Raw genomic sequence first — 42,062 nt, forward strand, 5'->3', positions numbered from 1 at the left:
CTGTTATGAAGTCTGTTTTCCTCGCTGCAAGGGAAGCATCGAAAAAATGGACTATGCCCATTCGAGACTGGGGTACTATCCTTAACAGTTTCCTGCTTATATTTGGTGATAGGGTCAGGCTTCTTGAAACCTGACCATAAAATCATAATTTAAAGTTTACACACTTATCGGGATAGTGTCTCGGAACTCCAAAATCCGCCTTCCGAAATCCCATTTTCATATTCCCCTCTTTCTTATCTCTCGCTTCTTTCCAGACCTCTCCTCCGTTGAAGTGACAAGGATGAGCCTTTCTTAACAACTACCATTAGACTTTAGGACAGCTTATTATCAGACCCTAGCCCTTAGTTGTTCTTGCTTCTTGCTTCTAATTTCTCGTCTCTCGCTTCTAATCTCTCGCTTCTAATCACTCGCCTCAATCCTTCACTTCCTCATAATCAATGTAATCTCCACCTTTGATTTCTTTGGCTCTTTTTTCCTGATAATCCCGGGGGATATGGTCTACATTGATATCACCATTTCCGGATTTGCCTTTTCTTCTCAGGTCTTCTTCCCTTTTGAGGTTATTGGCATGGTCCACAAACTGCTTCAGTTTACTTCTTAGGAAGAACTGCAAGAGTTTGGAAAATATCCAGGATAGAGCAATGGCAATCAGAAGAAATTTAAATATAAATCCCATGTTAGACTTTTAGATGCGAGAAGTTAGACGCCAGACAGTATTAACAATAAGTAGACAGATATAAGACCTAGTTTAAACTGATTTTCCAGCCCAAATCTTAGGTCTTGTATCTTGTGTCTTAAGTCTCTTAAAAACTCCCCTAGTTCCGTAATTATATTTTATCTACTCAAATAAAGATTTCTTTCAGCATAAATTTTCATGAAATAATCATCCATCAGGTCCTCGATAAAATAGATCGCTTCCCCTGTGGATTTCATTTCAGGCCCCAATTCCTTATTTACATTAGGAAATTTATGGAAGGAGAATACCGGTTCCTTTATCGCATATCCTTTTTTGGTAGGCTTAAATTTGAAATCAGTCACTTTCTTCTCACCCAACATCACTTTCGTTGCATAATTCACATAAGGTTCCTGGTAGGCTTTACAGATAAAAGGAACGGTTCTGGATGCCCTAGGGTTGGCTTCAATTACATAAACCCTATCATTTTTGATGGCAAACTGGATATTGATCAGACCAACTGTTTTAAGAGCCAAAGCGATTTTGTGTGTATAAGTTTCAATCTGACGCATCACATAATCACCTAAATTGTATGGAGGCAATACCGCATAAGAATCCCCTGAGTGAATACCGGCAGGCTCTATGTGCTGCATGATGCCAATGATATAAACATTCTCTCCATCACATATCGCATCAGCTTCTGCTTCAATCGCACCTTCTAAAAAATGGTCGAGCAGGATTTCATTATTTGGAATGTCCCTCAGTACATTTACCACATGCTCTTCCAGTTCCTTTTCATTGATCACAATCTTCATTCCTTGACCCCCAAGTACATAAGATGGTCTTACCAACAAGGGGAAACCAATGGTTTTGCACAATTCGAGTGCTTCATCTGTATTATGTATTGTCCCGAATTCAGGATAAGGCACTTCATTTTCTTTGAGCAAAGTAGAGAAACGCCCTCTATCTTCAGCAAGATCTAAGGCTTCAAAACTGGTTCCAATGATTGGTATGCCATATTTATCCATTTTCTCAGCTAACTTGAGGGCAGTTTGACCTCCCAGCTGAACAATGACTCCCAAAGGCTTTTCCTGTAGGATGATCTCATAAATATGCTCCCAGAAAACAGGTTCAAAATACAGTTTATCAGAAATATCCGGATCAGTGGAAACTGTCTCAGGGTTACAGTTGATCATGATCGTCTCGTAGCCACATTCTTTGGCTGCCAACACCCCATGTACGCAGGAATAGTCAAACTCAATACCCTGACCCACACGGTTAGGTCCTGAACCAAGCACCACTACTTTCTTTTTGTTGGACGGCTGGGATTCATTTTCTTCTCCAAAGGTGGAATAATAATAAGGTGTCTTGGCTTCGAATTCTGCAGCGCAGGTATCCACTAATTTATACACCCTCTTTATACCCATTTCATGGTAACGCTTGTTGAAGACTTCTGACTCAAGGCAGCCAAGTAAATGAGCGATCTGCCTGTCTGCATAGCCTTTTTTCTTAGCAAGGTCCATCAATTCCTTTGGAAGGGTGTCGATGTTGTATTTTTCAATTTCAGCTTCTACATGGATCAGTTCCTCGATTTGTTTGAGGAACCATTTATCAATCTTGGTAAGGTCCTGGATAGTCCTGAATGAAATACCCAACTTGAAGGCATCATAAACATGGAACAGTCTGTTCCAACTCGGATTGGCCAAACTGTAAAGCAGCTGTTCTTGGTTTTTCAGCTCTTTTCCATCTGCACCCAATCCATTCCTCTTGATTTCAAGAGACTGACAGGCTTTTTGAAGTGCTTCCTGGAAGTTGCGGCCTATGCCCATTACTTCTCCTACTGCTTTCATGGAAAGGCCCAATCTTCTGTCTGAACCTTTAAATTTATCGAAATTCCATCTTGGAATTTTGACGATCACATAGTCAATGGAAGGTTCAAAGAAAGCAGAGGTGGTTCCTGTAATGGAATTGGTCAATTCATCTAAATTATAGCCAATGGCCAATTTGGCGGCCACTTTGGCAATAGGATATCCGGTAGCTTTGGATGCCAAGGCTGAGGATCTGGATACCCTTGGGTTGATTTCGATACCAATTATCTCGGAATTATCAGGGCTTACAGCGAACTGAACGTTACATCCACCGGCAAAATTGCCTATGCTGTTCATCATCTTGATGGCATAATTCCTCATACGCTGATATACCGTATCAGGAAGTGTCATAGCAGGAGCCACTGTGATGGAATCACCTGTATGCACACCCATTGGATCAAAATTTTCAATGGAACAGATTACGATCATGTTTCCAAGGTTGTCCCGCATCACCTCCAACTCATACTCTTTCCAGCCGAGAATGCTTTGTTCAATTAAAACTTCGTGGACTGGGGAGGCCTGCAAGCCGGCCATTAAAAGCTTTTCAAAATCTTCTGCTTTCTCTACGAAAGCGCCACCTGCTCCTCCTAAAGTATAGGAAGCACGGATAATCAAAGGGAATCCTATTTCCTGTGCGATTTCTTTTCCCTGAAGGAAGGAAGTGGCCGTATCTCCCTTACAAACCCCAACACCGATTTCCTCCATCAGTGCCTTGAATTTCTCTCTGTTCTCTGCTGTGTCAATGGCATCAATATCCACGCCAATCATCCTGACACCAAATTTTTTCCAGATACCTGCCTTATCACAGTCGATAGCGAGATTAAGTGCAGTTTGTCCTCCCATGGTAGGCAGCACCGCATCAATGTCCGGATGCTCCTGAAGGATTTTGACAATGGATTTCTTTTCGAGGGGCAACAAATACACGTGGTCAGCGGTAACTGGGTCCGTCATGATGGTAGCAGGATTCGAGTTGATCAGTGTGACCTTGATCCCTTCTTCCCTGAGCGACCTGGATGCCTGTGAGCCTGAATAGTCAAATTCGCAAGCTTGTCCGATAACGATAGGGCCTGAACCGATAAGTAGAACGTGTTTGATGCTGGTATCCTTAGGCATTCTAAATGAGGTTTTAAGAGGGTTAAATACTTATGGCTAAATTGGTGCAAAATTAGGGAAATAATTTTAAGTAGCCCGATGGATTCCAAAAAACATCGGGAAATCTGGGGATTATATCAAAACCTATCTCAAACTCGAATTACGCCTTTAAAAATCCCGACATCACCCTTCCGAAATCGGGCTTTCGAAATCCCACATCAAACCGGTCCTTCACATCCGGGATGGCCTACAACCATCCCTTATATATCAAGGCCTTTCAGGCCTATTGCGACATCAAACTTCCGCCTTTTGCCTTTTTACTTGGCTCTTAAATCCCTACCTGCAACCTGGCCCCTCCCTAAAAATGTCCACAGGACATTTTATTAATGCTCGGTCCTGGTATCCGACTTCTTAATGAAACCCTTAATTCCCTTAACTCCTGAATGGTTCAAAACTCTCAAATCTCTCTTTTACGGGATGGACTACAACCATCCCTTTGATATCAAGGCCTTTCAGGCCTAACCCGACATTAGACATCAGACATCCGACTTTTGCCTTTTGCCTTTTTACTTGGCTCTTCTCATCCCCCTAAACCCTCCACTTAAAACTCTGCGCATCAATTGCCCGCATGGTACACAAAACCCCATTCAAATGGTCGTATTCATGTTGGATCAATTCAGAAATCGCCCCTTCCACTGTCCAGCTTTGTTTCTCCCAGTTTTCATCCAGGTATTCCAATGTCAGGGACTGATGCCTCTTCACTTTGACAAATAGATTGGGAAAACTCATACAGTCATCCCACAATTCAAACATCTCCTCGCTTGCATGGACGATTGCAGGGTTAATGATGATATAAGGTTTATCCAAGTTGAGATAAAAAAGCCGCTTCATAATTCCCAATTGAGGGGCAGCAATTCCCCTCCCAAATCCATACCGCTTTCGGATATCTTCCATGGCTTCGTGCAGGTCTTTCACCCAATCCGTTACCAAGGGGAGTTCTTCCTTATTGACCGATCCGCAGGTTTCATATAACCTTGGATCACCGAGTTTGAGGATGTCTTCTACTGTTTTCATCACCACAATTTATAAAAAAAACCAGGGCCTTTGAAGCACCTGGTTCTGTCATAGAAATTTCTTTCAAATTTAAATTTTTTATACTCAAGAAGTGACCCGGTAGTTCCCTTGTCTTATCCTGGAAATACTTGACACTTTTTTTCTTTTGACATGATAATTCAACCCTTTTAGGGTTGGGATTCCCGAAAACTAATATCATCCATTACCACCGGGTTTCACCCGGGGCAAATACCACTTTGTGGGTCCAATCACTTCGTGATTTTCTATCTCCGCAATCCGACTTCTAAATTTCGAAATTATTTTTGTCTTACTTCTTGTGTCTTGTATCTCAAGTCTTAAATATGCAAAGCCCTATTGTCCGTAGCCGCCAAACAAGCTTCTTTGAATGCTTCTGTGTAAGTTGGATGAGCATGGGACATTCTGGAGATGTCTTCTGCAGAAGCCCTGTATTCCATAGCCACTACCGCTTCCGCAATCATATCGGCTGTTCTAGGACCGATCATGTGTACCCCTAGGATTTCGTCCGTCTCGCCATCTGCCAATACCTTTACCAAACCATCAGTATCCATGGAAGCCCTTGCTCTTCCGGAAGCCATGAACGGGAACTTACCAACTTTGTACTTGATACCTTTTTCCTTCAATTGCTCTTCGGTATAGCCTACTGAAGCTACTTCAGGCCAAGTATAGACTACACCAGGTATCAAAAGGTAATTGATATGTGGCTTTTGGCCAGCAATATATTCAGCTACAAAAACACCTTCTTCTTCAGCTTTATGTGCCAACATGGCACCTTTCACCACATCTCCGATTGCATAGATATTAGGTACATTGGTTATCAGGTGATCGTCAACTTCCACTTGCCCTCTCTCGTTCACCTTCACGCCGGCAGCCTCCGCATTCAGGCCATCTGTGTAAGGTCTTCTACCGATGGAAACAAGGACATAATCACCCTTGATTTCCACGATTTCACCTTTGCCGTTATCTGCTTTGACGATTACTTCTTTTCCTTTATTCTCAACAGCCGTCACTTTATGTTTCAGATAGAAGTCAAAGCCCAGTTTCTTCAATGATTTTTGAAGCTCTTTACCCATGGTCCTATCCATAGAAGGAATGATGGCATCCATAAATTCAACCACAGAGACTTTGGCACCCAATCTTCCGTAAACAGAGCCCAATTCCATGCCAATCACCCCACCACCAATTACGATCAGGTGTTTGGGGATTTCCTTCATCTTCAAAGCCTCTGTGGAAGTGATAATCCTATCCTTGTCAATTTTAATAAATGGGAGAGAAGCCGGCTTGGAGCCTGTGGCGATGATGATGTTTTTACCCTGAATGGTCTCAGAAGAACCATCCTCTTTGCTCACCTTAACGGTATTCTTGTCCACAAAAGAACCGAAACCATGGTGTACATCGATTTTGTTTTTCTTCATCAAAAACTGGATCCCTTCCACATTTTGCTTGACCACATCTTCTTTGCGGGCAATCATCTGCTTGAGATCTACTTTCAGGCCACTGAGGTTAATCCCGTGGGTTTTGAAAGTATGTGCAGCATTGTGGTAATGCTCCGAAGAATCGAGCAAAGCCTTGGAAGGAATACAACCTACATTGAGACAGGTACCGCCCAAGGTTGGATATTTTTCAATAATGGCGGTTTTCATACCCAGTTGTGCAGCTCTGATCGCTGCCACATAGCCTCCGGGCCCTGAACCGATTACTATTACGTCGTACATAGTATAGACTTTTAGATGTTAGATACAAGATGCTAGATCCGTATCTTGGTAAAATATCAAATTCTTGTCATTTAAAAGATATAAGGCCGACAACCGGACCTTATATCTTTCTTGGGGAAGCATTCCCTAGAAACCCTATCATTTGACAAGTAACCCCTCTTGCTTCTTGCTTCTTGTCTCTTGAGTCTTGCTTCTTGTGTCTTGTGTCTTGTGTCTTGTGTCTTATCTCTTGTGTCTTGTTCCTAGAGTCTCGTCTCTCGCTTCTCGTCTCTCGCCTCTCCCTAGACTCCAAACAACAACCTCGTCGGATCCTCCAAGAGTTGTTTTACCCTTACGAGGAAACTCACAGATTCCCTGCCATCGATGATCCTGTGGTCATAGGAAAGTGCCAGGTACATCATTGGACGGATAACCACCTGCCCGTTTTCAGCTACCGGTCTTTCTACAATGTTGTGCATACCCAAAATAGCAGACTGAGGGGCATTGATGATCGGAGTGGACATCATGGAACCGAAGATACCTCCATTGGTGATGGTGAAAGTTCCCCCTGTCATTTCCTCAATGGACAATTTGTTGTCCCTGGCTTTAGTCGCCAATCTCACCACTTCTTTTTCGATCTGTTCGAAGCTCATGGACTCGGCGTTTCTGATCACGGGCACTACCAAACCTTTTGGTGCGGATACTGCAATAGAAATATCACAGAAATCATTGTAGACGATCTCATTGCCGTCGATCATTGCATTCACAGCAGGCCACTCCTGAAGGGCAACACAAACTGCCTTAGTGAAGAAAGACATGAAACCAAGGTTGACACCGTGCTTCTCTTTGAACTGATCTTTAAATTTCTTTCTGAGCTCCATAATCGGAGCCATATTCACCTCATTGAAGGTGGTCAGCATGGCGGTTTCGTTTTTCACAGAAACCAACCTTCTGGAAACTGTTCTTCTTAGAGAAGACATCTTTTCTCTTCTGCTCTCTCTGGAACCAAACACTCTTGGTGCTGGTGCTGCTTCCTCCGCTTTTGGAGCGGCAGGCTTAGTGGCAGCTTGAGGAGCTGCCTGTGGTTTAGGCTGTGCAGTCAAAGCATCTTCTTTTGTGATTCTACCATCTTTCCCAGATCCTGCAATATCCGCTGGATTCAAGCCTTTCTCGGCAATGATTTTAGCAGCTGCAGGAGAGGCATGGCCTGTGGCATATGTTTGAGATCCAGCTGGAGCAGCGTTTGCTGAGGCTGCCGGAGCAACTGATGGGGCAGCAGCTTGTGCTGGAGCACCACCTTCTACCACTTCAATCTTGCAGATCAAGCCACCGATCTCGAGTGTATCTCCTTCATTGGCAACATGTCTCAAAATACCTGTTGCTTCTGCGGGTAATTCAAATGTTGCTTTATCAGAATCTACTTCAGCAATGATCTCATCCAATTCCACAAAATCTCCGTCTTTCTTCAACCAATTGGCCAAAGTCACCTCAGTGATGGATTCGCCCACAGTTGGAACAATCATCTCTTTTACCTCACCGGTCCTGGAGCTGCTGGTTGAAGCTGCCGGGCTACTGGAAGCTTGAGCTGGACTTGATGTTTCAGAAGCTCCCTCCTCAATAACGCAGATTACGGCTCCAATTTCCAAAGTTTCTCCTTCCTGCGCTTTGATTCTCAAAATTCCCGACTGTTCAGCGCTCAGTTCAAATGTTGCTTTATCGGATTCCAGTTCACAGATTACTTCATCCATGGCTACCTGGTCTCCGTCTTTTTTAAACCATTGTCCAATGGTAACTTCACTGATGGATTCCCCTACGGTAGGGACTTTCATTTCTAGGCTCATTGTTTTTCTTTTTTACCCCCAAACCCACATTTGCGGGCCTAAGGTTAATTTAATTGGATAAAATTTAAATTAAACCTATTTCCCGAGGCCTGAAAGGCTTCGGGACTAGGGGTTATTTAGGAAAGTTTTAACGCTTTGCTGATAATATTTGACTGCTCTTCGACGTGTACTTTATGGTAACCTGTAGCTGGAGAGGCAGAAGGTTTTCTGGAGATTACATCCATAGGAATATCTTTGTAAAGCATTCTCAATATAAAATTCCAATAACCCATGTTTTCAGGCTCTTCCTGTACCCATACTACTTCAGCGCCTTCATATTGTTTCAATGTTTCCAAAATTTGTTTCTTTGGAAGTGGATGTAGTTGTTCCACACGGATAATTGCTACATCTTTTACTTTTTCCTTTTCTCTGGTTTCTTCCAGGTCATAATAAATTTTTCCGGAACAGAGCACAACACGCTTCACATCCTTGGCTTTCACAAGGTTATCTGGAATGAGTTCCCTGAACCTACCTGAAGTGAATTCATCAAGTGGAGAAACAACCTTTGGATGTCTTAGCAAGGACTTTGGAGACATTACAATACATGGCTTCCTGAATTCCCATGCCAGCTGTCTCCTAAGCAAATGGAAGAAATTGGATGGCTCGGTTATATTAGCTACCACGATATTGTACTCAGCTGACAACTGCAGGAATCTCTCCGGCCTGGCATTGGAGTGCTCAGGCCCCTGACCTTCATAACCATGCGGCAATAACAATACCATTCCGTTCATTTTGCCCCACTTAGATTCTGCGGAGGAGATAAATTGGTCTATCATGGTCTGTGCACCGTTGGCAAAATCACCAAATTGTGCTTCCCAAATGGCTAAGGAATGAGGGTTGGCCATGGCATACCCATACTCAAATCCCAAAACGGCATATTCAGAAAGCAGGGAGTTGTAAATATGGAACTGGGCTTTGCTGTCTTTTAGCTCTTTTAGGAAATTGTAAGGCTTGTTGGTATTGGCATCATGCACAACCGCATGCCTGTGAGAAAATGTACCTCTTTGTACATCCTGACCAGTAATCCTTACCGTTTTACCGTCCAACAATAATGATCCATAGGCAAGCAATTCAGCCGCTGCCCAGTTGAGGGATTTGGACTGGAAAAACATGTCCTTCCTTTGCTTCAACTGCACTTCAATTTGCTTTATTGGCTTGAAGCCTTTTGGGATGGAAGTCAGGGCATCTGCCACTTTCTCCACGACCTCTAAACTGATACCTGTTTCGGGAGATTTTTCAAAATCCTGCGGAGTGGATTTTCTCAGTTCCAACCAGGCCTTTTCGAATTTAGTAAACTGGTAGGGAAGTGGCTTTTCTTTCACCATATTCAACCTATCTTGCAAAAGCTGACGGAATTCTTCATCCATTTGTTTCGCAATCTTAGCATCTATATCTCCCCTTTCTGTTAACCTTTTTACATAGATTTCTCTTGGGTTTGGATGCTTGGAAATGATATTATATAATTCAGGTTGGGTGAATTTCGGTTCATCAGACTCATTGTGTCCATGTCTTCTGTAGCAGACCATGTCCACAAAAATATCCTTGTCAAATTTCTGACGGAACTCAGCCGCTAATTTGGCAGCAAAAACTACTGCCTCAGCATTGTCCCCATTAACGTGGATGACAGGTGCATCTATGATTTTGGCCACATCAGTACAATAGATGGATGTTCTGGCATCATCAAAATCAGTAGTGAATCCAACTTGGTTATTGATAACAAAATGGATAGTACCACCTGTATTATATCCTTTCAGTCCGGCCATCTGTGTAACTTCATACACGATACCCTGACCGGCAACAGCGGCATCCCCATGTACCAAGATAGGTAGTGCTTTTTTGGAATTTCCTTTATGCTGCGAATCAATTTTTGCACGGATAAAACCCTCCACTACAGGATCCACGGCCTCCAAATGTGAAGGGTTCGGAGCCAATTTAAGGTTGACCTTTTTATCACCTGTGGTAATGATATCGGATGAATAACCCATGTGGTATTTCACATCCCCATCACCCATAGTAAGGTCAGGCTTGGCAGTACCTTCAAATTCAGAGAAAATCTGCTCATAAGTTTTGCCCATGATATTGGCCAGAACATTGAGACGTCCTCTGTGTGCCATCCCGATCATGACTTCTTCTACGCCATAATCAGCTGCAGTATTGATCACTGCATCCAGGAATGGGATGGTGCTTTCTCCTCCTTCAAGGGAAAATCTCTTTTGTCCTAAATACTTGGTATGAAGAAAGTTCTCAAATACAACGGCCTGGTTCAATTTGAAAAGAATTCTTTTCTTTTCTTCTACTGAAGGATTAAATGCCAAAGCTTCTTTTTCGACTTTGGTCTTCAACCAATCCAACATCTCAGGATCCCTTATGTAAAGGTATTCAAAGCCAATAGCTCCTTCGTAAATAATTTTTAGGGAATCTACTATTTTTGAGAGTTTGGCACTTCCTATTCCTATTTCATTTCCAGCCTGGAACTCAGTATTCAGATCATTTTGGTCCAAACCGAAATCTTCAAGATCAATCAGCGCTTTTCTGTCCCTCCTTTCTCTCACAGGATTTGTCTTGGATCGCAGGTGTGCCCTAGACCTGTACGCATGGATCAATGCCCTCACTTTGATCTCTTTGGGCAATTGTTCCATATCCATAATGGTACCTCGGGTAGCCAAAGCACCATTTACTGCAGGTTTACTTTCACCGTTAGCTGTAGTAACCTTTACTGCACCACCTTCTTCATCTTCGCCAAATCTGGTAATGGCAAAATCAAAGCCATCAAAAAAACTCTTCCAACTTGGGTCTATTGAATCTGGGTTGTTTTTATATTCCGCATACAACTCATCAATGTAAGCCACATGCGCATTGGAAATGTAGGAATATTTATCCATGATTAGTTAAGATCTTTGATTACAAAGGTATAGGATTGATTATTTTTAAAAAAACCGTATATTCGGTTTTACAAATATTTTATTTTATTATTTAAGATCCACATAAATAAAATTTAATTCCGCTTAGAAGGAGAAAAAAATGCAATGAAAAAATATGATTGATGATTTTTATAATTTATCAAGGAAAGATAAACTGAACAACAATTAGATTTAACGCTATTTCAAAGAAATAAAGTAAAAGTTTTTATTTGAATTCAAAGCTAAAGTAGACTTTTTGTATCTGAAAGGATTCTTTCTACATTGGAGAGCTATCTAAAAATTTTGATTTAAGGTTGGCATTTATATACAAAAGCCGGGATTCTATTGAGAATAAACTTGAATCTTAGATAAAGAAACCAAAAAAATAAAAATATTAATCGTATATAGAAGCTTTACGAACAGGTAGATCAACTTATTGGGGAGAATGATTTTTAAGAGAAAATTATAAGAAGTTATGGAATTGAAAGTAAGGAGAAACAAAAATTGCAACTTCACAGAGTGGTATATCTATTAGAAATTAGTGCAAAATACTTGATGAACCTAATTTCAGATTGTATTAAAAAGAAAGAAATAAAATGCTAATATACATGATTAAATTTACGAATGGACAATTTATAAAAAACGCAGCATAGTTCGAAGATTCTTTGTTGGAATTATTGATTGGCGAGATCTCAATTTTAGTCCCAAATCTCGATTAAAAGCTTTTCAGATTAATTGGTATTGGGCCCCTAATTTGACAAATAACCAAAGCAATCAGCTTATAAGAATTAATAAAAAACAATAAAATTGAAAGACCGAATCAAATTTGGTTAAATAACATTAGTGAAACTCAAAGCTTAAAAGGTTTAATGTAATTAAATGCTGATATGAATGTGTTTAACCGGCATTTTTTTTAAAAGATTCAAACAAACAACGATGGTGCAAAATGTTATAGATAAGTGTATGAGGAGTATTTTAAAGCATAAAATAAGCCAGAAATAATTAATTCCTATCCAGAAATCCAATACTCCTCATTCTTATAGATGAATAAACTTCAATGATTTTACAATAAAATCTCGATGGGCTGAAAAGACATCCCCTAGACAATACCTATATTGAATGTTTGGAAAGCCTATGATGTAAGATTATAACTAAACGAATCCAATTGAGGACGATTTTGAACTGTCGAAAGAAGTAGAATGGTATTTGGAATACTATTTCCCAAGATTCATCAATTTTCCCAAGAATTGCGATTTTAAGAATTTTTCTGAACTAATCGAAAAAGCGAATTAAACAGTAATTTGATTTTTTGACCTTGTGGAAAACTCATATAGATCACAGATAAAAAAGAAGATTTTAAGAAATAAAAAATTAACTAATCCATCTATACTTTTGGCCAAATTATTAGTCGGTAAATATAGTTTATCAAAAATCCATTGGCTAATTTTGTATATGTCTGCCTAACCTACTTTATAAGATGAAAAAAAAAACATTCTTTGTATATGGCACAATAGTAGCCTCTATCTTTCTTTACTTTTTTTTCAAACCATCTCTGGTTACTAATGAAAAAGAAATATTGGCCCAAGCAAAAAGAGGAAAGTTCAAAGTTGAGATTACAACTTCAGGAGAGCTGCAGGCACTCAATTCAACATTAGTGTTGGGACCAATTGAAGCTCGACGGTTTCGAGTTGGGAATTTTACTATTGAAGAAATGGTAGATGAAGGTACTAATGTTAAAAAGGGAGAATTTATAGCCTCGTTAGATAAAACAGAACTCTTCGGACGCTTGGAAGATAAGCGCTTGGAATTAGAGCAGGCCATTGCACTTTTTGAGCAGACTCAACTCGATACTTCTCTAGTTCTCAGACAGGAAAGGGACAATATAATCAATCTTGAATATGAAATTGAAGAAAGAAAACTTATTTTGAACCAATCTGAATATGAACCTCCTGCTATAATCAAACAAAATGAAAACAATGTAGAAAAAGCAAAAAGGGATTTGAAACAGGCTATAGATCGGTATAGGATAAAAACCATGCAGGAAAGAGCAAGGATGGTGGAAGTTTCAGCAAAGTTACGAGATGTACAGACAGAGGTAAAACAAATAAATGAAGTTCTAGAAAAGTTTACTGTTACCGCACCTCAAAATGGTATGGTAATCTATGCTTCGGGAATGGGTGGGAAAATAAAAAAAGGAAGTCAAATCAGTGCCTGGAATCCAGTGGTAGCGACACTACCTGACTTGACAATTATGCAAAGTATTACCTATATAAATGAAGTGGATATAAGTAAGGTTAAAGTAGGTCAAAGGGTGGAATTAGGTTTAGATGCGTTTCCCGAAAAAAAACTATATGGGAAAGTTAAAAATGTTGCTAATGTAGGTCAGCAACGGCCTAATTCAGATGCCAAAGTTTTCGAAGTGACTATATTGATCAATGAAAGCGATCCTATGTTAAGACCTGGAATGACTACCAGCAATACCATTATTGTAGAGGAGTTAAATGATGTAATATATGTACCATTGGAAGCTTTAAATACCCAAGCAGATTCTCTCAATTATGTTTATTTAAAATCTGGCAAAAAACAGGAAGTTAAGGTCGGAATAGCAAATGGAAATGATGTAGTAGTGGAACTTGGGTTGAAAGAGGGTGATGCCGTATACCTTTCTACTCCAGATTGGTCCACAAAGGTAGAAATTAACTTGTTGGAAGGATTGAACAGAAAAAGAAACTCTTCTTTTTAGAATATTCCATTAAACTAACATAACATACATCTTGAAAGAGCTAGTGAAGAAAATTTATGATTTTTGAAAATATTGAAGGAAAAAGGCTTTGGGTTAATTTTTGCATTGCCTTGGAAGCAGTAATTGCCAATAAAATACGCTCCTTATTAACATCCTTAGGTATCATTTTTGGAGTGGCTTCGGTCATTGCCATGTTGGCTATAGGGAATGGGGCCCAACAGGAAATATTAGATCAGATAAAACTCGTTGGGGTCAATAACATTGTCGTTAAGCCTATTTTTGAACAAAGAGATCAAAGTATAAATGAAGCTTCTGATTTTGAGAAAGAACAAGCCAGATTTTCTCCCGGTCTCAAATTACAAGATGTAGAAGCCATTAAGCAGATTATTCCCGGTATTAAGAATATTAATCCTGAGATTGAAATAGAAACTTTTCTGGTTCAAAGTGGTATTCGAAGGTCTGCTAAACTTGTGGGGATTACACCTGCGTATTTTGAAATGTTGGATTTAAAGTTGTTTAAAGGTAGAATTTTCAGTTCAGAAAATATGCGCAACAGTGAACCAGTCTGTATAATAGGAAAGGCGGTTGCTAATAAATTTTATCCCAAAGAAAACCCTATAGGAAAGCGCATAAAAAGTGGCAATCAATGGTTGGAAATAATTGGGATTATGGAGGAAAGATTTATTTCGAAACAAAGTGTATCTAAATTAGGGATAAGGGATTTCAATATGGATGTTTATATTCCTATTGAAACCATGCTTGTAAGATTTATGAATAGAGATTTGGTACTGTCATCTAACTTACAAGGTAATAATAACCGTAGGTCGGACAATTACCACCAATTAGACAAGATAGTAGTCCAAGTAGAGAAAAGTGAAACTTTGAACCCAACTGCTGAGGTTGTAAATAAACTTTTGGGAAGAAGGCACAACCAAGTAATTGATTTTGAAGTGACTATTCCAGAGTTATTATTAAAACAACAACAGAAGACCCAAAATATTTTTAATTATGTTTTGGGATCTATAGCGGGAATTTCTCTTTTGGTAGGTGGAATAGGCATTATGAACATTATGTTGGCCTCAGTCCTGGAAAGAATAAAAGAAATTGGACTTAGACTTTCGTTAGGTGCGAAAAAATCAGATATTGTTAATCAATTTCTTTTTGAATCTATCTTGATTTCTGTTACCGGCGGATTAATTGGAGTATTGTTAGGAATAATTTTAGCGAAGTTGGTAGCTACATTAGGAGATTTTCCAACAATCGTTACATTCCCATCTATATTGTTGTCTTTTGGAGTGGCGACAGCAGTTGGTTTGATTTTCGGAATTTCCCCTGCAAGAAAAGCAGCAATGCAAGATCCAATAACCTCTTTGAGATATGAGTAAAAGTTAATTATGTGTTCATTCCTGTATTTGAAAGGGATGTCGAAGTGCTCCAACTATCAATTTTTTAAATAAATTCTCGCCAAAATATCTTCGGCTAATCTTGTAGACAAGATCATTACTTTAATTCTTTATAAAAAAACCAATAGAAAATTTTTCTTTTTGATACTAAATTATTAAATTAATGACGAAATGTTTTTGATTTAACCTAAACTTTAAAATTTATTAACTATGAAAAATCTAATTTTATTTCTATTACTAAATTTTGGCATGTCTATAATTTTACATGCACAGTCTTGTCCCGCTGGATTTATTTGGAGCAATAGAACAAACTGTTGTATTGCTGATTGTAATTGTCCAGATTACGGTGTTGATATTCAAATCGAGCCCAATGAAACTATCGGAGCTTGTTTAATTGATTCATCATCATGTTTGACATATCCAAATTTCCCAAATCCTACAGATTTTGAAATAAGATGGTACATCAATAATACTCTTATTTCAGATTCTATTCAGTTATCATATTCTCTGATTGTAAATAGCTTAAATTTAGGAAGTGGCTCTCACTCCTTGAGGGCAGAATATAGAAGACATTCTTCGTGTACATGGAAAAACACTGGGAATATCACTTTTTACCTTTAACAAATTTCAAAGACATTTCAATGATTACCTAGTACCTTGGGACTTTTTATAAAATCCCTTCTGTAAAATCGGAGCAAGGTGTATTTATCACTTTATTCCGATTTTTTCTTATTTTTGTTCACATAAATGGAGTCAATTTCAGTTGGGGAAAGTACAAAATTTATTTGTGTTTGACTTAGAGAATTAGAATTTTTGACTTGGGTAGAAATATATCTTTATTGGCTTTCGTGGCTTATTGTTTTAAAGTAATTTCCTATCAGGTAGATTATATTATTCTCTTTTCCTTTTTGCGATCTTTTCTGAATTGGCTGTCAATTATGCAAAATTATCATAAGTTACTCCTGAAAAAAATTAATCTGTTTCTTCCCAAACCTGCCAAATCCCCCATATCTAAAAAATCCCCTATCCAGGGTATTTTATACATCTATGTTTACAATTAAACCTTAAATTCACGACTTTAGATGATTTATTCTAATTTTTTAACTTATAAACTTAAATTATACAAATAAAGACTATGGGATCAACTCTAGAAAGGAGGGTGTAATTTTATGCTGTTACATAAGAACTATGGAGTGGAAGTCATATCGTAAAAAAAAAACAATCCTGGACATATTTTAGTGAGGGTCCAAGATGCAGGGGGACTAGATCAGTATTACCTGTCCCGACCTTCGGAATACGGTAGCCCCGATTCTTGGGATAAATTGTGAGAGCCTCAACCTGAGCCATTTGGCTCAGGTCGGGCTACTCGATTATCGCTTCGGTGATCTTTTTCGTCCGATGGCTTGTCGGTCGTTTTGGTCGTGCGGTTGGGCAGACACACTCTTTGCCAAGTTTTGGTTTGCGTGTCGGCTGGTGCGACTTGGCAATGTGTGTGGCTGTGAAGCGTTGGCATTAGTTTTAAATAGTCGTAAAGTCAAATATCAAGTGTTTCAACATCCCTATGTCAGAATGATTAGATTCAAAATAGCTTTTTAATAGATTGTTTGAGCCAAGTTTTAAAATTTCTGCATTTCTCTTGTCTTTTACCAATAAAGAGTTAATTCCTTTTACAGTTTCACTTACTTTGCCTTCAAGCAAATACCCAATTAGACTGCCATTTTCGTACTTTTTAGAAACGAAACTGTTTATTCCTGTATCTATGTATCTTCGTTTTAATGCAGAATCATTTTGTTTCAGATTTTTAGCTTCAAAGAAATACTCAAATTCATATGTTGAAATAAAGGATGTTAGTCTAAAATCAATTCGAGGGAATTTATCAGAAAATCCTTTTGCTTTAGGTATGTCTTTTGGAATGTCTGCTTCAACATTAGTTGAAACTTTCCATTTTAGTCTTAATGGATTTTCTTTTAAATGGCGGTGCAATTCTGAAGAAATATCATTTTCATTCCAATCTAATTGTATCACTTTCGCATACAATGAGGTTTCATACGATTCAACGATTAACTGAAAACATTTTTGCTCAAAAGCATTCCTGAATTTTGTATAAACAATCGTATTCAATGCCATCGTTAATTCCCATTTAAAATTTCAAGAATTAACTCGGGAGCATCTTCCAATGCCATTGACTGTGACCAAAATCTACGTTGATTTGGTCGAATGATATATATGTCATTTCCGATTTTATAATTCAGCTTTTTTCTGAAATAGATATTATTTGATTTTTCTTCCCATAAATATTGGTCGATTTTTTTAAGCTCATCATCAACAAATTCTTTTGATGTTGCTAATTCTTTTTGTTTCTTATCAAAAGAAAGTTTAACCATCATTAAGGGAGTAAACCTACTTATTTTGTATATTGTAGCGTTTACAAACAAGTCCTGACCACTAAGAAAATCGTTGAGTTGATTAACAAGTTTTATGCAATATCTTTTTACATTATCAATATTTGGATGTATGCTAATTGCAACGGTATCTTTCTTTAATAACGGGACAGTATATAAAATAAAGTCTTGAATAATGTTGGTTTCTATTTGTTTGAATGACGATAATTTTTCAAAAATGTATTCGTCAACTTTTTGCACCAAAATATCAATATTCTGATGTCTTGAAAATTGGTTATCTATTATGTATTCATCAAACAATTTAGCCAATTTGTAAAAATCTACTGTTTCAAGAAATAGAGGAAGATTATATAATTCATTTGGTTTTATTTCTTCACGTTCAATGCCAATTGATGCTGATGTCAAGAAGATATAATAAAGAGCGAATGTTGAATTAATATAACAAACTAAACCTTTCAGTAACTGTGAATCTGTGTGGTGAATTCCTATGACTTTACTATTAAATGAACAATTATTGTCTAAATAAGAAGCACATATTTCCCAATTTGACAACCCTTCTTTAATTAATATGTGAGGTGCTTTGAACGCTCCTTTTGTACCTATTCTCCTGAAAACATTGATTGGTGGTAGATTCTCCTTTGTGGTTTTGTAATAATCTGCATATATTTTTTTAGATTCATCAGTTAAACCATCATTTAATTTAGAAAATGAAGATGTACTAAACCTTTCTATTGATTGAGGCTTTACATATTTTTTAGGTATTTCGTTATCAATTATCGGTTTTTTTGTTGATTTATCAAGAAACTGGAGTCCAAGACCTTTAACAAACCCCCTTTGAGATAATAGTTGTCCAACATTTTTTTCATTAAATGATTGCACCAATTGCCAATCATTCATTCCTCCCCACATAGCAATTTTCCAAATTTTAGAGTTTGGCTTTTGACATTCCTCTCTAGGAAGATATTTTAAATCAGTAAAATCAATACACAAACCGTCAATTACATTTGATTTGATGAATGTTTTTGGAGCGTAATAAACTATCTTTTCACTATATTTTTTAGGATGTTCTTTTTGGTAAAACACGATACTTATCGGACCGGTTGCATCTCCAAAAAGTTGACCGCCAAAATTTTTCTTTGCATTGCGTAAAATTGAAAAGTTAAAAACCTTTTCAACGTAACATTCATTAAATAGCCACTTTCTGAAGTTCTGATAAGTCCCACCTGTATTTGTTAAAACTTTAGTGTTGAATATCAATGCTATTTCACCATTTGGAGCAAATTTAGTTGCTTTATGGAGAAATGGCAATACCATTTCTTTGGCAAAACTATGTTCATCACAATAGTTGTGTATGGATTCCAATAAATTGGTTGTACCGAATGGTGGATTCCCGACTACTAAATCAAATTTAATATTTTCAATTTCTTCGTTTTGTAATATTGTGTCTCTACAAAAAAGATTTTTTCCTTGCTCTTTTAAAGATTTGTCGTTGGGGTTATTGATGAGATTTGGTAAACGATGTTTTTTCTTTTGCCATAAATTTTTTGGATCTAGTTTATCAACCAAAGCCAAATACAAACTAAATGCTGCAACTTTTATAGCTTGTTGGTGTAGTTCAATTCCAAAAATATTATCAGTCAACAATTTCTTTAGTTTGTCGAAGTCTGTCAATTTTTCCTTATGTTGATTTTCATATCGCTTAACTAACCTGTTATAACTTTCAACTAGGAAAATCCCCGAACCACAACTTGGGTCTAAAACTTTAACATTGAAATCTTTGAAAGTTTTATTAACCGGTAGTTTCTCATTTAAAATAAACTCTACAAGTGATGGGGGCGTGTAGTAAGTGCCTGTTCGTTTCTTTAAAATAGGGTCTGTTTTGAAAAGGAAATTTTCGTAAATCTCACTAAGTAACTCAATTTGTATAATACTAAAGTCAAATAATCGCCAATCTTCAAATAATTTAGTTTGGGGAGTTTTGTCATTGCCACTTATGAAACATTTTTTTATTATTTGGAGTTGTTCAGAAGTAATTTTTTCGTCTTTTTCTAAAGTGAATATGTTACCATTAAAGTCTTCTTCTAATCGCTCAAATAACTTATATGTATCTTGTTGGTCATTTAAAATATCAAAATAAGATTTTGTTCCTTTCTTAATTTGAGAATATAGTTTTTCATCTGTTGCTCCTCTGTCTTCGAGATATAACAAGAATAAAGAACGAAGTATTATTTTATGTATAAAATTAATCTCAAGCCCTTGGTCAGCTAGTTGCTCCGCTGTATTTACTAAACTTTCTACCAAATACTTATCAACTCTACGTTGCAGTTTAATTTTATTTCTAATAAATTCAGCTTCTTCCAAAGTCCAAATAATTCCTGAATCAACAGCCGTTCTAGAGAACAGTTTATTGAGTTCTTCAAGTTGTTTTTTATCTGAAAACAGATACGATTTTATTTCAACTTTTTGAAGTTCCTTTTCGTAATCAAAGTTTTCTTTGGTTTTAATAAGTGGTTTCTCTGAACAATTGTAAATTCGAATTTCTGTTTCAGAATAAACATATAAAAACAACACCTTTTTATAGTTCCATATTTTTTTGTGGGTATCTGCTATATTTTGTAATGTTTCCTCATCAAAAGTGTTTACTTTTTTCAAAAATACAGCAGGAAAGCTATTTTCGTTTTCATCAGTATTGAAATAAACCGAATCGACTCCAAAGTTTTGCTTCTTAAATTGTCTTAATAAGTCCAATTTGCTTTCAAGGAGGGTATCTTCTTGAGAATTTACAGGTGTTGCTCGATCAAAACCTAAAAAATTTTTAAAATTGAATTTATTATTCATTCTCTTTTAAGATTTGCATTTTAATGCAATTTGCAAAATAAAATTCAATTGATCTTATTTGAAAAGTACAGATTGTTATATTAAAAAATAAAGAACATTATTCGGAATAACGCCAATTATATCATATTTATTACTTCAAATTGGTTTAAATTAGAATTTAATTTATATGATTTGATTATTCACTTAATAAAAAAATATACCTTTTTTAAAAGTTGACACTGATTGTCTTATTTTTTGTTCCAAATAAGAAGAGAAGGATAGGAACTAATACTTTTCTCATACTTCAAATAGCGACATTCAATCCTGACTGAATTATACCTTCTTTGGGTTAAGGAAGAATAAGAGTAATATCGTGAGCTTATGGCTCCTGGTCTTCTAGTCTATTTTGGCCAGTTACTATTGTTCTCAGATGTATATTTTTATATTCAACAAACTTCTTAGTCCTTTGTATTAGATAGTAGTCAAGATACTCTTTTTTACCTTTCGTGTTTTTAACTAAGGTCATAAACTCTCTAAAATCCAGTACATTTAAAAATATTTTTGATTCACACATCGCTATTAAGATTTCCTTTTGAATGTTTTCCCAATCACCAAAAGGAAGTAATTCAGAAACTAAAACAATACAATGTGGAACTATATTTTTATTTAATTCTATTTTCTTTCCTTTTGAGTCAAAGAACTGAGTTCCTCTTTCAATGTTTTCCGTTGCTCCAATTAGTTGCGTAATTGCTTTTTTAATATGTTTTTTAAGTGTCGTAACTTTTTTCTCCATTGACTTTTCTTTAGTTTGAGCAAAAACAGAAAGTCCTTTTGTCTCAATTAGAAAAATTCCCGAATCATAAAATGCAAGAATATCAGTTAATTCCTTATCACCTTTACTGTTTTTAAACCTGGGATTTAAATAAATATTAAAAGGAAATAAACTCTCGATTGAAAACCATACATATTTTTCTAATGTTGCTCCTTCTTCTAGATCGTCAATTCTTGTTTGTGGTTGTTCGATTACCCCAGCAAAATGAGCGTCGACATGATTCCAGTTTTTAAATTCACAGTTTATTGTCATCAAATCAATTAAGTATGGATTTTTAAACTGTCTTGTATTATCAATCGTATAGTCAAAAGAGTCAAGAGAATCAATAACTTCTCCGGTAAAATCTCCGAAATATAAAGTCTCTAAACCACCAATAAATTCAAGAATTTGTTGGGTATCTGAGTTAAAAACAACTTGACATCTCGATACCAATACACCTAATTCATTATATAAGCCAACTAAACATGATTCTGATTTTAGAATTTTTATAAGAGCTTTATTTTCTTCACGAAATCTATGAGCACCAGTTAATAGTAACGGATTAATCTTATCATCAAATATCTTTATTCCTATATGGATAATTGGTTTAATTAAAGTATTGTCTTTTCCTATTATTATTTCAGCTCCACATTCTTTAATTAATGATTTGCAAGTATTTGTTGGAGCCTTTATCAAAATACATAAATCATTAAGTTGTTCCGTAAACCAGATGGAAGCATCTTCCACTAATAACTCCTTCGATATCCGTTCAGTTTCTTGCATTATTTTATTTAATTCAGACTAACCCAACCAACCCCGCCTCAATTTGCGCCGCTTTTTGCCTTGGTTATTAAAAAACCAAGTTTATCGATTTGCTTTTTAATTCTTTTAACTAAGCCCAACTTTCTTTTTAAAACCTAGTAATAGACCGAATACTGGCTAAACCTGAGGGGTACTTAACACCAAAATGTTGCAAATAATGTTTAGAAGATTTTGAACCGTTAAGATCCTCCAACTATTAATACAATAATTAATGGAGGAAAACCAATTAATGCACGGAAAATAAACTTAGTTTCAAAATAATACTTTAACTTTATTGTCGTAATGTTTGTCCATTTAAGCTGGTGATATTTTGCTTTTTTTGCTTTAAAGATTTCGTGATCAATGGGGTCATGATTTTCATGTCTTTGAAGAATTCTTCCATATTCTTCTGAGATTTCCTCAGCAAAGATCCGTTTATTTTCTAATGTGTTGTTTTCATTGAGTGTTTTGAAAATTCGTAAACGGTTATAAAGTTCAGATAACTCAAGAGCGCAATTGTGAAATTCATTGGCTTTTTTACTGTAATCTTTAGAGTTTTCTGTTTGTGTGAATACAAGCAATAGAATAGATAAGCACGTAGTAGAATAAGCAAGTATATTACCGCTTATAAAGCTTGAATTATATATATTGTATACTGATAGTAATCCAACTGCTATCAAGTAAACTGAAAAAAGACTTGTACATAGATTTGAAAGTTGGGAAATTTTAAGGAGTCTGTGACTTGCATTAAACCTAGCACCTTTTGTAGACCATATTTTATAGTTTAACTCTTCCAAATAAGTTTTATCCAAATAATCAAGATATGACTTAGCTTTTTCCATAGTGATTAATTTAATGATTAAACGATAATAAATCTTCCTAAATCTACCCATTCCCATTCACCTAAAAAACCCCCTATTCAGGGTATTTTTTACGTTTATTACAACAATTCAATATAAAATTTACGATTTTAGGTGACTTATTCAAATTTTTAGCCTTATGAGATGGGATTATACATGCAAAGACTGTGGCATCAATTCTAGAAAGGAAGGGTCAACTTTTATGCTGTTACAGAAGAACTATGGATTGAAGGTCTGATTGTAAAAAAATCAACCCTTGACATATTTTAGCGAGGAGTCAGGATGCAGGGGAGCAAGAAAAGGGGGTTGGTCCGCTTCGGAGGATTAGAGCCCTATACTTATTACTTATATAACTCTGTCCCACTTAAGAAGAAAATGATACGAATCTATGCTTTCCTACTATCTCAAATCCTGCCTAACCATGTCATTCAGGCGGGCCCGTCCGACTGGATCATCCGGGCGGGCGCAACCTACAATCCAGTGAACTGGGGTCGAGCGTAAAGAAACCTTCCAGTGGAAGGTTTTAGTGAGGAGCCGGGATGCAGGGGGGACGAGACCCGTACTGCCTGTCCCGACCTTCAGGATATGATGGTTTGTGACCGCGTGCGCCGAAGCGGAAACGCAACTCGCTAATTTAATGGTTGGCGAGGCAGTACCTCGATTGGGCCAGTCTTTTCTTTATAAATCATATAAAAGTATTGATCTATTTCATTCTCTGAAAATTCAAAGGTCTGTTTAGTCGCCATTATCTCGAAAGACGTTCTAAAAGAAATTTGAAGTTTTTTATATTCTTCATAGTATTCTATTTCTTTGATGTACTTAGAACATGGTTGTCCTCTACCAATACTAGGAAGTGAGCTTACATGTTCCAGACACACTCGGTAGTAATGTTTAATCGCTTTATACTTAACATGAAAGTTTGTTTTAGGTAATCCCTTGTGTTTGTAGGCACATTCCTTTTTGTCGTCATGAAGTAAGTATTGTGGGTATTCAGATAAATTGTCGAAGTTCAATTCCTTTGAAATAATCCGGCTGATATTTTTCCCAATTATGTTTTTGTGAACAAAATTTCTTTCTCTCTTTAATGATTTAATTCGAGACTCTTTTTCATTTATTTTAGTAACTGAAACTGTATAGGTATAGAATAAAGAACCTAATCCTAAAGCAATACTACCAAGGAATAAAGTACCCATTAAGAATCTCTCCCTTTTCCAAGGAGCATCTTTTTCAACACTACCTGGAGGTCTTCTTTTATGAGGACGGACGTAGCTTCCATCTTTTCTATAGTATCCAGACACACTAACTGAATATGGGGTTAAATGTGTCCCTGCTTCCATATAAGTTGAGCAAGACTCAAACCCTGCAATAATCGAAAGAGGCAGTAAAATCCATATATATGATTTTAAAATTACTCTAAAGACTATACTTGTCTTATTTAGATTCAGTTGTTTCAACTAGCTATTTTTTCAATTTGCACCAACCACTGTTGGTGCCTGTTATCAATAAATTTCTTTAATAATTGAGTCTATTTTTATTTCAAGAAGGTCAACTTGATTATAATACAATTCAATCGTATCTGATTTATTTTTTAATTGGGTCTTTGATTTCTCTTTTAAAGTTTCAAATTCCCTTAGTTTGTTCTCCAATTCAGTCTCAGCTTTATTTTTATCTCCTCTCTCTTGTGCTTTTCCAATTTCAAAAGTAATCCAACATAATAATGAAGTTGCTGATATCCAAACTCCCCAAAAACCTAAGTTTCGTGTTAATTTCCAATTTGTAGTTGGTTTACCAGAAACCGTTCTTCCCTCTATCTTAGTACTATCTTTAAATTGTTTTAGTCGATCTTCAAGGGCTTTAATTTTCCTGTCCTTGTCGTCTTCATTCCGTTCTAATATGGTAATGGCCTTAGTGCATAATGTTGAAAGCCCATCTCTTGCATTTTGCCATTTATCTGACCAATCTCCCCATAATTTGTGAGACTCGTGAGGTTTGATGTAAAAGTTTGAATAGAAAGTCTCAAATGAGATAGCATCAGATTTCATTCCTATTTCTAGTAATATTTCCTTTAAAGTTTTTGCTAACTTTCTATTCTCATCATAACTATTGATATTGGCATTCTCAAATGCTTCTTTCAGGAGTCCTAGATCTACTATTTTTTGGTTTATGCTCATCAAGTATGTTTTTTTAATCTAATTCTGACTAACGTAAAGAATAGTGCAATATTTTAGCATTGAAAAATACTATTCCCCTATGTAGAATTTCATATTTAATTTTCGTCACTCCATGCGTTAGCTCTGAAAGTAAATATGGATCATATATGGGGGATTGCTCCCAACGGCAGACCTTGAAAAAGTCTCTTCTGATTCTTAGTTCAACTATTTTTCAGACCTACTAAAAATAGTAAATTTGGTTATGATTTCTTTAGAACCTTCGACAGATTTCAAACAACCGCTTCCTAAAATGTCTAAAACGGAGGTCAACGGGCCAGGGATTCCGGTGATATTGGGCCATGGATTCCGGGAATCAATGGGCCAATAAAACCGTTTGGATTCCGGAGGTCATTGGGCCATTTTTTTGGAATGATGTATAATCCAAAACGGAGGTCATTGGGCCACTTTCCATGAATAGTTTATAGTCTTGTAGCTGTTAAAACAACGAGCTACATGGCAGGACAAAGAATAGACATCATGGATTTAAGAAGTTTAATTTTGTTTAAACAGAAAGGTCTGAGCAACCGCAAGGTTGCCGAACTTATGGGGATCAACCGAAAAACGGTTGACAGTTATGTAGGTAGGTTCAAGGAACTATCTCTTGGTTATTCCGAACTTTTATTGCTTGAAAACAGCGATCTGGAAGATGTTTTCAGTAAAAACGGTCAGACCGAAAAGCAGAGATATGAACAGCTTTCAGGGATGTTTTCCTTTATCCAGCAAGAGCTCCGCAAACCTGGGTGTACCCTTCAGATTCTATGGAGGGGATATATTGAAAAAAATCCTGACGGGTATAAATACAGCCAGTTTACCTGGCATTACAGGCAATGGAGTAGACGCAACAATGTAAGCGGCAAGCTCGAACATCTGGCAGGAGAAAAGCTTTTTGTTGACTTCTGCGGCAAAAAACTTCATTATGTTGACCGCAGTACAGGGGAACAGATAGCCGTAGAGGTCTTTGTTGCCGTCCTTCCCTGCAGCCAATATACGTACGTGAGGGCCGTTCCGAGCCAAAAGCGTGAGGACTTTATAAGCTGCCTGGTTTATTGTCTCGGATGGCTCGGAGGGGTTCCGTACGCCATTGTTCCGGATAATCTCAAGTCAGCTGTAAGTAAGGGTTCTAAGTATGCCCCTGTCCTGAACAAGACTTTTGCTGATTTTGGTCTGTTTTACGGATGCTCCCTGGATCCGACCAGGCCTTACAGACCGCAGGATAAGGCTCTTGTAGAACGTGCCGTCACCCTTGTGTACCAACGCATATTTTATCCCATTCAGCAGCATACATTTTTCAGTCTTGCCCAGCTCAATGATGCTATTGCGGACAGGCTTGTGGAATACAATGATTATCTGTTCAGTCATGGAAACGGCAGCCGCAGAAGTCATTTTATAGATACCGAAAAAGCTTTCCTTCAACCTCTGCCCCAGGGGATATACAGTATCAGGAATTATAAAAGGGGCACTGTCCAAAAAACATCCCATGTTTACATGAGTGAGGATAAGAACTATTACAGCTGCCCATACCGCTTTATAGGGCTTTCGGTGGAGATACAGTATAACCAGGATACCGTGGAAATATTCTACCGCAATGAAAGGATCGCCTTTCATAAGAGAAGTTACAAGGCCGGGACGTATACAACTGTCGGGGAACACATGCCAAGCAGCCACCAGTACTACAACAACTGGAACCCGGAACACTTTGAAAAAAGAGCAGAAAAAATAGGCCCTGATACCAAAAATTACATAAGTCGGCTTATCGGTCAGTATGACTACCCGGAAATCGGATACAAGCAGGCCCAGGGCATACTTGGTCTGACAAAAAGCTACACCCCTGAACGGATTGAAAATGCCTGCAAAAGGGCATTGGGGTTTGAAAAATCCAGCTATCATACCATTGAAAAGATATTGAAAAACAAAATGGATATAACAGACCTGTTTTCCGGACAAGACCATGTAACACCGGGCCATGGAAATATCAGGGGCTCATACAAATGATGCCCCCAAGATTACTCAACCACTTAATTACAAGATATATGAACCATTACAGTACAATCGAAAAAATGAGACAGATGCGTATGTCAACCATGGCTGACCTTTACAACAGAAGCCTGACTGAAAACCTTTACAGGGAATATTCTTCTGATGAACTGCTGACCTTTCTGGTTGACAGCGAGTGGGAGTCCAGAAACAACAAGACCATTGACAACCTGATCCGGTAGGCAAACTTCAGACAGAGTGTCTCACCCACCGACATTGATTATCATTCCCCACGGAAACTGGACAGGTCGGTTTTTGAAAAACTGCTTGGACTCGGTTTTATCAAGAACAGGGAAAACATTATCATCACAGGAGCTACCGGATGTGGGAAAAGTTATCTGGCACAGTGCCTTGGCATCAAAGCTTGCCAGTTTAGGCAAAGGACCCTTTACTATAATACCGCCCGCCTGTTCGACGCCGTAAGGCTTGCCAAACTAGAAGGAACATATCACAGTCTGATTAAAAAACTGGAAAGAACCCCCTTACTGATATTAGATGATTTTGGTCTTGCACCAATGGATAATCAGGCCAGGCACGCATTAATGGACATCATGGAGGACCGTTATGAAAAGAACTCAACTATCATCGCCTCACAGATCCCTGTGGAAAAATGGCATGAAACCATTGGTGATAACAGTATCGCAGACGCCGTACTCGATAGGCTCGTTTACTCCTCACATAGAATAGAACTCGAGGGAGATTCAATGAGAAAAAAAAAGAGATTGGGCGTTTGATTTAATTAACATTAATTGCAGTAGGAAAGTGGCCCAATGATTCCCGTAAAAAGTGGCCCACTATACTCCGGAATCAGTGGCCCGGTATCGCCGGAATAGACAAGGGATAGACCGGTTTCAAGTGACCTTCTCCCAAGTGGAGAGGCGAGATACTAGATGCGAGACGCTAGACTCAGGGCGTGTTAAGAAGGAAGAAGCAAGAAGCAAGAACCAAGACTCAAGACTCGGGGCGTGTTTGACAACCATGACAACTAGACAACCCTAACAACCCCGACAACTCAACCTACAATCTAACTTCTAAAATCTAAAATCATGGAACCTCCCCTCAACCCCGCTACACTTCTGTCAACAGGGGCCAATTCCGAAATTAGGTCACTGAGCCTGTCGAAGTGCCGCTGCGCTCCACTTCGGTTTAGCCCTTATATGTTAGCAGCAGCTTTTATTTTTTTAAAGTCATCAGAAGCATTTCACATTTCTTGTCCAGTTCAATTAGCTTTGGTAATAATCTAAGTGTTTCAGGATTATTGAGCCAGTCTTTGGGTTCTCCCCAGAATCTTGACTTATGAAATAAATATTCAGGAAGATTTTCATCAATTCTAGCTTTAACGACTTTTTCTAATGCAATCAACCATAACTTGGTAAGTTCTTCATTTCTGAGATATCCATTATCTGAAATAAAGTTTTTTGTCTTAATATTCGCTTGCTGAATTGAGGTAGTAGCTTCAATAATGGCTGGTTTATCATTTTCTTTAATTATTCCTTTTTTTAATTTTTCGAAAAATAAACTGATAGATTCTTTAATTCCACCTGTTAGCACTAATTTTGCAATTTAATCAATCATGATATTTTGTATTTATTGTTTTCATTTTCTTAAACTTAGTAGTCAACAGGACATGATGGCTTGCTAGAGACTTCAGGGTTTGCATTTTTATAGGTAGTTCATATTACAGCATCCGAATTGTATTCATCAGGATATTCAATTTTAATATCTCTCAGGTTTAGGCTATTTTTTTTAAAGAGACAAATTTGAATCGCAGGTTTGTAATCTAGGTATTGAGGTTTTGATAATTCAAAGATTAATCGATGTCTATACTTTCTATAGGCTTCTTTATGTTCAGATATTGATTTTATTCCATAAACTCGAATAGCCTCATAATTAAAAGCGCCTGTTTTTCTTTTTAAAAATTCCAACACACGAGCAACTGTTGTGTCATCAGTAATTAATTTTTGGCTTCTTAAAAACTCAATAGTATTGTTAAAATCAAGCATATGTTCAGTATCTCCTACCAAGTCAAAGCATTTTATAGGATCATAATCACAAGTTGCTTTACAAATAACATAAGTATTACTATACCTTACTTCACCCCACCAATGTGCATTTTCAATAAAAGTATCCCAAAAGTAATACCCATCTCCTAACCAAGTATTTCTCCACTTACAAAGAAAAGGAGCATGAGCTTCTATATAATCAGGATTCCCTCTATCTTCTAATGTTTGATATAAAGTTTTTTTTTTCACGAAAAAAATATTTTTAAGATTGTTCTGTGCTTTCTCTTAACGGGATTTCTAATGATGACAAGTTCATGGTTGGCAAAACGATTGGAGGAATATTTGCCTGGAGTGTTACCGTCCCAATAAATGCCCTTATATAGGGGAATAATATCGCAATGCTATTCCGGTAAAAATATGTTGGAATCGCGTCAAAATCTACGTTATCCTCAAATTGAAACTCGGCTATGCATTCAATTTTCACAAAAGGCTGTTCTGAAGATTCAGTGTGTGCTTCAAAAACAAAATTCAACTCATATAATGATTTATCTTTATAAAACTTACCAGATGGCACAAAGCCTATATTTAAATCATTTGATGTTTTATTAGAAAAATCAATAAAGACCTTTTCAAATCTATAGCGTTCTAAAGAAAATGCTGCTTTTTGCATATGAATTTAATAATCTAAAGTGCTTAGTTAAATGCTAAAATAAAAAAAATCCGAAGAAAACTCCGGATTTTTAATTATATTATTTAAACAATTGAACTCCCAGTAAGAGTCCTGTGGTTCAATTACATAAAACAACTTAGACTGTTCTAAAAAATCACTAATTTTCGGACCTATTTGATCGTATTTTTCAGAATCGGCCCAATCCTTATCAATTTCAGCTCTTGAATTATTCTGAAAATACTTTACTAAATTTTCTAAAATCGTACTCATAGGATTTATGTTTTTAACTCTATTTTAAAACTGAAATAAGAGTTATTTGTTGTGACAAAATTATGCTATAAGCCAAACATAACAAAATTCATGCTGATTTATTTAACTTGATAGTACCTAAATAGGTAGGTACTGGCATCTCCAAACTTTTAATCCCCATAGCTAAATCTCCGCTCAACCCCGCTACACTTCTGTCAACAGGGGCTAATTCCGAAATTCCGCTGCGCTCCACTTCGGTTTAGCCCTTATATGTTAGCCACAGTATTTATATTTTAGTTATTTTAAAATTGTTGTGTGGTACAATATCTGTAAAAATTAATTCATCACCCTTTCTCCAATAATGCAGATGGTATTCATAATCAATATCTCGTCTCCAAGCCAAATACCCCTTATGAGAAATTTGATTGCTACCACCGCTTTTCCCTTCTCTTAATTCATGGGTATCTTTCATATTGATATTTAGGACTTCTTCATACAAAGACCTAAGCAATAGATTTATTTTTGATTCATCTTTATGGAAATTCAAATTCCTCATTGATTGGAAAAAACTATCATGCAATACAAAGTTTGGTTCTTTTTCTTCATAGATGTAATTGCAGTTAGGGTCAATTTGAAATAATTTAATGTAAATGGCCATTTTGACACACACATCACTTTGCTCATTAATAACTATTATTGCTGGCTCAATTTTAGAGCAAAATAGTTTAAAGTTAGAAAAATGGAAAAATTCTACATTTATTGCCAACGGTAAATCTATTTGATGTTTTGAATCTATTAATGATATAAGTGCATCAAACTTTATAAGAGGTTCTTTTAAACCATTTGAGATAATTATGTTTTTGTTATTGTTTTTTTTGTTTATTACGCAATCAATTTCTAAGATGGTTGCTATTTTTTTTAACAAATAAATAAAATCTTCATTTCTATTTTCGATATCTGAAAAATTATCATTATCAATTAAAACGTCAAAAATCTCACAATGGTCCTCAATGTGAGGTAATTTATTTAGAATTGCATTGACAATCTTATCTATTTCTTCTGGTTGTATGTAGTCAATGTTATATTTATCAACTAATTCCTTTAAGGTGTCAATGTAAGGGAATAAATTATGTTTGAATAATATATCAAAAGTCTCAGTTGGCTTAAAAACACTTCCCCAATTTAAATCAATAAGTTTTTTCCAATCAATTAAATTCTCAATGAATTCTTCTAATTGGATTTTGGTTATGCTCTCTTTATCAAAAGAAAAAACATATGGATCAATAAAGAAATTCATAATTAATCCTCCTTTTCTCTTTTTCTCTTTAACATAGCTGCTTCTAACATCTTTGAAGCTAGTTTTTCGCTTTCATCGAAAAATCCCTTAGGCCAATCTTTTATGACTCCATACTTGTTTATTCTTATTTCATTGTATGTGGATAATGAATTTTCTTTTTCGACAAAATATAAAATTGAATTATTTGATAACGTTTCTCCATTTGAGGTTGCAACTAAATAACGTAATCTATTTATTAAGTATTCACTATGTGTTTCTACTAAACATTGTTTGTCTAAAATATTTAAAGAAATAAAAAAATCTGCCAAACGTGTCTGAACCTTTGGGTGAAGATGAAGTTCTGGTTGTTCAAAAATTAATGTTGAATCAGAGTTGGCAAGCAATGACAAAACTAAAATTGGTAAAACCTGGCTTACTCCTACTCCAACATGGGTTAAATCTTGAAAATTATTTGATGAGTCCGTTGAAACGGTTAATTCGTGTCCCAATTTACCTTTATCCGAAGTTTTATAATTTGCAGCTACGCCTAAATAAATAAGCCAATCTAATACTGCGTTTTGAAGCGTGTCTTTCTTTGTCACTTTTTCTTCGATGTTTTTATCAAATTCTGATGAAGGTATATAAGATACAATTGTGTTTTTATGAACTTCTAAAACAGCGGCCGTGTTTTCCCCCTTAAATCCTACATCAGTTGAATCAGCGTATCCCTCTAATGGGTATATTGCTTTTGGTTCATCTCTCAGTGGTCCTAGATATTTTAAATTTCTTTTAAAATAGTTTTCAATATAGTCTACTTCTGGCAAATGCAATGGTAATGTTCTTACTTTAATATATTCATCAGATCTAATTTTGCTAAATATTTTCTCAATTTCTGTCTTTTTATCTTCAAATAAAGTGGCTATTGTCCTTTGAAAATATCTATTACTCAAGCATCTTTTTAAACTTTGTAAAGTAAAATCGTTTTTTAAAGCTTTCAAAGAAGAGTTAAAACTCTCAATTATCTTCTGATTTTGAATATCATCTATAGCCTTTGTATTTTCGACTAGTTCCGAAAATAAATTTAATATCAATGTTTTAAATTCATCATTAAGTATTACATCAACATGCTCTATATTATCAAAATCTATGTATGGGATTTTGCCCTCAAGTGTTTTTAAAATATACGATATTTCTGAATCTAGTTCATTATATACACCAGTTACACTGTATGGTAGAAAATGTAACAAATTGACCCCTATAAATTTAATGTCGCTTGGAATTCTGTAATATCTTCCAGCGGTTCTTGTTTTTGGTGAGATTTCGACCTCGAATTCCATTGATTGTTTATCAATGTTTGATAAAGTATTTATTTTGAATTCGGTTTTTCTTTCCTCAAATGATTTCGCCGATTTTTTAATATTGATTTTTTGCTTTACTTTTTCATTTAAATCACTTTGAATATTTACACTGTTTAAAGTCGGGTTGAGTTGTTCTACTTGATTACTATTTGCAGAAAAACTAAATTGTAAATCAACTTTATTAATTTCTTCATCATAGTGGATCATGTACCTTCTAGAAAGAAAATCAGTATTTAGATGATTTTTACTTGGTATCAATGAAAAGCCTATTTCAATATCGTTTTTATCGTTTTTATCATTTTCATTGTGTGAAAGTATATCATTAAAATTTCCAAATTTCGAAATGTGCCCATTCAAAATTACAGATCTAGATGTTACCGAGTTTTGGATTGTTTGAGCAGTTAAAAGTAAACTTTGAATGATTGTACTCTTTCCAGAACTGTTTGCCCCTGCGAAAATAGTTAGTGGTTCAAATTTTAGGTCAGTCTTTTTGGATACTGATTTAAAATTTTTAATAGTCCATTTTGTGATCATATTCTTATATTTTGTCTATTTTAATGTTGTGGCTAACATTTTGCTTCCCTCTATAGAGGAAAGTATTCTTATTTAGGGCTCTTTCCTCTTCAATAGTGGAAATATTCCAATTACCCCCAAATCTACCCAATCCCCATCGCCTAAAAAATACCCTGATCACGGTATTTTTGCTTTTTTATTGGATAGGAGAATTCAAAACCAATACTTTGTAATAAAACACTTTACCATTTGGACTTTTTCTAGAGATTTTAAACCATTCAAATTCCTCAGCAATTCTTTTTATCGCTTGTTCTAAAGCGCTATCAGAAAAAGATCTAACAAACAAACTATTAGATTTTAGCCTTGTCTTTATTTCGCTTAACCTTCTTTCCTCTCTAAAATAAGTATCTGTTAAAAGTTGGTCTTTAACGAACCTATGAGCATTATGAATTTTTGATAAACTAATGAAATATTTAGGGTTTGCGGAATCATCAGACTTAAAATTAATTAGCTTCTGAAGTTTTGGGATATGGCTAGTTTTTACCGGATACTTATTTGAAATTTGAGAAGATGTTAAGCCGAATGAAAGCGCAATTTCATTTAGCTTATTTGGGGATATATTTGAAAGCTTTAAAATCGCCCTGTCGATTGTAGGCTTTGAGACTTTTGTGAATTCTACAATTCCATCAACCGTTAAATCTGCCTCCTTCATAATTAATTGTAAATTTTTGGAGATGTTTTCTGCTCTTAAATAGTCTATTTTGCTCATAATGAGCAAATCGATAAATATTTTCTAGTACATTTTATATCAATAATTTTTTTATTTGTACTGAAATATATACTTTTGGAATATCAGGTAATTAGACCTGAATTAATTGAAGATTATTAGCAGTCATTAAACTAAGAGTCTCTATCACAAATTCCGACAATTTGACAAGGGAGAGACGGTAGGTTAATGCCCAAGAGGTTATTTTGTGTACATTTGTATGCACTATAGCGCTTGGGCCCTATCGAAATCACCCCTTAAGGCGTCGGAACCTTGTGATGTGGTTGAGATAGAAGCCCACGCTATAGTGTTCTTTTTTTTCGACTTCGTCCAGACTCGTTTTTATATAGCTGACCAATGCAAGCGAGTATGACACACAGTTCCACATTCGAATTGAATAATCAGCTTCTCAGTCAAGAGAAGGGGAGGACTGCTGTCTGTATGCCGCATGAGTCTGGAAGAACCCTCACCCTATTTGAACTTTTAAAGAACGTCATCAAATCTCCGGTTTGATGGATATGCCCTAGGTAAGGAAGGGTAGAAGTGGCTATTTGTGCTACGTATCCGGATTCCCTGTTCCTTTTATTCCCGACCTGCTGCAGAAGGTCCTGGGAAATGTATTCCAATTATTCTATAAGGTAATAGTTGCCTCTTAGGTAGCCTGGAAGAAGTCTGTCCAGACCGCTTATCAAGTCTTCTTAGCTCCTCATCTGACTGCATGAAAAAATTGATGCATCATGCTTCCTGGGACTGCCATGCCTTTTTGGAATGTAGAGTGATGAATGATGAGTGTAGAATTATGAATGAAGAGTGATGAATTTAGAATGAACAATGAGTTTCCTCCTTAGCAGCCAGCTAGGTCAAGAAATTACAAAACCATAAACCCAGCACCATGAACTCACTTTCAACCACTGCAATCATCAGATTGCTATTTGACGACAGCTGAAAAGTTGCCTGTCACCCTCACAGGACCCACACCGCGTCTTTTCTCATAAAGGTGAAACGATTCAATAGACCCAAATGTAGCTAACGGATACACAAAAGGTGACGGTACTACAGCGGTGCGGGCCGGTCCTGATGCCCCTAAGGGTTTCAGATAAGGCCGGAGCCTGGAGCTGGATTGGAACCTATTGGTGATCAGTCCGATAGTTGAATTTCCCACTTCAGGTTTCCTTTTACTCTCGATCTGATACAGAAGATCTAGGGATATTTATTTCATCCCATTTGATTTCTTAGTAAAATTTTGCTGCCTCCAGGCCTTGTCCGGCATTTCTAACTCCAGTGGATAATCCAATCATTTTGGCATCAAAGTACTCCATTGTTCCATGTATACATAATTGCATAGGTTAACTGGAATTACTTTGTCTTTTGCCAAGGATTTCAAGAGGAACACGATCCACAGTATTTAAAAAGAAAGACAAATGAATGGTTGTAGAAAAACTGCTGATTTGTCAATTGGTGACAGTTTTGCAAAGTTCTTCGTCAACCTGAAATCCTTCCATACTTTGCTCATACTGATAAAGCGATCAAGGATTCCCATACAGCTGTAGAAGTACTTAAGGTGGCGCTGGTGTTGCTGAGGTTATTATCCTTGGCTTCAAGCAGGGATCAAATCTGGCTTTTAGCCTATTTCAAGGATTTAAGTTACCTGATAAACTACATTTAAAACTTATGAAAAAACTCACTATTCCTCTAATTTATAGTGGTATGCTTCTAATGTCCATGCCAACTTTTGGTTTGTCTAATCCCTCCGATGAGCCCATACCTAAACGTGTATTCATTAGAATAGAAATCAAGAAAAACCCTTTCCCAGATTCTTTACAGGTTTTTTTCTGGGAGAGCTTGCTAGATATTCCTACCGATCTTCCTCAAGCCAAGATACAAAACCATTTTTTGACTAGTGGAAATATGTTCGAAGGGAGCAGGGAATCCAAAGTTCTGGATTGGACCTCTCCTCCGATTTCAAAATCAGCTTTCTTAACTATTAAAAATGGGCGGTATGACTTGCTAGATAAAATCATCATCCAACCCGGTGATTCTGTTAGAATTGGTTTTGATTTGGAAAAAGGGCAGACACTATTTTCCGGCCCATCTGCGGAAAAATTCAGGGCCCAACATTCTCTTCAGATGTCATGGGATGAATGGAAATTCTCCATAGACCCTGCAATGTTGACTTCAAATAAGCGATTTTGGGCGAGTTCATCCAAAGATTCGATCGCTTATTATCAGGCAATTCAAAAAAAATCATCAGTTCACAGGTCAATTGAACCCTTGGTGAGTCTTGAAGACAAGATCAAGTATTTGGATAGGCAACTTGGAGCTGACTATACACAGCATCCAGTTTGGTCACAATTGCAGCCATTTAAACACCTATTGGAAAAGGATTTTTTTCAAGCGCTTCAAACAGAACTTATGGGTAAAATCCTTTTTGAACCTGTGGATTTATTTAGAAAAACCTATGAAGATAACCCGGAATATCTGGCACTTTTCCATCGATATTTCATGGATTCAATCCCTGTAATTCCAAGCAATGCAGTCGATTCTCCACACTTTTTGGAATATCTGTATACTCAAAAAGTTGTGAATTCAGCCGTTACCAAAAAACCATTTAGAGACTTATTGACATTCCAAAGTCAAGCGTTGAATGATGCGCTTGAAGTAAAATTTATAAGCCAAAATTTCAGAAGATTTTCAGATTCAAACGCACAGTTTGAAAAAACACTAGCACGAGTATCAGATCCTTTTTTACATGAACTAATAGCTAAAATGTTTGCAGCTCAAAAGATTGGTGCACCAATTGCCAAACTGCCACTTTGGGATTATGAAGGCAATGAAATTTTCCTAAATGACCATAAAGGAAAATTTCTATTGCTGAGTTTTTGGCTTCCAGGTTGCTCAGCGAGTGAATCTGCTTATAGACACAAAGTTTCTGAGGTGGATAAACAATTCCAGTTTTCTGAAAAGCTAGAAGTTATTTACGTAGGGTCTTCCAAAGATCATCAACGTTGGCTTGACCTCGTGTCCCAATCAATATATAGCCCTTCAAGCGGAGTTAACTACCGAAGTTCACAAGATGAACAGTCCTTTTTGAGCTATTACGATATCAGAAGCTTCCCCACCATGATGTTGATAGACCCTGATGGCAGGATGGTCAATAATGGAAATTTTCTATACAGCACCCAAGGCTTAATCAATTACTTGGAAAACCAAATCCAAGAGTATTATAAACATCAACCCTAACTATAAAAACAATGAAAAAAATTGTACTCAGTTTTTGGCTGTTTCTGCTAAGTACAGGAATGTATGCTCAAGAAGCCGCTACTGTTCACATTAGCGGAACCATCTACGCATCTAATGATCAAACACCACTTCCAGGCGCACTGATTAAAGAAGAAGGATCCGATCGTGCCACCGTTTCAGATGGGGATGGTAAGTTTGTTTTAAGGACTGATAATAAGTTCCCGAAAGTTCTTATCGTATCATTTATCGGCTTTTCTTCTCAGAAAGTAGAACTCAGTGTAAATAGAAGTTTAACTGGACTGGAAATTTATCTTGATGCTCAAGATATGGGATTACAAACTGTTGAAGTCCTTTCTACAGGATTTCAAGAAATACCCAAGGAAAGAGCTACCGGTTCTTTTGTCCAACTGGATCAAGAACTGATTAACAGGAGAGTAAGTACCAATCTTTTGGAGCGATTGGAGGATGTTACATCAGGGCTCGTATTCAACAGGGCAGGACCTGCGTCTGATCGAATTACAATCCGTGGAAGAAGTACCATTTTTGCAGAAACCCAGCCATTGATCATCATTGATAACTTTCCATACGATGGCCCTCTGGAAAATATCAACCCCAATGATGTTGAATCCATAACCATCCTAAGGGATGCTGCTGCTGCATCTATTTGGGGTGCTCGCTCTGGGAATGGTGTAATAGTAATCAAAACCAAAAGAGGTCGAGCCAATCAACCTATGCAAATAACATTCAATGCCAACACAAATTTCATTGAAGCTCCTAATCTATTGGCGAGGCCATGGATGGATATTTCTGATTTTATTGATGTTGAAAATGAGCTTTTTAACAGGGGCGTCTTTAATGCGGCTATTAATAATTTAAATGCAAGACAGCCAATGTCACCGGTAATTGAAACTTTATTAGAGCACAGGTCCGGAAAACTTGCTGATTTAGAAAGAGATAGAAGATTAGATTTATTCAGACAAATTGATTCAAGACAGGAACTAATGGATAATTATTACCGATCTGCTGTCAATAATCAGTTAAGTCTTGGTTTTTCGGGCGGAAAAGAAAATTACCGCTATAGCTTCTCTGTAGGTCATGATCATAATCTTGCTGCTGAAATTGGTAACTCTAATTCCCGCACGACAATTTCCTCCAATAATAATTGGAGTCTACTTAACAGGAAGTTAGATTTTGGGATATCATTCAACTACACCGAATCCAACTCATTGGTTGATACCCAAATCCCAACGCTTTTTCCATATGAAAAATTGAGAAATGATGATGGATCAGCTAATCAAATAGTAAGAGAGCACAGCTTAAGGTATGTGAATTCCTTTTTAGATACTGATTGGTTGGACTGGAGATTCTTTCCCATGGAGGAAATTGGGATATTTGAAAATAGTGTTAAACAACAAGATGCTCGAGTAAATTTTTCAGTTGCTTACAAAGTTACAGATTGGTTAAGCACAGAAGTTTTGTTCCAACATTGGAATAACCAATTTTCATCAAGGAATTACAGACCTTCAGAAAGCTTTGAAGCCAGACATTTGATAAATAGGTTTACACAAATCAATACCGATGGGTCATTGTCTAGACCAATTCCAATCGGTGGATTTATGGATTCTAGGAATGGGACATCAAATGGCAGTTATGGTCGAGTTCAGGCTAAAATTGACCGGTTATTGAGTGAAAAATTTCAATTGAATGGGATAATTGGTACTGAATTTAAAGATGTGAATAGCATTGCATCTGCAAACAGATATTATGGTTATAACAACAGTTTTGCAGTCAGTTTACCAGTTAATTTGTTTAATCAGTTTAGGATCAATCCCAATAATGCACTTGCTACTATACCCTCAGGCATAGACCATGAAGGAAGAGTTGATAGATTTATTTCTTACTTTGGAAATTTTTCACTCGCCTATAAAAACAAATTGGTATTAACGGGAAGTGCAAGAAAAGATGCCTCTAATTTATTCGGAGTTGAAACTAACTTAAGGGCAGTACCACTTTGGTCAACAGGCTTGTCTTGGATTCTTTCTGAGGAAAGTTTTTTCAATGTGTCTGCAATCCCATATCTCAGGTTTCGAGGTACATATGGATTTAATGGTAATGTAGACAGGACATTAAGTGCATTTACTACGGCCTCATATTTTGTTACAGATGGTAACTTTATTAATCCTGGTCAGCGATATGCAATAATCAGAAATCCCCCGAACAGAAATCTGAGATGGGAAAAAATACAAACAATAAATGTTGGATTTGATGCAAGTCTCAAAAATAATTTATTAGATATAAGTCTCGAATTATACAGTAAAAATGGATTAGATCTTATAGGAGATTTCCCAATTGCTCCAACCACTGGATTTACAACATTTAGAGGAAACTTTGCAGATACTCAAACAAGAGGTTGGGATTTAACCCTAAACTCTAAGCCTATGCAAGGTAAATTTAATTGGGAAATCAACTTTTTCTTAAGTCGAGTGAAAGAGGAGGTAACTAATTATGAGGCTCCCACTCAAATTGTAAATCTCTTATCTTCGTTTGGAATCACACCTTTTCCGGGAAAACCATTATTTTCAGTTTTTAGCATGAAATCGGGAGGCTTAGATCCAAATACAGGAGATCCAATTGGATTTTTAAATGGAGAGCCTAGTACCAATTTTATTGGAATTAGGCTTCAAACTCAACCCGATGATTTAATTTTTCATGGATCTGCCAGGCCTCAGGCTTTTGGAGCTTTGAGGAATACCTTTAGTTTTGGTGATTTTTATATATCCCCCAATGTAGCTTTTAGATTAGACTATTATTTCCGAAGACTATCAGTAGATTATACAGATCTTTATGCAGGCCGCATTACTCATAGAGACTATAATGATAGATGGAGACAGCCGGGAGATGAATTGATTACAACTGTTCCCTCAATGCCATTGACTAACAACACTTTTAGACAATTCATTTACACGTTTTCGGAAACATTGGTGGAAAGGGGGGATCATATTCGACTTCAAGATATCAGGGCTGGATATCATTTGAAAAAAAGCAAGTTGCCATGGTTACCCGTTAGAAGTGCAGAATTTTATACCTATGTCAACAACCTAGGTCTTTTATGGAAAAAGACAAAATTCGATGTAGATCCTGATTTTCAAAATATCCCACCACCTCGCAGCATAGCCATAGGATTAAGAATTGATCTGTAAACTAAACTAGACTGAAATTATGAAAAATATAAAATTATATTTCCTTATCGTACTTATATTAATATCATCATGTGAAGGTTTCCTCGATGAAAGGCCGTCAAAAGGTATAATTGTACCTACAACCATAGATGATCTTTATTCAATTCTTGCAAATACCCAACGGATTAATCGAGAAATTAACTTAGGTATATTGCTTGCTGATGATATGTTTACAAATGATCAAGGTTACCTAACTTTCATCAATGATTTTACAAGAGATGCCTACAAATGGAAGCAAGAGATTTTTGAAGTAACTGGTGGTAATGCCTTTTGGAACATACCATACATTACCATTTTTCATGCTAATTTCATTTTAGAAACTGTTAGTGAAATAAACCCAAGAAATGAAAATGATATCAATGATCTTCGCAATCTTCGTGGGATGGCTCTATTCCATAGAGCAAATGCTTTAACTGGACTATTGCAATTTTTTGCTCCACCTGTTTTAACCGAATCAGATTTACAGAAGAGAGCAATACCAATAAAGCTAAATTCAGATGTAAATGATCACCAAGGTTTGGCAACTATTGGAGAAGTTTACAATAGAATTTTTCTTGATTTGGAGGAATCAATGGAATTGTTACCCGAAACTCAATCGACAGTGGTTCACCCTGGAAAATTGGCAGTATATGGATTACTAGCCAGAATACATTTAATTCTTGGGAACTATTCTGAAGCCTTGAATTTTTCTCAAAAGATTCTAGATAAAAAGTCTGATCTTTTAGGCTATTCAGAAATTTTTGAGAATACTAGTTTTCCAATAGTTGGCTTGCAATACCCGATCCCAGTTTTAAATAATGAATTAATATATTTTAGTAGTGGGGGAGCATCTCAGTCTTTTACTTCACCTTTAAGCTTTGTGGATAGAGAGCTTGTGAATAGCTACAGTGAAAATGATTTACGGAAATTTTTATTTTTCAATAATCCAAATCAAGATGGAAATGTAAATTTCATTGGGCATTACACAGGGAATTTCGAATTATTTTCTGGAATAGCTTTGGATGAAGTATATCTAATTAAATCAGAATGTCTAGCGAGGCTGAATAGAGGAAAAGAAGGATTAGATGTTTTAAATTCATTATTAGAAACACGATTTAGGAAAGGTACCTATTTGCCTGAAGAGTATTTATCTGAAACACAATCCCTATCAAAAATATTAGAGGAAAGAAGAAAATCATTGGTCTTTAGAGGATATTTAAGGTGGGTTGATATGAGAAGGCTTTTGAAAGACCCTGAATGGAATGGCCCTAAACCAAGAGTTGTTATGGGGGAAACTTTCTCAGGGACTATGACAAAAACTGTGTAAGTTGGTTTCACTACTTACGAAGTTAAAGTTATACCTCGAAATTCTCTGTGTGATTTAGAAGAAATCTCACGGGGAATTTGAGGAACCCGCGGTAGGCGAATACCCGATCTGTGTGCAGACAATTTCTTACCTTTAACACACAGATTGCAAAAATGAAAAAAG

The 42,062-nt window shown here is 36.5% G+C and carries 27 protein-coding genes and 1 pseudogene; 9 read left to right on the forward strand and 19 right to left on the reverse strand.

Going from position 1 to position 42,062, the window contains the following annotated elements:
• Positions 1-134 (forward strand): annotated as a pseudogene (locus CLV48_RS20965) (IS256 family transposase); the annotation flags it as partial.
• 278 nt (positions 135-412) lie between these two features.
• Here the strand turns inward: CLV48_RS20965 and CLV48_RS19765 are convergent.
• The 6 genes from CLV48_RS19765 to CLV48_RS19795 all read right to left on the reverse strand — a co-directional run bounded on the left by CLV48_RS19765 (position 413) and on the right by CLV48_RS19795 (position 11,181).
• The gene (locus CLV48_RS19765) at positions 413-676 is read right to left on the reverse strand and encodes a DUF4834 family protein (protein ID WP_106569031.1); all 264 of its coding nucleotides are present in this window, start codon (positions 674-676) and stop codon (positions 413-415) included.
• A gap of 158 nt (positions 677-834) precedes the next feature.
• Positions 835-3,654 (reverse strand): carbamoyl-phosphate synthase large subunit, encoded by a 2,820-nt coding sequence (carB, locus tag CLV48_RS19770; protein ID WP_106569032.1) that lies wholly within the window; start codon positions 3,652-3,654, stop codon positions 835-837.
• A 567-nt stretch (positions 3,655-4,221) separates the two neighbouring features.
• Positions 4,222-4,707, reverse strand: a complete 486-nt coding sequence (locus CLV48_RS19775; protein WP_106569033.1) for a peptide deformylase — start codon at positions 4,705-4,707, stop codon at positions 4,222-4,224.
• A gap of 335 nt (positions 4,708-5,042) precedes the next feature.
• Positions 5,043-6,440: a dihydrolipoyl dehydrogenase gene (gene lpdA, locus CLV48_RS19785; RefSeq protein WP_106569035.1), complete on the reverse strand. Its 1,398-nt coding sequence runs from the start codon at positions 6,438-6,440 to the stop codon at positions 5,043-5,045.
• A gap of 281 nt (positions 6,441-6,721) precedes the next feature.
• Positions 6,722-8,260 carry a 2-oxoglutarate dehydrogenase complex dihydrolipoyllysine-residue succinyltransferase gene (gene odhB / locus CLV48_RS19790; protein WP_106569036.1) on the reverse strand — a complete coding sequence of 513 codons (1,539 nt, stop codon included), beginning with the start codon at positions 8,258-8,260 and terminating at the stop codon, positions 6,722-6,724.
• A 116-nt stretch (positions 8,261-8,376) separates the two neighbouring features.
• Positions 8,377-11,181 carry a 2-oxoglutarate dehydrogenase E1 component gene (locus CLV48_RS19795; RefSeq protein ID WP_106569037.1) on the reverse strand — a complete coding sequence of 935 codons (2,805 nt, stop codon included), beginning with the start codon at positions 11,179-11,181 and terminating at the stop codon, positions 8,377-8,379.
• Between the two features lie 1,495 nt (positions 11,182-12,676).
• On the opposite strand from CLV48_RS19795, the gene CLV48_RS19800 reads away from it, so the two are divergent.
• Positions 12,677-13,942 (forward strand): efflux RND transporter periplasmic adaptor subunit, encoded by a 1,266-nt coding sequence (locus CLV48_RS19800; RefSeq protein WP_106569038.1) that lies wholly within the window; start codon positions 12,677-12,679, stop codon positions 13,940-13,942.
• 56 nt (positions 13,943-13,998) lie between these two features.
• Positions 13,999-15,327, forward strand: a complete 1,329-nt coding sequence (locus CLV48_RS19805; RefSeq protein ID WP_106569039.1) for an ABC transporter permease — start codon at positions 13,999-14,001, stop codon at positions 15,325-15,327.
• 1,536 nt (positions 15,328-16,863) lie between these two features.
• Here the strand turns inward: CLV48_RS19805 and CLV48_RS19810 are convergent.
• The 6 genes from CLV48_RS19810 to CLV48_RS19835 form a co-directional block, all read right to left on the reverse strand.
• Positions 16,864-17,472: a hypothetical protein gene (locus CLV48_RS19810; RefSeq protein ID WP_106569040.1), complete on the reverse strand. Its 609-nt coding sequence runs from the start codon at positions 17,470-17,472 to the stop codon at positions 16,864-16,866.
• 2 nt (positions 17,473-17,474) lie between these two features.
• On the reverse strand, positions 17,475-20,585 hold the full coding sequence (locus CLV48_RS19815) for an HsdM family class I SAM-dependent methyltransferase (RefSeq protein WP_106569041.1): 3,111 nt from the start codon (positions 20,583-20,585) through the stop codon (positions 17,475-17,477).
• 358 nt (positions 20,586-20,943) lie between these two features.
• A complete protein-coding gene (locus tag CLV48_RS19820; RefSeq protein WP_106569042.1) occupies positions 20,944-22,158 on the reverse strand; it encodes a nuclease-related domain-containing protein in 1,215 nt (404 codons plus the stop codon).
• Positions 22,159-22,376: 218 nt separating this feature from the next.
• Positions 22,377-23,018: an SLATT domain-containing protein gene (locus CLV48_RS19825; RefSeq protein ID WP_170069063.1), complete on the reverse strand. Its 642-nt coding sequence runs from the start codon at positions 23,016-23,018 to the stop codon at positions 22,377-22,379.
• A 647-nt stretch (positions 23,019-23,665) separates the two neighbouring features.
• A complete protein-coding gene (locus CLV48_RS19830) occupies positions 23,666-24,490 on the reverse strand; it encodes a hypothetical protein (protein ID WP_146140129.1) in 825 nt (274 codons plus the stop codon).
• A 45-nt stretch (positions 24,491-24,535) separates the two neighbouring features.
• On the reverse strand, positions 24,536-25,207 hold the full coding sequence (locus tag CLV48_RS19835) for a hypothetical protein (protein ID WP_106569045.1): 672 nt from the start codon (positions 25,205-25,207) through the stop codon (positions 24,536-24,538).
• 492 nt (positions 25,208-25,699) lie between these two features.
• Here CLV48_RS19835 and istA point away from each other — a divergent pair, with 492 nt between their 5' ends.
• Genes istA through CLV48_RS20805 form a run of 3 tightly spaced genes read left to right on the forward strand, consistent with a single transcriptional unit; the run spans position 25,700 to position 28,014 of the window.
• Entirely contained in the window at positions 25,700-27,238 is a 1,539-nt protein-coding gene (gene istA, locus CLV48_RS19840) for an IS21 family transposase (protein WP_106569046.1), read from the forward strand.
• 38 nt (positions 27,239-27,276) lie between these two features.
• Complete coding sequence (locus tag CLV48_RS20800; protein WP_245889622.1) at positions 27,277-27,462, forward strand: hypothetical protein; 186 nt, start codon at positions 27,277-27,279, stop codon at positions 27,460-27,462.
• 33 nt (positions 27,463-27,495) lie between these two features.
• Positions 27,496-28,014: an ATP-binding protein gene (locus CLV48_RS20805; RefSeq protein ID WP_281261116.1), complete on the forward strand. Its 519-nt coding sequence runs from the start codon at positions 27,496-27,498 to the stop codon at positions 28,012-28,014.
• 439 nt (positions 28,015-28,453) lie between these two features.
• Here the strand turns inward: CLV48_RS20805 and CLV48_RS19850 are convergent, their stop codons facing one another.
• The 7 genes from CLV48_RS19850 to CLV48_RS19880 all read right to left on the reverse strand — a co-directional run bounded on the left by CLV48_RS19850 (position 28,454) and on the right by CLV48_RS19880 (position 34,118).
• The gene (locus CLV48_RS19850; protein WP_106569047.1) at positions 28,454-28,831 is read right to left on the reverse strand and encodes a hypothetical protein; all 378 of its coding nucleotides are present in this window, start codon (positions 28,829-28,831) and stop codon (positions 28,454-28,456) included.
• A gap of 122 nt (positions 28,832-28,953) precedes the next feature.
• A complete protein-coding gene (locus CLV48_RS19855; RefSeq protein WP_106569048.1) occupies positions 28,954-29,532 on the reverse strand; it encodes a hypothetical protein in 579 nt (192 codons plus the stop codon).
• A 13-nt stretch (positions 29,533-29,545) separates the two neighbouring features.
• Entirely contained in the window at positions 29,546-29,953 is a 408-nt protein-coding gene (locus CLV48_RS19860) for a protein-export chaperone SecB (RefSeq protein ID WP_106569049.1), read from the reverse strand.
• A gap of 27 nt (positions 29,954-29,980) precedes the next feature.
• Positions 29,981-30,223, reverse strand: coding sequence for a hypothetical protein (locus tag CLV48_RS19865; protein WP_106569050.1), 243 nt, complete (start codon positions 30,221-30,223; stop codon positions 29,981-29,983).
• A 265-nt stretch (positions 30,224-30,488) separates the two neighbouring features.
• The gene (locus CLV48_RS19870) at positions 30,489-31,499 is read right to left on the reverse strand and encodes a hypothetical protein (protein WP_106569051.1); all 1,011 of its coding nucleotides are present in this window, start codon (positions 31,497-31,499) and stop codon (positions 30,489-30,491) included.
• Positions 31,500-31,501: 2 nt separating this feature from the next.
• On the reverse strand, positions 31,502-33,370 hold the full coding sequence (locus CLV48_RS19875; protein WP_106569052.1) for a DUF3696 domain-containing protein: 1,869 nt from the start codon (positions 33,368-33,370) through the stop codon (positions 31,502-31,504).
• A 175-nt stretch (positions 33,371-33,545) separates the two neighbouring features.
• Positions 33,546-34,118, reverse strand: a complete 573-nt coding sequence (locus CLV48_RS19880) for a hypothetical protein (protein ID WP_106569053.1) — start codon at positions 34,116-34,118, stop codon at positions 33,546-33,548.
• 1,668 nt (positions 34,119-35,786) lie between these two features.
• On the opposite strand from CLV48_RS19880, the gene CLV48_RS19885 reads away from it, so the two are divergent.
• From CLV48_RS19885 to CLV48_RS19895, 3 genes are read left to right on the forward strand one after another with little or no spacing between them, the layout of a single operon-like run.
• The gene (locus CLV48_RS19885; protein ID WP_106569054.1) at positions 35,787-37,355 is read left to right on the forward strand and encodes a TlpA family protein disulfide reductase; all 1,569 of its coding nucleotides are present in this window, start codon (positions 35,787-35,789) and stop codon (positions 37,353-37,355) included.
• Positions 37,356-37,366: 11 nt separating this feature from the next.
• Positions 37,367-40,555 carry a SusC/RagA family TonB-linked outer membrane protein gene (locus tag CLV48_RS19890; protein ID WP_106569055.1) on the forward strand — a complete coding sequence of 1,063 codons (3,189 nt, stop codon included), beginning with the start codon at positions 37,367-37,369 and terminating at the stop codon, positions 40,553-40,555.
• A 19-nt stretch (positions 40,556-40,574) separates the two neighbouring features.
• Entirely contained in the window at positions 40,575-41,900 is a 1,326-nt protein-coding gene (locus CLV48_RS19895; protein ID WP_106569056.1) for a RagB/SusD family nutrient uptake outer membrane protein, read from the forward strand.
• Positions 41,901-42,062 lie beyond the last annotated feature (162 nt).

Origin of the sequence: Cecembia rubra, from assembly GCF_003014575.1 — a bacterium.
In the GTDB taxonomy this organism is placed as follows: domain Bacteria; phylum Bacteroidota; class Bacteroidia; order Cytophagales; family Cyclobacteriaceae; genus Cecembia_A; species Cecembia_A rubra.

Coding starts and splice junctions, on each gene's coding strand:
- CLV48_RS19765 (WP_106569031.1), bottom strand. CDS start 676: ATGGGATTTATATTTAAATTTCTTCTGATTGCCATTGCTCTATCCTGG.
- carB (WP_106569032.1), bottom strand. CDS start 3,654: ATGCCTAAGGATACCAGCATCAAACACGTTCTACTTATCGGTTCAGGC.
- CLV48_RS19775 (WP_106569033.1), bottom strand. CDS start 4,707: ATGAAAACAGTAGAAGACATCCTCAAACTCGGTGATCCAAGGTTATAT.
- lpdA (WP_106569035.1), bottom strand. CDS start 6,440: ATGTACGACGTAATAGTAATCGGTTCAGGGCCCGGAGGCTATGTGGCA.
- odhB (WP_106569036.1), bottom strand. CDS start 8,260: ATGAGCCTAGAAATGAAAGTCCCTACCGTAGGGGAATCCATCAGTGAA.
- CLV48_RS19795 (WP_106569037.1), bottom strand. CDS start 11,181: ATGGATAAATATTCCTACATTTCCAATGCGCATGTGGCTTACATTGAT.
- CLV48_RS19800 (WP_106569038.1), top strand. CDS start 12,677: ATGAAAAAAAAAACATTCTTTGTATATGGCACAATAGTAGCCTCTATC.
- CLV48_RS19805 (WP_106569039.1), top strand. CDS start 13,999: ATGATTTTTGAAAATATTGAAGGAAAAAGGCTTTGGGTTAATTTTTGC.
- CLV48_RS19810 (WP_106569040.1), bottom strand. CDS start 17,472: ATGGCATTGAATACGATTGTTTATACAAAATTCAGGAATGCTTTTGAG.
- CLV48_RS19815 (WP_106569041.1), bottom strand. CDS start 20,585: ATGAATAATAAATTCAATTTTAAAAATTTTTTAGGTTTTGATCGAGCA.
- CLV48_RS19820 (WP_106569042.1), bottom strand. CDS start 22,158: ATGCAAGAAACTGAACGGATATCGAAGGAGTTATTAGTGGAAGATGCT.
- CLV48_RS19825 (WP_170069063.1), bottom strand. CDS start 23,018: ATGGAAAAAGCTAAGTCATATCTTGATTATTTGGATAAAACTTATTTG.
- CLV48_RS19835 (WP_106569045.1), bottom strand. CDS start 25,207: ATGAGCATAAACCAAAAAATAGTAGATCTAGGACTCCTGAAAGAAGCA.
- istA (WP_106569046.1), top strand. CDS start 25,700: ATGGCAGGACAAAGAATAGACATCATGGATTTAAGAAGTTTAATTTTG.
- CLV48_RS20800 (WP_245889622.1), top strand. CDS start 27,277: ATGAACCATTACAGTACAATCGAAAAAATGAGACAGATGCGTATGTCA.
- CLV48_RS19860 (WP_106569049.1), bottom strand. CDS start 29,953: ATGCAAAAAGCAGCATTTTCTTTAGAACGCTATAGATTTGAAAAGGTC.
- CLV48_RS19865 (WP_106569050.1), bottom strand. CDS start 30,223: ATGAGTACGATTTTAGAAAATTTAGTAAAGTATTTTCAGAATAATTCA.
- CLV48_RS19870 (WP_106569051.1), bottom strand. CDS start 31,499: ATGAATTTCTTTATTGATCCATATGTTTTTTCTTTTGATAAAGAGAGC.
- CLV48_RS19875 (WP_106569052.1), bottom strand. CDS start 33,370: ATGATCACAAAATGGACTATTAAAAATTTTAAATCAGTATCCAAAAAG.
- CLV48_RS19880 (WP_106569053.1), bottom strand. CDS start 34,118: ATGAGCAAAATAGACTATTTAAGAGCAGAAAACATCTCCAAAAATTTA.
- CLV48_RS19885 (WP_106569054.1), top strand. CDS start 35,787: ATGAAAAAACTCACTATTCCTCTAATTTATAGTGGTATGCTTCTAATG.
- CLV48_RS19890 (WP_106569055.1), top strand. CDS start 37,367: ATGAAAAAAATTGTACTCAGTTTTTGGCTGTTTCTGCTAAGTACAGGA.
- CLV48_RS19895 (WP_106569056.1), top strand. CDS start 40,575: ATGAAAAATATAAAATTATATTTCCTTATCGTACTTATATTAATATCA.